At 66.1% G+C, this 55069-nt stretch carries 62 protein-coding genes, 1 tRNA gene and 1 pseudogene (1 of these 64 cut by a window edge); 21 read left to right on the forward strand and 43 right to left on the reverse strand.

Annotation, left to right across the window (positions count from 1 at the left end; translation table 11 throughout):
* Window positions 1–77 precede the first annotated feature (77 nt).
* The 24 genes and pseudogenes from E1832_RS03950 to E1832_RS04065 all read right to left on the reverse strand — a co-directional run bounded on the left by E1832_RS03950 (window position 78) and on the right by E1832_RS04065 (window position 20672).
* Window positions 78–407, reverse strand: a complete 330-nt coding sequence (locus tag E1832_RS03950) for a phage holin family protein (protein ID WP_133358436.1) — start codon at window positions 405–407, stop codon at window positions 78–80.
* 67 nt (window positions 408–474) lie between these two features.
* On the reverse strand, window positions 475–2568 hold the full coding sequence (locus tag E1832_RS22855; protein ID WP_245513808.1) for a peptidase G2 autoproteolytic cleavage domain-containing protein: 2094 nt from the start codon (window positions 2566–2568) through the stop codon (window positions 475–477).
* A 13-nt stretch (window positions 2569–2581) separates the two neighbouring features.
* Window positions 2582–3487, reverse strand: coding sequence for a hypothetical protein (locus E1832_RS03960; RefSeq protein WP_133358437.1), 906 nt, complete (start codon window positions 3485–3487; stop codon window positions 2582–2584).
* The gene (locus tag E1832_RS03965; protein ID WP_133358438.1) at window positions 3487–8484 is read right to left on the reverse strand and encodes a hypothetical protein; all 4998 of its coding nucleotides are present in this window, start codon (window positions 8482–8484) and stop codon (window positions 3487–3489) included. The genes E1832_RS03960 and E1832_RS03965 overlap by 1 nt, the downstream gene beginning before the upstream one ends.
* Window positions 8485–8688: a hypothetical protein gene (locus E1832_RS03970; protein WP_133358439.1), complete on the reverse strand. Its 204-nt coding sequence runs from the start codon at window positions 8686–8688 to the stop codon at window positions 8485–8487. It lies immediately after the preceding gene.
* A 137-nt stretch (window positions 8689–8825) separates the two neighbouring features.
* Window positions 8826–9194 carry a hypothetical protein gene (locus E1832_RS03975; RefSeq protein WP_133358440.1) on the reverse strand — a complete coding sequence of 123 codons (369 nt, stop codon included), beginning with the start codon at window positions 9192–9194 and terminating at the stop codon, window positions 8826–8828.
* Entirely contained in the window at window positions 9191–9637 is a 447-nt protein-coding gene (locus tag E1832_RS03980; protein ID WP_133358441.1) for a hypothetical protein, read from the reverse strand. Before E1832_RS03980 ends, E1832_RS03975 begins: the two co-directional genes overlap by 4 nt.
* A gap of 50 nt (window positions 9638–9687) precedes the next feature.
* Window positions 9688–10044 carry a gp17 family tail completion protein gene (locus tag E1832_RS03985; RefSeq protein WP_133358442.1) on the reverse strand — a complete coding sequence of 119 codons (357 nt, stop codon included), beginning with the start codon at window positions 10042–10044 and terminating at the stop codon, window positions 9688–9690.
* Window positions 10044–10526 (reverse strand): HK97-gp10 family putative phage morphogenesis protein, encoded by a 483-nt coding sequence (locus tag E1832_RS03990; protein WP_133358443.1) that lies wholly within the window; start codon window positions 10524–10526, stop codon window positions 10044–10046. The genes E1832_RS03985 and E1832_RS03990 overlap by 1 nt, the downstream gene beginning before the upstream one ends.
* Before the next feature lies 1 nt (window position 10527).
* Window positions 10528–10878, reverse strand: coding sequence for a head-tail adaptor protein (locus E1832_RS03995; protein ID WP_133358444.1), 351 nt, complete (start codon window positions 10876–10878; stop codon window positions 10528–10530).
* Window positions 10875–11480, reverse strand: a complete 606-nt coding sequence (locus tag E1832_RS04000; RefSeq protein ID WP_133358445.1) for a head-tail connector protein — start codon at window positions 11478–11480, stop codon at window positions 10875–10877. Before E1832_RS04000 ends, E1832_RS03995 begins: the two co-directional genes overlap by 4 nt.
* 7 nt (window positions 11481–11487) lie before the next feature.
* Window positions 11488–11727 carry a hypothetical protein gene (locus E1832_RS04005; RefSeq protein ID WP_133358446.1) on the reverse strand — a complete coding sequence of 80 codons (240 nt, stop codon included), beginning with the start codon at window positions 11725–11727 and terminating at the stop codon, window positions 11488–11490.
* An 89-nt stretch (window positions 11728–11816) separates the two neighbouring features.
* Window positions 11817–13022: a phage major capsid protein gene (locus E1832_RS04010; RefSeq protein WP_133358447.1), complete on the reverse strand. Its 1206-nt coding sequence runs from the start codon at window positions 13020–13022 to the stop codon at window positions 11817–11819.
* 229 nt (window positions 13023–13251) lie between these two features.
* Window positions 13252–13734, reverse strand: a pseudogene (locus E1832_RS04015) (HK97 family phage prohead protease); the annotation flags it as partial.
* On the reverse strand, window positions 13734–14945 hold the full coding sequence (locus E1832_RS04020; protein WP_133358449.1) for a phage portal protein: 1212 nt from the start codon (window positions 14943–14945) through the stop codon (window positions 13734–13736). The pseudogene E1832_RS04015 and the gene E1832_RS04020, both read right to left, overlap by 1 nt.
* 3 nt (window positions 14946–14948) lie before the next feature.
* A complete protein-coding gene (locus E1832_RS04025; protein WP_133358450.1) occupies window positions 14949–16721 on the reverse strand; it encodes a terminase large subunit in 1773 nt (590 codons plus the stop codon).
* Window positions 16722–16725: 4 nt separating this feature from the next.
* Window positions 16726–17175, reverse strand: a complete 450-nt coding sequence (locus E1832_RS04030) for a hypothetical protein (protein ID WP_133358451.1) — start codon at window positions 17173–17175, stop codon at window positions 16726–16728.
* 53 nt (window positions 17176–17228) lie between these two features.
* On the reverse strand, window positions 17229–17645 hold the full coding sequence (locus tag E1832_RS04035) for an HNH endonuclease (RefSeq protein ID WP_206020999.1): 417 nt from the start codon (window positions 17643–17645) through the stop codon (window positions 17229–17231).
* Between the two features lie 98 nt (window positions 17646–17743).
* Complete coding sequence (locus tag E1832_RS04040) at window positions 17744–18424, reverse strand: hypothetical protein (protein ID WP_133358452.1); 681 nt, start codon at window positions 18422–18424, stop codon at window positions 17744–17746.
* The gene (locus E1832_RS04045; RefSeq protein ID WP_133358453.1) at window positions 18421–19005 is read right to left on the reverse strand and encodes a hypothetical protein; all 585 of its coding nucleotides are present in this window, start codon (window positions 19003–19005) and stop codon (window positions 18421–18423) included. The genes E1832_RS04040 and E1832_RS04045 overlap by 4 nt, the downstream gene beginning before the upstream one ends.
* A gap of 230 nt (window positions 19006–19235) precedes the next feature.
* The gene (locus E1832_RS04050; RefSeq protein ID WP_245513809.1) at window positions 19236–19877 is read right to left on the reverse strand and encodes a hypothetical protein; all 642 of its coding nucleotides are present in this window, start codon (window positions 19875–19877) and stop codon (window positions 19236–19238) included.
* Window positions 19874–20122: a hypothetical protein gene (locus E1832_RS04055; protein WP_133358454.1), complete on the reverse strand. Its 249-nt coding sequence runs from the start codon at window positions 20120–20122 to the stop codon at window positions 19874–19876. The genes E1832_RS04050 and E1832_RS04055 overlap by 4 nt, the downstream gene beginning before the upstream one ends.
* Complete coding sequence (locus E1832_RS04060; protein ID WP_133358455.1) at window positions 20119–20448, reverse strand: hypothetical protein; 330 nt, start codon at window positions 20446–20448, stop codon at window positions 20119–20121. The genes E1832_RS04055 and E1832_RS04060 overlap by 4 nt, the downstream gene beginning before the upstream one ends.
* Window positions 20445–20672 carry a hypothetical protein gene (locus tag E1832_RS04065; RefSeq protein ID WP_133358456.1) on the reverse strand — a complete coding sequence of 76 codons (228 nt, stop codon included), beginning with the start codon at window positions 20670–20672 and terminating at the stop codon, window positions 20445–20447. Before E1832_RS04065 ends, E1832_RS04060 begins: the two co-directional genes overlap by 4 nt.
* A gap of 89 nt (window positions 20673–20761) precedes the next feature.
* Here E1832_RS04065 and E1832_RS04070 point away from each other — a divergent pair, with 89 nt between their 5' ends.
* From E1832_RS04070 to E1832_RS04100, 8 genes are all read left to right on the forward strand, one after another.
* Window positions 20762–21058, forward strand: a complete 297-nt coding sequence (locus E1832_RS04070) for a helix-turn-helix domain-containing protein (protein ID WP_133358457.1) — start codon at window positions 20762–20764, stop codon at window positions 21056–21058.
* A gap of 282 nt (window positions 21059–21340) precedes the next feature.
* A complete protein-coding gene (locus tag E1832_RS04075; protein WP_245513811.1) occupies window positions 21341–21571 on the forward strand; it encodes a hypothetical protein in 231 nt (76 codons plus the stop codon).
* Between the two features lie 237 nt (window positions 21572–21808).
* Window positions 21809–22192: a hypothetical protein gene (locus tag E1832_RS04080; protein ID WP_133358459.1), complete on the forward strand. Its 384-nt coding sequence runs from the start codon at window positions 21809–21811 to the stop codon at window positions 22190–22192.
* Window positions 22193–22307: 115 nt separating this feature from the next.
* Window positions 22308–22580, forward strand: a complete 273-nt coding sequence (locus E1832_RS04085; RefSeq protein WP_133358498.1) for a DUF2312 domain-containing protein — start codon at window positions 22308–22310, stop codon at window positions 22578–22580.
* 5 nt (window positions 22581–22585) lie between these two features.
* The gene (locus E1832_RS04090) at window positions 22586–23299 is read left to right on the forward strand and encodes a hypothetical protein (protein ID WP_133358460.1); all 714 of its coding nucleotides are present in this window, start codon (window positions 22586–22588) and stop codon (window positions 23297–23299) included.
* On the forward strand, window positions 23296–23418 hold the full coding sequence (locus E1832_RS23085; protein ID WP_280960200.1) for a hypothetical protein: 123 nt from the start codon (window positions 23296–23298) through the stop codon (window positions 23416–23418). The genes E1832_RS04090 and E1832_RS23085 overlap by 4 nt, the downstream gene beginning before the upstream one ends.
* A gap of 3 nt (window positions 23419–23421) precedes the next feature.
* Complete coding sequence (locus tag E1832_RS04095) at window positions 23422–23625, forward strand: hypothetical protein (protein WP_133358461.1); 204 nt, start codon at window positions 23422–23424, stop codon at window positions 23623–23625.
* A 38-nt stretch (window positions 23626–23663) separates the two neighbouring features.
* Window positions 23664–24683 carry a tyrosine-type recombinase/integrase gene (locus E1832_RS04100; protein WP_165978792.1) on the forward strand — a complete coding sequence of 340 codons (1020 nt, stop codon included), beginning with the start codon at window positions 23664–23666 and terminating at the stop codon, window positions 24681–24683.
* Between the two features lie 27 nt (window positions 24684–24710).
* On the opposite strand, the gene E1832_RS04105 is transcribed toward E1832_RS04100, so the two are convergent.
* The 12 genes from E1832_RS04105 to iscR all read right to left on the reverse strand — a co-directional run bounded on the left by E1832_RS04105 (window position 24711) and on the right by iscR (window position 35025).
* Window positions 24711–24787: transfer RNA gene (locus tag E1832_RS04105), tRNA-Arg, on the reverse strand.
* Window positions 24788–25143: 356 nt separating this feature from the next.
* Window positions 25144–26157, reverse strand: a complete 1014-nt coding sequence (locus tag E1832_RS04110; RefSeq protein WP_133358463.1) for a methyltransferase — start codon at window positions 26155–26157, stop codon at window positions 25144–25146.
* A gap of 109 nt (window positions 26158–26266) precedes the next feature.
* Window positions 26267–27487, reverse strand: coding sequence for a cysteine desulfurase (locus E1832_RS04115; protein ID WP_133358464.1), 1221 nt, complete (start codon window positions 27485–27487; stop codon window positions 26267–26269).
* Entirely contained in the window at window positions 27480–28070 is a 591-nt protein-coding gene (locus E1832_RS04120; RefSeq protein WP_133358465.1) for a YIP1 family protein, read from the reverse strand. Before E1832_RS04120 ends, E1832_RS04115 begins: the two co-directional genes overlap by 8 nt.
* Window positions 28067–28552, reverse strand: a complete 486-nt coding sequence (locus E1832_RS04125; protein WP_133358466.1) for a YIP1 family protein — start codon at window positions 28550–28552, stop codon at window positions 28067–28069. The genes E1832_RS04120 and E1832_RS04125 overlap by 4 nt, the downstream gene beginning before the upstream one ends.
* A gap of 1 nt (window position 28553) precedes the next feature.
* Window positions 28554–29834, reverse strand: coding sequence for a Fe-S cluster assembly protein SufD (gene sufD / locus E1832_RS04130; RefSeq protein ID WP_133358467.1), 1281 nt, complete (start codon window positions 29832–29834; stop codon window positions 28554–28556).
* Window positions 29834–30589, reverse strand: coding sequence for a Fe-S cluster assembly ATPase SufC (gene sufC / locus E1832_RS04135; protein WP_133358468.1), 756 nt, complete (start codon window positions 30587–30589; stop codon window positions 29834–29836). Before sufC ends, sufD begins: the two co-directional genes overlap by 1 nt.
* Before the next feature lie 113 nt (window positions 30590–30702).
* Window positions 30703–31014 carry a heavy metal-binding domain-containing protein gene (locus tag E1832_RS04140; protein WP_133358469.1) on the reverse strand — a complete coding sequence of 104 codons (312 nt, stop codon included), beginning with the start codon at window positions 31012–31014 and terminating at the stop codon, window positions 30703–30705.
* 36 nt (window positions 31015–31050) lie between these two features.
* On the reverse strand, window positions 31051–31968 hold the full coding sequence (locus E1832_RS04145; protein ID WP_133358470.1) for an FkbM family methyltransferase: 918 nt from the start codon (window positions 31966–31968) through the stop codon (window positions 31051–31053).
* Window positions 31965–33488, reverse strand: a complete 1524-nt coding sequence (gene sufB, locus E1832_RS04150) for a Fe-S cluster assembly protein SufB (protein ID WP_133358471.1) — start codon at window positions 33486–33488, stop codon at window positions 31965–31967. Before sufB ends, E1832_RS04145 begins: the two co-directional genes overlap by 4 nt.
* 17 nt (window positions 33489–33505) lie before the next feature.
* On the reverse strand, window positions 33506–34558 hold the full coding sequence (locus E1832_RS04155; protein WP_245513813.1) for a cysteine desulfurase family protein: 1053 nt from the start codon (window positions 34556–34558) through the stop codon (window positions 33506–33508).
* Between the two features lie 5 nt (window positions 34559–34563).
* Window positions 34564–35025 (reverse strand): Fe-S cluster assembly transcriptional regulator IscR, encoded by a 462-nt coding sequence (iscR, locus tag E1832_RS04160; RefSeq protein WP_133358472.1) that lies wholly within the window; start codon window positions 35023–35025, stop codon window positions 34564–34566.
* A gap of 182 nt (window positions 35026–35207) precedes the next feature.
* Between iscR and E1832_RS04165 the strand changes: the two genes are divergently transcribed.
* The 10 genes from E1832_RS04165 to E1832_RS04210 all read left to right on the forward strand — a co-directional run bounded on the left by E1832_RS04165 (window position 35208) and on the right by E1832_RS04210 (window position 42694).
* The gene (locus E1832_RS04165) at window positions 35208–35861 is read left to right on the forward strand and encodes an alpha/beta hydrolase (protein ID WP_133358473.1); all 654 of its coding nucleotides are present in this window, start codon (window positions 35208–35210) and stop codon (window positions 35859–35861) included.
* Entirely contained in the window at window positions 35861–36103 is a 243-nt protein-coding gene (locus tag E1832_RS04170) for a hypothetical protein (RefSeq protein WP_133358474.1), read from the forward strand. Before E1832_RS04165 ends, E1832_RS04170 begins: the two co-directional genes overlap by 1 nt.
* Before the next feature lie 8 nt (window positions 36104–36111).
* Window positions 36112–36702 carry an HD domain-containing protein gene (locus tag E1832_RS04175; RefSeq protein WP_133358475.1) on the forward strand — a complete coding sequence of 197 codons (591 nt, stop codon included), beginning with the start codon at window positions 36112–36114 and terminating at the stop codon, window positions 36700–36702.
* 118 nt (window positions 36703–36820) lie between these two features.
* Complete coding sequence (locus E1832_RS04180) at window positions 36821–38035, forward strand: NADP-dependent isocitrate dehydrogenase (RefSeq protein ID WP_133358476.1); 1215 nt, start codon at window positions 36821–36823, stop codon at window positions 38033–38035.
* A gap of 118 nt (window positions 38036–38153) precedes the next feature.
* Window positions 38154–38489 (forward strand): DMT family transporter, encoded by a 336-nt coding sequence (locus tag E1832_RS04185; RefSeq protein ID WP_133358477.1) that lies wholly within the window; start codon window positions 38154–38156, stop codon window positions 38487–38489.
* Between the two features lie 74 nt (window positions 38490–38563).
* Window positions 38564–40381, forward strand: coding sequence for a translational GTPase TypA (typA, locus tag E1832_RS04190; RefSeq protein ID WP_133358478.1), 1818 nt, complete (start codon window positions 38564–38566; stop codon window positions 40379–40381).
* Between the two features lie 140 nt (window positions 40382–40521).
* A complete protein-coding gene (locus tag E1832_RS04195; RefSeq protein ID WP_133358479.1) occupies window positions 40522–41103 on the forward strand; it encodes a VOC family protein in 582 nt (193 codons plus the stop codon).
* A 143-nt stretch (window positions 41104–41246) separates the two neighbouring features.
* Window positions 41247–41621, forward strand: a complete 375-nt coding sequence (locus tag E1832_RS04200) for a hypothetical protein (RefSeq protein WP_133358480.1) — start codon at window positions 41247–41249, stop codon at window positions 41619–41621.
* A gap of 128 nt (window positions 41622–41749) precedes the next feature.
* The gene (locus E1832_RS04205) at window positions 41750–42154 is read left to right on the forward strand and encodes a hypothetical protein (RefSeq protein ID WP_133358481.1); all 405 of its coding nucleotides are present in this window, start codon (window positions 41750–41752) and stop codon (window positions 42152–42154) included.
* A 60-nt stretch (window positions 42155–42214) separates the two neighbouring features.
* Window positions 42215–42694 (forward strand): helix-turn-helix transcriptional regulator, encoded by a 480-nt coding sequence (locus E1832_RS04210; RefSeq protein ID WP_133358482.1) that lies wholly within the window; start codon window positions 42215–42217, stop codon window positions 42692–42694.
* Between the two features lie 46 nt (window positions 42695–42740).
* Here E1832_RS04210 and E1832_RS04215 read toward each other — a convergent pair whose 3' ends face one another.
* The 3 genes from E1832_RS04215 to recA form a co-directional block, all read right to left on the reverse strand.
* The gene (locus E1832_RS04215) at window positions 42741–43028 is read right to left on the reverse strand and encodes a DUF1330 domain-containing protein (protein WP_133358483.1); all 288 of its coding nucleotides are present in this window, start codon (window positions 43026–43028) and stop codon (window positions 42741–42743) included.
* Window position 43029: 1 nt separating this feature from the next.
* Entirely contained in the window at window positions 43030–45687 is a 2658-nt protein-coding gene (gene alaS / locus E1832_RS04220) for an alanine--tRNA ligase (protein ID WP_133358484.1), read from the reverse strand.
* A 285-nt stretch (window positions 45688–45972) separates the two neighbouring features.
* Window positions 45973–47043, reverse strand: coding sequence for a recombinase RecA (gene recA / locus E1832_RS04225; protein ID WP_133358485.1), 1071 nt, complete (start codon window positions 47041–47043; stop codon window positions 45973–45975).
* Window positions 47044–47236: 193 nt separating this feature from the next.
* On the opposite strand from recA, the gene E1832_RS04230 reads away from it, so the two are divergent.
* Entirely contained in the window at window positions 47237–47830 is a 594-nt protein-coding gene (locus E1832_RS04230) for a gamma-glutamyl kinase (RefSeq protein ID WP_133358486.1), read from the forward strand.
* Between the two features lie 9 nt (window positions 47831–47839).
* Here the strand turns inward: E1832_RS04230 and E1832_RS04235 are convergent, their stop codons facing one another.
* The 4 genes from E1832_RS04235 to guaB all read right to left on the reverse strand — a co-directional run bounded on the left by E1832_RS04235 (window position 47840) and on the right by guaB (window position 53655).
* The gene (locus E1832_RS04235) at window positions 47840–50110 is read right to left on the reverse strand and encodes an ATP-binding protein (RefSeq protein ID WP_133358499.1); all 2271 of its coding nucleotides are present in this window, start codon (window positions 50108–50110) and stop codon (window positions 47840–47842) included.
* Window positions 50111–50237: 127 nt separating this feature from the next.
* A complete protein-coding gene (locus E1832_RS04240; RefSeq protein WP_133358487.1) occupies window positions 50238–51416 on the reverse strand; it encodes an RsmB/NOP family class I SAM-dependent RNA methyltransferase in 1179 nt (392 codons plus the stop codon).
* Window positions 51413–52210: an MBL fold metallo-hydrolase gene (locus E1832_RS04245; protein WP_133358488.1), complete on the reverse strand. Its 798-nt coding sequence runs from the start codon at window positions 52208–52210 to the stop codon at window positions 51413–51415. Before E1832_RS04245 ends, E1832_RS04240 begins: the two co-directional genes overlap by 4 nt.
* The gene (gene guaB / locus E1832_RS04250; protein ID WP_133358489.1) at window positions 52207–53655 is read right to left on the reverse strand and encodes an IMP dehydrogenase; all 1449 of its coding nucleotides are present in this window, start codon (window positions 53653–53655) and stop codon (window positions 52207–52209) included. The genes E1832_RS04245 and guaB overlap by 4 nt, the downstream gene beginning before the upstream one ends.
* Before the next feature lie 140 nt (window positions 53656–53795).
* Between guaB and speB the strand changes: the two genes are divergently transcribed.
* Together speB and E1832_RS04260 are read left to right on the forward strand one after the other, a co-directional pair.
* Window positions 53796–54770, forward strand: a complete 975-nt coding sequence (gene speB, locus E1832_RS04255; protein ID WP_133358490.1) for an agmatinase — start codon at window positions 53796–53798, stop codon at window positions 54768–54770.
* A 96-nt stretch (window positions 54771–54866) separates the two neighbouring features.
* A protein-coding gene (locus E1832_RS04260) for an ASKHA domain-containing protein (RefSeq protein WP_133358491.1) crosses the window boundary here: on the forward strand, window positions 54867–55069 show its start. The gene runs 1843 nt beyond the window's last position; 203 of the gene's 2046 nt are visible here — the first part of the coding sequence; it begins with the start codon at window positions 54867–54869; its stop codon lies beyond the right edge, outside the window.

Consider the following 55069-nt stretch of genomic DNA (forward strand, 5'->3'; position numbering starts at 1 on the left):
GTCAGGCATGGGATGTCTCCAAAGAAAAACCCCGCACAGGGCGGGGCGATTGCAGAAAAAACGGATCAGGGATCAGATCAGGGTTTGGACGCCGGGCCCCAGCGCCGCTCGATCAGCTCGAACAGCCCGCGCGGGCCGAGGTAGCTGACCACCGCGACCACGCCGGTCGTCACGGTCGGCGGCAGACCGCCCCAGGAGGCGCCGGCCTCGGCCACCACCGCCATGGCCACCGCCGTGGGCGCCTCCCAGGCCAGATGCCAGCCGATCCACGGGCGGCGCCCGGCCCGGGCCTCCTGCCCGTGCCAGATCAACCGGGCCAGACCGGCCACGATAAGGGTGGTCACGCCACCGCCGAAAATCGCCTGCATCCATCCGATCAGGCTGGTGGGTTGGGTGGGGTCGTGCATCCTGTTTCCTCCGGGCACAAAAAAACCCGCGCGCGGCGGGTGCCTTGATCTCAACTGTTCGGGGCGCTCAGCGCACCAACCATTCCTCGACGGTCTCGGAGACATCCCGCATCCGGATCCAGCGCGGCCCGACCGGCTGGCCCGCCAATACCCGGCAGATGCCGATGACACCAACCGCATCCCATTCCGGGCGCTCAAGGCGCGGCGTGTAGGGGATGCTCGGGTCATAGGCGGGGTTCAGCACCTTGCGCTGCTGCGTGGTGCGGGTGGCGTCCTCTGGCACGGTCACGCCCTCGGGCAGCGCGTCGACCGCATAACTGTGCTGGACCTCTTTCGTGGTCTCACGCTCGACCTCGACCATGCGCGGTTCGCGGTGAGTGCCAAGGTCGTTACCGGCCTCATCCACCATCGGGAACTCGTCAAAGATCGGCTCTTGAACCGTCTCAGTGATCGTGCGCTTGACGGCAACACCGTCCACGATCTCGATCACGTCGCGGGTGCGGGTCACATCCTCGGTCGCCTGCACGGTTTCTGCCGTGGTCTCGGTGACGGTTTCGACCCACTCGACAACCTCGTAATCTTCCATGAGGTAAGACCCAAGGTCGTCTTTCAGGTACTTCTGGTTCCATTTCAACGGCGCGGCGTTGCCGAGACTGTCATGGGTGCCCGAGATGACCCCGATCGGCTCCTCACCCGGATCAGCGGGCCGGATATAGCCGTCCTCCAGCACCACCGACACGCCGCGCATGTCACGGCCCATGATCTCGGCCAAGATGCGCGGGAGCCATTCCGCACACTCAGCCCGGTCAGCGCCCGCCGAAATCGTGCCGGGATCCGAAAATATCGCCCCATCGCCCCGGAGGCGAAATTCGACGTCGCCAGAAGGCCCGCCCGAAATGGCTTGCAGGAAGGAAAAGGAGGTCGCTCCCGCCGTGGTCGCAATCAAAGACTGCACCACACTATCGAATGTGGCCCCGGTAGACCAAAACCGGCTTAGCCACCCGGAGGTTTGAGCGGTTCGGAAATCAAACGGAGATGCGGGTGTGGTCGTTCCGATCCCAACGTTTCCAGACCCGTCAATCCGCATCCTCTCCAAGCTGTTCGTCTGAAACCGGATCGGGTTGTTGTCGGTATTCCCGAACGTTCCGATCCCGGCCAGAAGGCCGATGTAGGGGAAGGAGGTGCCGGTGCCGTCGAACCGCATGTAGGCGCTGGTATTGGCCGTGGACTTGAGCCGGGCCATAAGGGTTTGGGTGCTGGACTGAACATCCATCAGCATGACCGGGGATGCCGTGCCGAGCCCAAAGTTCCCAGATCCGTCAACACGCACACGCTCAGCGTTATTGGTGAAGAGCGCGACGGAACTGATCAAGCGGCTCAGTGCGGTCCGAGTGATCTTAACCGCCGGGCTGGCAAGGGTCCGCGCATCGTTCAGAGCTTCCAGGCTCAAAACACCCCCGTTCGCCAGTATGCGCCATATGCCCTCGTCGGCCCCGGCATTGGTGTCCTCCATCAGGATTGCGGGTGCCACAGAAGCCAGTGCAAAATCGGTTGCCGTTAGTGCGCCGAAGTCCATCGCGTCCCCGGTGGTGCCGATTTTCCTCCAGGCGCCCCAGCTGATCGTGCTGTTGGATTTTCGCACAAGGCTTACACCGTCATTCGGGACAAAGTAGATCTGCGTCGTTTGGTTTGGGGCCGGGCGAAGGACCAGCACCAGGTCACTGATAGTGGTAGTCACAGACGGCAACGTCCCGAGCGTGACGCTGTTGTCCACCTTATAGACCCCATTAACGAGGTCATGCCTGTCGATATTGTCGAGCGTGGCCGGGGTGCCGGTGCCCCACCCGAAAGCCCCCACCTTCAGTAGCCGCCCGGCGGTGGCGTCGGTGGGGGTGGACTGCACCGCCGCCCCGGTGATGCTTGCCGCCTCCAGCGCGGTGAACTTTGCCGCGGCCGGCACCGTCAGCCCGATGGTGGTGGCGTTGAGCGCGGCTCCGATCACCGTGCTGTTGCTCGCCAGCCAGTCCAGAAAGGCGAGCATTTCGGCGCGGTGCGTGGTCGCGAAATGCTGGAACAGCGCGTACATCTTGGCGTCGAAATCGGCCTCCGGCGCGCTGCGGTTGGGAATGGGCGGCCATTCGGAAAAGCCGGGCATGGTCATCGCTGGATCGCTCCTATTTCAGGGTTTTCATGACAAGGGTGAAGACGCTGTCGCCGGCGGCATCGAGCGGCTGGGTGTGGTCATCGACAAAGCCCAGCCCCTCGATCCCGTAGAGCCCGCCGTCGGGCGAGCCGTAGAAAGAGACCACCAGCCCATCGACCTCGGCGATCACATCCATGACGCGCGGGGCCTGGATCGTCGGCACCTGCAAAGGGATGGTGATCTTCCGGGTCGAGCCGCGTCTGACCAGCATCTCGTCGCCGAAGCTGTCATAGTCCTTGCGGCTGTGGCTGACGTGCTGAACCTCGGCGCCGTTCAGCACGGTCCCGATCAGATCGTTGCGGCCCAGGATGATATGGCCGACCTCGGCCACGGCGCCCGGCGCGGAAATCGTCAGGTCGATCCGGTGCCCGATATAGCCCGGGAACCCGTTCAGCACCTTGTGGCGGGCATAGGCGATGCCCCCCCAGAACCAGGTATAGGCGCTGACCACCCGGCCCTTGTCGACCATGACAAAGCTCTGATCGTAGATCCGCGAGGCGCCGTCCCAGACCTCGATCCGCACGGTCCCGGCGGTCAGGCCGAACAGGGAAATCGCATCGCAATCCATCGTCGGCACGATCGAATAGGTGATCTGATCGGTGCGGCTGGCCCGGTTGGCGCGGCGATTGTCAAAGGCGCTCCAGCGGTTGGTGGCGCGCAGATCGAGCCACCATGTGCCGTCATCGCCGATCGGGTCATGGGCGATATTGCCGTCCTGCATGCTCTCGTAGATCCGGTGCGACAGCGGCGAGATCACCTTCGCCCCTTTGGTAAAGGTAGTGCCCGCATCCCAGGCCGGATGGTCATCCTCGGGGATGTTCGAGGCCACCAGATGCGCCTCGCTCATCAGCATCGGGGCGATGATATTGAGCTCCATCAGATCCGCACCTCCGGCAGGCCGTCGTCATTCCAGCCCTCGACCAGCTGGGCGATCTTGCGCACGAAGAGCTCCAGCTTCTGGCCCTGCACCGCCGCCTGCCGCGCCAGCCCGTCCAGCCGCTCCACCACCTGGCGGTTGTCGAGCATCGCCATGGTGTCCGAATGGCTGACCACCCGGCTCGGGCCGGTGTTCTCCAGCTCCCAGCCGCGCTCGCCCACCACGCGCCAGCCGCCCATATGGGCGCCGCCGCCGGCAAACCCCGGGATCCCGCCCAGACCGATGACCTGCTGGCGCAACCCCTTCAGCGCGGCGCGATCCCCGGGGATGGCACGGATCGCCTTGTTGATCGCGAAGATCTGCTGCTCCAGCCCGCCCGGCCCGTGGAATGCCGCCCTGAAGGCCGTGACCGCCTCGGCGCTGCCGCTGATCCAGTCGGCCTGATAGGCGATCGTGCCGTCCTTGTTCTGCTTCAGGATCGCATCCTTGCCCCCTGCCCGCGCCAGCTGCGCCCCGGTCGAGGCCTCGAGCGCCCTGACCTGATCCACCAGCGAGGCTGCCGAGGATTTGCGCCCGTTGACGTCCACCTTCAGATCCGCGCCCTTGATGTTGAGCGCGGCGATCCGGCCTTGTGCCTTGCGATCGGCGATATCGTCGCGCACCGCCGCGCGCAGCTTGTCCAGCATGCCGGTCAGCCCCGACAGCGGCTTGCGCAGCCCGGCGACCTTGTCGGCCGAGTCCGCGAAGAGGGTTTCAAACGCCTCCGCCGGCGAGAACGAAATCCCCCCATCAAAGGTGATCTTGCCGTCGCCGGTGCCGCCGATCATGTCGCGCAGCCGGTTCAGCCTCCTGATGGCAGTGTCCCCCGCCTTGGTCAGCGTGATATTCACCCGTCGGGACAGCCGGCTATCCTCTGCCAGAGCGAGCCGCTTTGCCTCCTCCGGGATGTCTTTGACGACAACCATCCGGATGTCGCGCCGCAGCGCGTCGTCGGTTTTCAGGGCGATCTTTGCCTGCCGTTTGGTCAGGTCTTTGCGGACGACAAAATCGAGTGTCTGGACCTGATCCTTGAGCCCCTGGACCGCGATCCACCGCAAATCCGGCGTCAGGTCATCGCGCCGAATGATGAAATCCAGCGTGGTGCGGAGCCCGCCCTCCGCCGCGCCCACCAGCTTGCGCAGCCACGCCGGCGCGGTGCCCGACAGCGACACCGCCACATCCAGCTGCCCGACCAGATCGTCATAGCTGAAGGCCTCGGCCTCCGCGATCGCGGTCTCGAGCCCCTTGAGAGAGGTTTCAAAGGCGGCGACCGTGCCGTCCCAGTCGGCGGCCAGATCCTGCACCCCCTGGCTCAGCCTGGAGACCTCGGAATCGGTCATCCCCTCGAGCTGAAGGAAATTGCCAAGGCTGGTCAGAACCTCGATCTGGCGCTCATAGAGCCCCTGAAGAACGTCCTGGTTGGCGCCCTGCAGATCCGACAGACCGGCAATGAATTGCACCTGGCCCTGCACCTGCGCCGCGATCCGGCGGTACTCCAGCGAAGACGAGGCCCCGGCCTGCGCCGCCTGCAGATAGGAGCGTGCCAGCGCCGGGATATCCTGCGCCGCCTGCACATCGCCGCCGCGCGCCAGATCGAGCGCCGTCTCGAACCGGTTGCGCCGCAGCTCGCCCGCCTGGGCCTCGCTGGCCCCGGAGAGCCCCGCCTCTGGCAAGCCCTCCCTGAAATCCCGCAGCGATTGCGCCGTCTTGTACCAGAGCTCGGCCGCCGCCCTGGCATCCGCCGCCATGTCGCGGGCGGTCTCGATCCGGTCGGCCATCGCCCCGCCGATCCGCTCCACCAGCCCGGTGACGCCAAGCGACAGATTGGCAAGCTGCGGCAGCACCGCATCCATCGCCCCCGAGAGAGACAGCAGCCCCGCATAGAGCTTGCGCCCCGCCGCGCCGCCCAGATCGATCCCCTCGACCAGCGCACGGAACCCGGCGCGGCTTTGCGGCATGGCGACATTCAGCGCCGCGAACTGCGCCCGCAGCCGGCGCAGAGCGGTCTCGTTTTGCTCCGCATCGGAATGGAACGCCTCGAAATACCCGGCGGCCGCCGTCGCCATCGCCTCGGTGCCGCCGAAGAGATCAACCAGCATCGAGGCCGCATCGGCGCCGGCCAGCGAGACCGCCAGCGCCCGATGCCCCAGCAGATCCGCCACATCGTTCACCGCCCCCAGCCCGGTGCCGAGACGGTCCAGCGTCTCCAGCGCGCTCTCGCCAACCCGGGTGAACTTCTCCGTTCCCAGAACAAGCGCCGCCATCTCATTGGCAACGCTGGTGATTTCTGAATTCAGCGCCTGCTGGATTTCCGCCTCGGACTTGCCGTTGGTCCAGAGGGTGAACTCCGCCCCGGTGATCTTGCGGATCTTGCGTGCATTGAGATCCAGCACCCCGGCATAGCCTTCGATGCTGGCCACGACGCCCCGCATCGCGCCATCCATCATCGCTTCAAGGTTTTCGTCTACATCCTTGTAATCGGTACGGTTCTTGCGAAGAAACCCGCCCTTGTAGAAGTCGATCGAGGAGCCCTCGAAGCCCGAGGCGTCAAAGGCGCCGCGGATCCCGCTGCCGGCGTATTTCTGGCTGAGACCTTTGGCGAGAACGGCGCCAACGATTGCAAGCGGTGCCGCCATGCCCATCAGGCCACCGAGGGCGGATGCAGAGAACCCGTTGGCGAATACCATTCCGGCCTGCGCCCCGATGCCGCCGAAGTAGCTGCCGATGCCGCCGGTGAACAGGTTGCTGAGCCCGATCCCGACACCGCTGCTCAGCCCGCCGAGCAGCCCACCGCTCCCCAGCAGGCCGCCAAGGATGCCGGAGCCGCCAGATGCGCCGCCGGACCCACCGTTCGCCCCGGTCTGGAGCGACAGCCTGTCCAGCCCGAGAAAACCTGTGACCTCGGCAACGATGGGAAGAACGATTTTCGCATGGGCGAGCTGGAACGCGATGTCCTTCAGCATGCCCTTGATCGTATCGCCCAGATTGCCGCCCTCGAACGCGGTGCGGGTGATCTGTTCCGACCATTGCTTTTGCAGGTCTTCGACCCGCTGCAACGCGCCTTCAAGCTCCTCGATCCCGGCCAGCTGCCCCGACAGGCTGCGGATCTGCTCATCGCTGAGACCCGCCGCCTCCTTGCCAAGACGCTGCTGGACCTGCAAAAGCGCCTCGAATTCGCGCCGCTGCTGACCGGTCAGACCGACAAGCGTCTTGCGCTGGCGGATTTCCTGCAACAGCTGCGCGAGCGCGCCTTTGGCCGCAGCGCCGCCGGCAGACTTCAGCTTGTTGATCGCGCCAAGCTGCTTCTGATATTCTCCGCTCAGCTTCTGTTCTTCGGCGTAGAGCGCAACTTTCTGCTCGATTCCCTCCCGAACGAGGTCCCGCTGTTCCTCCTTGATGTCCTCCATCGGAGGAAGCGATGCCTCAAGCTCGGCGCGGTACTTTGCGATGTTCGCCGCCGCCTGATCTCCGCCGCCGGCCAGAACCGCGATCCCGGCCTTGAGCCCCGCGATATTGGCCTCGGCACCGGCCAGCGCCCCGGGCAGAGACGACACAAAGGAACTCAGCGTCGCGGCTTGTCCGGCTGCAACCGAGAGACCGCTGGCAAGGGAGCTGCTGGCCTGCGCCCCGGCATTCAGATTTCCGGCCGTGCGGTCAGCCGCAATACCGGCGGCATCAAGCTGCGCCTCGGCCGTGGCAAGCGCGGCCTCCAGTTCCTCGATCGCGGCCCGTGCTTCGGCCATACGGGGGGTTTCCCAAAGGCTGGCGCCGAAGAAATTCGTCGCGAAGGATGCCGCCTTCAGTTCAGCCTTCGCCGCCTCCAGCGCCTCGCGCGTTGCATCTCTCGCCGCCTCCGCCGCCCGCCGCATCGCCTCGGCATTCTTTGCAGACATGTTGCTGTAGAACGCATCCGTGGCAGCCAGCAGGGTGTCATGGGCGGACGCCAGCCCGCGCACCGCAACCGCGTAATTCTCAGCCGCCAGGAGCGAATTCGCCCAAGCGCCGCCGACCGCTGCGATCCCGCCGGCCAGCACGCCCCAGGGGCCCAGCGTCAGCAGCACCGCGCCGCGCAGCGCCACCACGCCCTTGATCAGCCCCCCGATGGCGATCGCTGCCGGGCCCGCCGCCGCAGTGATCGCCGTGCCCGTGGCGATGAACTGTTTGGTCTTGCCGCTCAGCCCCGCGAACCATTCGGCGGCATCGGCGGCCTTGTTCGCCAGGTTTTCCAGCGGCTGTGCCAGACCCACCGCCAGCTGATTGCCCACCCCGCGCCCGACCAGACCCAGCCGGGAAATCGCATCATTGGTCACCTCGATCTGTTCGGCGTCCACCTCGGAGACCGCCACCCCGAAACGCTCCACGTCCCGGCTCGCCGTGCGCAGGGCAGCGCTGTCGATCCGGGTAAAGGTGATCCCGGCGCGGGTTCCAAAGAGGGCCGTGGCCACCGCCGCGCGCTCCGCCTCGGGCACATATTGCGCCAGCGCGTCCTGAATCGTGACAAGGCGCTCGTCCAGCGGCAGCTTTTGCAGATCCTGCGCCCGCAGATGCAGGGTCCGCAGCGCCTCGGCCGCCGGCCCCTTGCCGGTCGCGGCCACATCCGACAGACGTTTTGTCAGCTGAATAGTGGCCTGGCTGACCTCGCCCATGGCCACGCCCGACAGATCCGCCGCCCGATCCAGCACCTGCATCGAGCGCACGCTCGTGCCCATGGACTGGGCCATTTTCGCCTGGGCATCGATCACCGTCAGGCTGGATTTCACGGCCACGGTCGCAGCGCCCAACAGCGGCAGGGTCAGGCCGAGCGCCGCCCGGCGCCCGGCCTGTTGCAACCGGTTGCCCATCCGAACCATGCGGCGCTCCATGTCGCCCATGGTCGCCATGGATCGTTTCGCGCCGGTCTCGAACGCAACCGAATCCAGAGAGAGAACGCCCCGAAGAGCGCCAATGATAGCAGCCACTTACCGCCCCTTCGTGTTGTGATAGTGCATCTGCACCAGATGCGCCCGAAACGCCTCGACCGCCTGCGCCCCGCTCAGCTTGCGGGGCCCACCGGACCCACCGCCAGACCCGTCCGCCTCGCGGCCCGCCCTGGTGAAATCCGGCATCTGTTTGGGATCGTGAAACGCGAACTGGATCAGGATGCCCAGTTCCTGGTGGAGCACCCGGCGCGCCTCCACATCGGCGTGTTTCGCCTTGATCCGCGCCCGGGTGATCAGATCGTATTCGCGCAGACTGCGCCGCCAGAAGTCGGGTGGATCAAGCCCCAGCTCGACCCACCCAGACCACAGGGTGGCCCAGTCTACGCCGCGACGTTTCCCGCCGTGTCGCCCCCTTCGCCCGCCTCATCCTCGCCCGCCTCGTCTTCGCCGGGCTGAAGAAACGGAAAGGCGCATTGCAGCGCCTCGGTCAGATAGGGCGAGCCGGCATTGGCCCCGCCCAGATCGGTCAGGATATCCATCGCCTCTTCCAGCGGAACGCCGGCGCCATCGGCCAGGCAGGCGGCCCAGACCGAGGCCACCAGCGTCACCCCGCCGGCGCCGCCAAAGAGATCCTGCAGGATATCGCCGATCTGCTTGCCGTGCTCCTTCTCCAGCCGCACCTGCGCCCGGATCGAGACCTTGAGCTTGTGGGTCTTCTTGCCCAGCTTCACCGCAACCGTGCTGATCATGCCAGCGCTCCTTTCACCCAGGCGATCGCGCCGGTCGGGCGCAGCTTCAGATCGGTCCGCATGTCGCCGTTCTTGTCGGTCGAGGGCAGCGACGGGATGATGTGGGTGGCGTATTTGAACACATCGCCGGCGGTCTGATCTGGATCGGGCGGAAACGTCACGCGGATGTAGATCGGGGTTTCCTGCGCCGACATCGCCGCGGCCTGTTCCCAGAGCTCCTTGGAATAGAAGCAGCCGATGGTGCCTTCCGAGGTATCCTTCAGCCCCTTTCCGTATTGCTTGAACCGGCCCGGCGTGTTCAGCGTGGTGCGGTCACGCCATTCCTGGGTGACCTCGGGGATGAACACCGTGTCAATGCCGGGGATCGGCGCAAAGTTCAGATCGACGTCATCCAGCGACCACTCAACGGTCACCAGGTCCGCCGGAATAGCGAAACCATCCATTCGGATTTCCTTTTCTGTCATTGAATGGGCCGCGCATGCGGCCCGGGGTTTCAGGCGCGATAGCGCACCAGAACATCCAGCATCTGCAGCCGGATCACATCGCCGCCGGTCTGCTCAAAGGAGTCCCGCCGCGATATCTCGTAGCAGCGGATCACCGATCCGCCGCGCAACTCTGTCAGGGTCTGCGAGACCCGCCGCGACAGCGCGGCGGTCCCGGCATAGCTCTGCGCCAGCACGTTGATCTGCACCCGCGCGGTCTCGTTGCCCATCCGCCGGTCCAGCGCATGCGCCGACCTTGTGCTGATCCGCTGCAGCGTGAGGCGCGGATAGCCCACATCCCGGCTGAACACGCCCCAGACCACCGGCGCCCCCAGCGGCCGCAGCGCGGCAATCAGCTCGCGTTCCATCAGGGCCCCGCCGCTTTTGCCGCCTTGCGCCGGGCCCGCTCGGTCGCCTTTTCGATTTCGGCCCAGACCTCGCGCTTGAGCACCTCCAGCATGCCGGCCGCATTGGCGTCCCAGGCCGGCCGCAGGAAGGGGCGCGCCGGCATCACGCCCACCGATTTGCCGGTCTTTGTCTGTATCCTCTCGACCGTCCCGAACTCATAAAGATGCGCATGCGGCGCATCGCTGCCATCGGGCTGCACCGGCCCGACATAGAGCGTCACCTTGCTGCGGCCCCGATCGCCACGTGCGCCGCGCGCCTGGCGCGCCGAAAGCTTGCTGGTCACCTTGACCGTGAAGGGCGAGGCCGCATCGGCCATCTCCGCCACCGGCTGCAGCGTCTTCTTCATCGCCCGGCGCATTGCCCCCTTGGAGGTGCCGCGCGCCAGCTCCGCCAGCGCCCGCTCGATATCGCCGGCCCCTTCGATCTTCATCCTGACCGCCATCTCACACCCCTTCGCTTGTCGTCAGCCGCCAGGCGGTCAGCTCGATCCAGCGCCGCCGGCCGATGGCCTTGACGCCGGTGATCTGCCAGTCCCGGCCCTCAAAGCGCAGCCGGAACGCCCCGGTGACCTGCGCCAGCCGCGGCGACCAGCGCAGAACAAACCGCGCATCGCTCTTTTGCTCCACCGCGGCCGCCCGCAGCCGCTCGCCATCGCTCACCGGCGCAAAGGAAGCACGCGCGCGGGCGTGCTCCACCCAGCCGCTCGGCAGCGCCTCGCCCAGCTCATTCTCCACAACGCTGGCCCGCAGCAGCACAACGAGCCGGTCCCGCCGCGGGATCCCGCCGGCGCTCATGCCGCGAACGCCCGGTAGCGGCGGGTCAGCCGGTCGATCCCCTCCTGCACCTGCCGCGGAATACCAAGCGCCGCGTCGGCCAGCGGGTGATCGTAATAGAGCACCACCAGCTCGCGCGCCGCCGCCTTGATATCCTCGGGCACCGCCGCCACCGTCTCGAACCCCGCCGTGAACGCCACCTCCACCGCGTCAGGGCGATCCGCCGGAACCGGCCAGGACCGCCCCGGCAGCAGTGCGATCCGGCGCAACCGGCCCTGCCCGGCCAGAACGTAATCCTGCGGCGGCACGACCGCGATGTTTCCGTCTTCCGCCCGGTAGCGCAGCGCCTCGACCGAAAGGATCCGCGCAAACGGCAGCCGCAGCAGATCCGCGCTGAACCCCTCCCCCCGGCGCAGCCACTGCTGCGCCACCAGCGGAAACCCCAGCCCGCCGAACCCGTCCGCATCCACGTCCAGATGCGCCGAGGCCGCCGCGATGGCCCGGGTGAGTTCAGCATCGAGCTCGGGATCCTCGCCCTCGGGCGCGATGATGCGCAGCTTGTCCTTGGCATCGGCCAGCGTGATCAGCGGCGCATTGCCCCCCGAGAGCCGTTCCAGCCACATCGCCGGGCTACTCCGCCGGCTCGGGGTCGGCAGGGACAGGCTGCCCGGTTTCCGGAATGCGCGCCGCCTTGTCCGCCGGCGCCCCGCCTTCGGCCGCCGCCACGTCCGGGCCCTCATCCGGGCCCCCATCCGGCATCAGCACGCCATTGGCCACCAGATGCGCCACCTCGCGCTCATCGGCCTCGCGCACGGCCCCTTCGGCATACCACCGGTCACCCTGATGCGGGCGTTTGACGATGTATCTCATCGCGCCTCTCCTGCTGTCTCACATGAAAAAGGGGGGCGCAGATCTCACGCCCCCCGGGGATCGGTTCAGATCAGACCGATCAGGCCGGATCAGACCACGTAGCCCAGATCGCCATAGATGAAGGCTTCGGGCCGGTAGATCGCCAGCGCCAGCCGCTCCTCGGCCAGGATGGTCACCATGTTGCGGGTGAAATCGTCATTCTCATAGCCGGTCTCGATCGAGGCATCCCAGCGATCGAAGATCTGCCCGCCCATGCGGAACGCCCCGGTCAGGAACTTGTCCATCGCGATCGCCTGGGTCTGAACCACCGGCAGGCGCCAGAGCATCGGCTGGGCGCTGCCCTGCGGATTGCCGATGATGTAATCTTCATTGGCGTTCTTGGTCAGCTCGATCCGCGCCCAGTCGATCGGGTTCAGCACATGCCCGGTCGCCGGATATTCCGCCAGCGCCGCCTGCAGCATCGCAAGGCGCAGCTTGTCGATCACGGTTTCCGCCGCCGGTGCGAACGCCGGCGCATAGGCGGTCGCATTGGGAATGATCCCGTGCAGGTTCTGCCCGGTGCCATCCCCGTTCAGGATCTGGAACTCTTCCTTGAAGTCGAGCCCATAGAGCAGGCGCTGATCGATCATCGAGCGCAGCTGCGAGACATCGCTCAGCGCCTGCCGCGACACCTTCATGTGGTGCGCGATGACCCGGGCCCCGGTCGATTTCTCCGCCAGCTTGATATCCGAGCCGGGCTTGGCCGCCCCCTCGGCCACTGGAGCCGCGTTGTTGTTGAACCCGGTCTCCTGCACATATTCCAGCGTATTGCCGTCCATCCGCCCCGGCGACAGCAGATCGCGCACCGTCATGCGCCGCTGCGGCAGTTCCTGCACCCCCGGCAGGCGGGTGACCGGCACGCCGGCCCCGACCGCGCCGTCGGTATCCGTGGTCGCCAGCGTCAGCGAGGCCTTCAGCTCCATCCGCGCCTTCGAATTGCGCCCGAACCCGTCAGTGCTGAAGGACTTGAACGCATCGCTCTCGATGAACTGCTGCCCGACGCTTTTGGCCGCCGGCGCCGCGCCGCCGCCCGAGCGGTCGAGCTTTTGCTCGAGTTCGTCCAGGCTGGATTTGAGCCCGTTCATTTCGACCAGCGCCTCATCGGCCTTTTGCTTGATCGCCTGGCCCAGTTCCTCGCCCGCCCGTGCCTTGCCGAGCGCCTCTTCGGCAATCCCTTTCACCGCCTCGACCTGACGATCGAACGCAGCTTTCGTTTCCGCTGCAAGCTCTGCAGCGGTTCTGGTTTCTCCCGACATCGGGAAACCTCCTTTGAATGTTAAGGTTTGGTCTGGCTCAGGCCCCCAGCAGCGCAGAATAGAACGCCACCGCCTCGGCCCCGGCCTCAGTCGCCGCTTTGGCAGGCTCCCCCTGCCCCTTCAGGTGGATGCGCGCGGCACGCTCCGCCTGTGCGTTCGAAAGGCCAAATCCCTTGGCCAGCTTTTCGAACTCGCGCTCCGTCAGCCGGTCCCCGGCCCGGAACTTTTCAATCACCGGCGCCGGCACATCGGATTTCGCCGCCACCCGCGCCTGCGGCAGCATCGGAAACGTCACCAGCGACACCTCCCAGAGCTCAACCTGCTCCAGCACCCGCAGGCCCGCCGCCGTCTTGCTCGAGGCCACCGTGCGATAGCCGATCGACAGCCCGTCGATCGATCCCGCCCGGATCAGCGCCAGCGCCTCGCGCCCCTTTGCCACCTCGCTCAGGATCCGCCCCTTCACCCAGAGCCCGCGCTCATCCTCGCGCGCCTCCTCCCAGACCCCGATCGGCTGGGCGGGATCATGCTGCCAGAGCATCTTCACCTTGCGCGCCTCCCCCGTCAGCCTGGCAAGGCTGGCCCCATAGGCCCCGGGCGCGACGATATCGCCGCCCTGATCCTCGATCCCGAAGAGGCTCGCATAGCCCTCGATGGCGCCGCTCTGCCCGGCCGCCGACAGATCGATGCCCATGTCCTTTGTCTCGATCGCCATCAGCTCTCTCCTGTCCCCGTGATCGGAATATTCTGCATCTGCATGCGCACCTCATCGCCGCCCGCCACCGGCTTGCGGCCCTCCAGCCGGCGCACCTCGTTGATGGTCATCGCGCCGATCTGAACCATGGTCTGATAAAATCCGGCCCGGCTGGCGCTGTCGCCGCGCAGCAGCCCCTCCATGTTGATCCGCACCGAGACCCCCGCCGCCCGGTCCGCCGGGCTCAGCAGCTGCTTGCGCACCGCCTGCTCGATCCGCTTCACCCGGCGCCGCAGATAGAACTTGGTGAACATCAGCACCTGCTGATCCACGCTGGTCGGCCAGGCGGTCGCATTGCCGGCATGGCCGATCAGCGCCGGCGGCACCTGGAAATAGCGGCAGATCTCCTCCACCGAGAACTGCCGGGTTTCCAGCATCTGCGCATCCTCGGGCGAGATGCTCAGATGGTCATATTCCATGCCCCCTTCCACCACGAAGGGTTTGCCCGAGTTCACCGCCCCGAGATACTTGCCGACGATCTGATCCGCCGCCTCGCGTTCGGTCGGGCTCAGCCATTCCTTGAACTTGATCACCCCCGAGGGGCGCAGCCCGTTGCGGAACATCCCCGCCGCCGCGCGATCGGCGGCCAGCGCCGAGGAAAACGCCTGTACCCCGAACCGCAGCGTCGACATGCCCCCCAGAGCATTGCCGCCCGGGCCGCGGATATGGAACACATCCCGGTCCAGCCGGACGAAGGATTTGCCCTCATCGCTCCAGCGGTATTCGATCCGCCCGCTTTCCAGCCGCCGCACGCGCATCGCCTCCGGCGCCACCGGATAGAGCGCCACGATCTTGCCCTCGCGCCGCTGCACCGAGGCATAGGCATTGCCCCAGAGCTCGATCGAGAGGTTCATGAAGTCCCAGAAATCCAGCGCCGTCTGATCGAAGTTCGGGCTCTCATGGATCACCGCATGCAGCGGGTGCCCGGCGTCCACCTCCTGAAACCCGGCCCCGTCCCGGCGCAGCACCTCGAACGGCAGCGAGGACAGCGTGCCGCTGATCAGGTTGGCGCAGCCCCAGACCGCCGAGAGGCCAAGCCCCGAGCGCGCGCTGACCACCTCGCCCGCATGGCCGCTGTGCCCGTCGCGGGCAGGCGCATCCGCCCAGCGAACCGCACCCGCGGATTTGCGCTGCACCCCGACCAGCGACAGCGCCTTGCCGATCAACCCCATGCTCTACGCTCCCAGCGACATGAAAAAACTGTTGCGGCGATCCTGCGCGCCGGTGTCCTCGGCCACCTGGATCAGCGGCCAGAGCGCATTGATCAGCGCCACGATCCCGTCGATCTTGTCCTCGGGCACCAGCTTGGCCGGATAGATGTAATCGCCGCCCTGCACCTGCTTCAGCAGCGTGTTGCCCGCCATCCAGGTCAGAACCGGATTGCCGTCATTGATCAGCCGGCGATCCTCCACCGCCGCGATCAGCTTGTTGAAGGGCTCGTTCAGGTTCGAGGCGCGCGAGCGCAGCTCCACCGCAGTCAGCCCCGCCGCCTCCCAGGCCGCCGCCATCTGCGAGGCAAAGAGCGCGTCATAGATCACCATTTCAATGTCCAGCGCCGGCAGATCGCCCCAGCCCCAGCTGCCATCCCCGAGCCCGGCCAGCTGCAGAACCAGCGCCTCGACAATGCGCAGATCCAGCTCCGCCCCCGGCGTGGTGTGGACAAATCCGTCCTTCTTCCAGCCCCAGAGATGCTCGTTGCCCGGCGCATCGACCACCTTCTCGGGCAGGAAATGCCAGCTGAACACCCGCAGCGGCCCCTTGCCCGGATCCCCCTCGTCCGGGATCACCAGCGTCACGCTGGCCGGGTCATGCCGGGTGGCCAGGTCGACCCCGAGATAGCCCTTGCGCCCGGCAAAATCCGACAGCCGCAGCGTGGCATCCTCGCTGGCCCGCCAGGCCTCCATGTCCAGCGCCGCCGCGCCGACACTGGTCCAGATGTCCAGATGCTTGCGCAGGAACTCCCCCATCGCCGCCGGGCTCGCCGTCGCCTTCTCCCATTCGTCCTGCATGTACTCGATCGACTTGGCCGCATTGAGGCTCGGGTTGGCCTTCTCCCAGGTGGCCGGATCGCCCGGCTCGTCCCCCTCGTCGGCCTCGAAGATCAGCCCCAGGTAGCGATCGTTCTCCCGTGTGCCCTCGAGCAGGCTTTGCACGTATTTGCGCTGCTCGAAGCAGATCCCGCCGGTGTTGTACCCCGCCGTGGTGATCGCGATCAGCAGCGGGTGTTCCCGCGCCCCCAGCGCCGAGGCCATCGAATCCCACACGTCCCGCTTGTCGTGCTCGTGCAGCTCATCGACGATCGCGCAATGCGGGTTCTTGCCGTCCTTCGATTTGGTCTGGCTCGCAATCGGCTGGAACACCGCCGCCGGATCCGGCGTCTTGATCTTGTGCTCCTCCACCGTCAGCCCCAGCAGCTCGTCCAGGCCGGTGCCGTCAAACTCCCCGGTGAGCGCCATCACCCGCGCCGCGTCAAACACGATCCGCGCCTGGTGCGTCGAGGCCGCCGCCGAATAGACCTTCGCCCCCGGCTCCCCGTCCGCCCCCAGGAAATACAGACCCACCCCGGCCAGCAGCGTGGATTTGCCGTTCTTGCGCGGCACCTCCACATAGGCGGTCCGAAACCGGCGCAGCCCGCTGAGCATATGCCGCCAGCCGCCGATTTGCCCGATCAGGAACGCCTGCCAGCCCAGCAGCTCCAGCGTGTCGCCGCGCGCCGCCCAGGCCCCCTCGATATGCGGCAGCGTCTCCATGAAGGCGCACATGTGCTCCGAGGCCTCGGCATCGAACACATAGGGAAACTGGTCCGTGCCGGCCCGCGTCAGATCCCGGCGAAACCGCTCGCAGGCCTGCCGGATCCGCTTGCAGGCCGGGATCCGCCCCGACAGGATTCCGTCCACCCAGTCAAACGCCCGTTGCGTGACCGGCGTTTCCACCAAGCTCTCCGCCATCGCGCTACCCGCGCCCCGCCCGGCGCGTCAGCGGTTTGAACGGCGTCACCTTGCCGCCCGCCTCCGCCCGCCCGGCATCGCCCAGCAGATCCATGAACGAGGTCTGCGCGCCCATCCCGGTCTTGGCCCGCACATAGGGCGTGCCCAGCAGCTCCTTTTCCAGCGCCGCCAGGCGGTTTTCGTGAAACGCCCGCTGCTGGCACAGCCCCGACAGGAAGTTCCCCTCGGTCGCCTCGAACCCCTCGTCCACGATCAGCACCGACAGCCGGTCAAACGCCGCCCGGTGCACCGCATAGCGCACCACCTGACCGAACACCGGCTCATCCACCAGCCCGTCGCGCCTCAGATACCGCAGCAGGCTTTCGCCATGCCCCCGCTCCACATCGTCAAAATGAGGAGGCCAGCCGCCCAGGCGATCGACCAGCTTCTGCATCTCGGTTCCACTGTTCTGCATCCCCCCCCCCTCCTAAATTTCTGCGCGGAAAAATCCGCTTATCCCCGCCGGTTTCACGCCCGGAGCCCGGGAAGGTTCAACGCCCCCCCGGCCCGGCCTGCGCGCTTCTCAGCCCGCTGTTTCTTGCTGTCATGGCAGGACTTGCAGAGCGACTGCAGCGCCCCGAACCAGAACAGCCCATAATCCTCCCGGTGCGGCACCACATGGTCCGCAACCGTGGCCAGCTGCTTTGAGTGATCCGGGCACAGCCGGCACAGCGGCTCGGCCTCCAGCTGCCGCAGCCGCCGCCCGCCCTTGCCCCGCCAGCCCTTGCTCGCATACCACGTCCGGCTTGGCCGGCCCTCCCGGCGTTGCGCCTCCGAGGGCCGGTCCCGGTCCTGCTTTTCCGATCGGGCATGCGCCGCGCAATACCCGGTCGCAACCTCGACCAGCCGCGAACACCCGGGCTGCGCACAGGGCTTTCTGGGCATGGCGCCCCTTTCGATACTGTCTGAGGGTCAAACGAAAGCGCCCGGCGGGATTTCTCCTGCCGGGCGCAATTCGGTTCGCTGGTATTATGTCAATCGGGCTAGGATTTCGTCAACCCCTTTTTCCACGGTTGCCTCGGCGGCATCACCTCGGTGACCTCGAAAGCCGTCAACCCGCCGTAGATCCGAAAGGTCTCGCGCAGATCCCGCAGCGCGCCCCACCAGCCCAGCCAGCGCCGCCGCGCCGCCGCGATCTCCTGCGCCGAGTTGCGATAGCGCACCGGGCACAGCCGCACGTCGCACTGCACCATCCGTCCGCCCCGTCCGGGCGTCTCGATCCGATCGACCACCACAGATTTCGCCGACCACCCATGCCGGTTGCACTGCCAGTCCACCGGCTCGCAGATCGGTCGCGCATCGGCCATGCAATCCGGCACCTGCCCCGCCCGCGCCAGCTCGGCGATCCAGATGGCCATGCGCCGGCCGCCGCAGCCCTCGGGCAGCGCCGCCACCGCCGCCGCCACCGTATCGGCATCCGGGTGACAGGGCGATGAGCCGCCGCCATCGACCCGGCATCCAAGCTGTTCATGCCGGATGATCGCCGCCGTCGACGAGACATAGCCATAGCCCCAGGCCTGCATGCCATCCTCGCCCGCATCGAAGTCCAGCCGCACCTTTTCCCGGGCAAACGCCCAGTCCAACAGATCGACGATCGCGACCGGCCGCTTCGCCGCCCCGCGCGTCACCGCGATGCCCGCCATCCTGCGCTCCATTCTGCTCATGCCGCCCCCTTCGCGCGGGCCTGATCCGCGATGGCCTGGCATTTGCCCAAGGCCGCCCGGCGCCGGGCGCGAAACGCCTCCTCCACCGCGCTGATCCGATCGCCCCGGGCCAGCCGCATCTCGATATCGGCCAGCCGGCGCACCGGGGTGTCCGCGCGTTCCCGAAGCTTGGTCTGGCTCCATCGCCCCGGCCATTCCCGCCCCGCCGTGATGAACTCCAGCAGCTCAGGCGCCCAGCCCTCGCGGATCGCGGTCAGCCCCAGAACGTCCCGGAACACGTTCAGCATCAGCGGCGACGGGCCGGTCTCCGGCACCTCGATGTCCCGCGCCCGGGCGAGGATCTTGAGCGGGATCGGGAACCGGTCCCCGTTCCTGCCCTCGGGATGCGCCTCGACCCATTGCCGCAAGGTGACCAGCCCGTCCTCGCTCATATAGGCCAGCTTCTGGCGCAGCTCCTTCTTCATGACCTCGAACTTCGCCAGGGTCGCCGTCGACGGCCTGGCCAGCCCCAGCGCCTCCAGCGGTGCGATCAGGGTTTCCTGCACCCGCCTCTCGCCCGCCGCCTGCTCTTTTGCATCCATCGCCCTCTGTCTCCTTTCTCAGCAAATCCGACTTATCCACAGGCGGGGCGCCGCAGGTCTGGCGCGACCGGCCTGTTGTCCTGTTTTGTCTCTGTCTTTGTCTCTGTCGTGCAGGACACTTCAGGACAGTTTCCGTAAGCCTCTGTTTTAAAGCCAACTTTCCGACACTCTGTCCTGACACTGTCCTCAAGTGTCCGCGAACTGTCCTGCGGACAGTCTGCGCGCCGGCTTTACTGGCCCCTCTGCAGGCGGCGTCCGGTCAGATCCATCATGTGGGCCGACCAGGCCGCCATCGCCTTTTCGACCCAGGACGTGCTGCGATAGGCGCACCCCTTGTCGAGCAGCCATTCGTCGATCCAGCGGATCGCCGCATCGTTCTTGCTCATCTCGATATGCAGGCCCGCGACGGTCGAGCGCAGGCGCTGCAGCCGTTTCGAGATATTGGCGGCATCCATCTTCGCCCGGTTGTCTTCGCGCCGCGAGATCGCCTCGACCAGAGACCGAAGAACCGTCGCATGCATCAGGCGGATCTCACCGCCGTCACACAGGCACGGTTCCCATTTGTGCAGCGGCCCGTATTCCAGCGCGCAGAGCGCCCGGAAATGGCTCGGCTCGACAAAGACCAGCTTTGCCAGCACATCGAGGTCCGTGGGCAGCGTCCCGATCGGCGAGTTGTCATAGGCGATGTTGATCAGGTCGAAATACAGCCCCCGGCACTCCGGCGTGGCCTTCAGGCGCATGTCCGAGTTCAGCCATCGGCGCCGTTCCCAGACCATGAAATAGTGGCTGTTGAGCCGGTCATCCGAGGTCAGCGGGTACTCCGGCAGATCCTCGGTCGGGACCGGGTGGAAAAGGGCGGATCGGACTGTCATGCGAACACCTCGGTCAGGTCGCGCACCCTGCCCGACTGGCAAGGGGTGGCGTTCGACGCGCGCCACCGGCCCGCCAACGCCTGGCGGCGATAGCGGTGCCCCCAGCCGCGGGTCATGCAAATGTTGCGGCAGGTTGCCGGGCTGGCGCCGGTGAACGCGGCCAGATCGACAAGGGTGCAATCCCCTGCCGTCTCCCGCGTCAGCCACCAGATCTGATAGGCAATCCGTTCAATCCGCGCAGTCATGCGGCGGCCCTCCTCAGTTCGTCATGAAAGAACCCCGGCGCGCCCGGGTCGGTCAGCAGCACCAGAAGTGCGATATGGCTGGCCGGCGCCGTCACCGCCCCCCACCAGTTCAGCGCGGTCTGGAAGCTGACATCGAAAAACAGCGCCACCTCGCGCGGGCTGTTGAACCGGGCGTGGAAATAGGCCGACCAGAGGTCAGCGGCCCCCGCCCTCAGCGCATAGGGTTCAAACCGATTGGACCAAGAGCTTTGCCCGGACCCCGGGTTATCCCCGGGACATGGCGCATCATTGTTCACTATCAGGGTCAGACGCGGCGGGCGGCTCATGCGGCGGCCTCGGCCGGCGGGGGTGGCACCTTGAGGAAGGAAAACAGCGCACGCGGCGGCTCGGCCACCTGCTGCTCCCGCGCCATCTGGCAAATGGCATCATACCACGCAGCGGGCATCACCCCGTCCTGCATATGCGTATGCACCGTTGTCGGCTTCTTGTTCAGGCGCAGCGCAACAGCGCGGTAGCCGCCCAGGGCTTGGATCAGGTCACGAGTGCTCATGACCACAGGCGTAGTGCGATAATTTCGTATTTACAAGTGTGCGAAACTAACTTGATGCGATTTTATCGTATCTCCGCGATAGCTGTACCATGGACTATCTAGAGATCGAACGCATATGTCGCCGCGGTGACACCTCCCCGGAAGCAATCCACAAACGCCTTGTGGCAGCTCGCCTTATGACGGGAATGTCACAGAAAGAACTCGCCGAAAACGCTGGCATCAAATACACAACCTTTCGCTCTCAAGAGCAGTCCGGTGCGCCTTCCGTCAGGCTAATGTCCTATTTTCTCTCGGCCTTTCAGGTTGATTTCAACTTCATCCTGGGCGGTGACCCCGCAAGGCTGCCCGCCGACGTTCTTCGAGAGATAGCGAAGCACCTCGACTAACTCGCCACCAGAGAACAGGTGCGAATACCCAGTTCAAATTCACGCCCAACGGAACAAGGACGGCAGCAATAGCCCTCGGCAACATACGATTCCCCCACCATGTTCACGTTTTATTCTCATTAACAAAGCGTTTGCAACCCGAAGTAGTCCTTCCAAATTACGGTTATTTCGTATTTCTATGTTGACTGATGCGATTTTTTCGTATCTCTCTACCCCCATCAACCGATGGAGGATTGAATGCGAGACTTTAAGACAACCGTGTTGCGGGATGCCCGCCGGATCGTGGGATCGCCCGAGGATTTTGTGGATGATCCGGCCCAGTTCGCCGCTGCCTGGGCGGCCATGAAGGCCGGGCGCGGTCAGGGGTTCAACCCGGCCCGCCTCTCCCCCCAGCATCTCGTCGACCGGCCAGAGCCTGAACCGATCGAGCAGACCCTGCTCCGCACAGGGCAGAAGATCCGCGACGTCATCCAGGAAAAGAACATCCCCGTCCGCCGTCGCCATGTGGCTTGACCCGGTCCCGGCTCTCGCGATCCCGACCGACAGGCAACGTAGTCCCCGAACCAGAGCGGCAAACCCGCGCGGCCCGCCTGCGCGCCTCACATGACGACGACAGCAAGGCGGCGCGGGCTGGAGGATTGCCCGCGCCGCTGACCATCTGAGTTTCCGTCCCCGTTTGCGGTGCGGATCGCGCGGGCGGTGCAATCCTCCAAATCAAGCCGCCCGCGCACCAGACACAGAGGATTGCACATGTACCCCAGCACCGCCGCCGCGCGCCTTGCCCGGCCCCCGATCAAGGCTGACCCCGGGAATGGCAGCATCACGGCCCGTCCCAACCCGCAACAGCTCTACGTCACATCCCAGCGGATCGCCCACGCCCCGTTGCAGGGCCGCGCAGAGGCGTTCCGCAGCGCTGGCGGGCTGATGACGCCTCCGGGTGACGATCAATGGGATAACCAGCAGTCCCAATGGCGGGTCGAGCTGATGGAGATCCACGCCCAGGGCGACAGCCGGACCCACGCCATCTCCGCATGGCTGTACGAGGCCGGAAGGCGCCTCAACGCCCCGGCAGGCACTCGCGCCACCGATGGGCGCCCTGATTGCCCCTACAACGGTCAGGGCCTCGCCCCCTGATCCCGGCCGCGCCCCACAAGATCGAGACACAGCAATGACAGACACAAACTCCCCCGAGGTCGCGGGCCTGCGGCAGGCGCATGAAACCCAACGCCAGAAACAGGGAAAGCCCCCGATGAAGCCCGACCCGACCTTCGATCAGGCCGCCGACAACACCTATCGCGTGACCGCCGCCGAGCTGCGCCAGTTCATCGAACGGTTCGAGCGGCTGGATCAGGAGAAAAAGGACATCGCGGACCAGCAGAAAGAGGTCATGGCCGAGGCCAAGGCGCGCGGCTACGACACCAAGGTCATGCGCAAGGTGATCGCCCTGCGCAAGCGCGACAAGGACGACATCGCCGAGGAAGAGGCGGTGCTGGAGATGTATAAAGAAGCGCTGGGGATGTGATCAGCATGTCACCCACCAAACCGCAAGGAACGGACCCGCTCCGCGTCCTGATCGCATGCGAGACCAGCGGCATCGCCCGCCGCGCCTTTGCCGCGCGCGGGCACGACACCTGGTCCTGCGATCTGGACGCGGCCGAGGATGGATCGAACCGCCACATCATTTGTGACGTGCGCGACGGCATCCTGCGAGAGGGCTGGGATCTGCTGGCGGTGATGCACCCGCCCTGCACCCGGCTCTGCCGATCCGGCCGGCGCTGGATGTCCGGCCCCGGCAAGTGGACGCCACCCAAGGCGCTGCCGAAGGGGCGGACGTGGAACGACCTGCGCGCCGAGTTCGAACTTGGCGTTGACGTCTTCACCGCCTGCTGGGACGCGCCGATCGCGCGCGTGGCCGTCGAGAACCCGGAAATGAACGATCTCGCCCGCGAGCGCATGCCGACCGATCTGCCCGCGCCGCAGATGGTCCAGCCGTTTTGGTTCGGCGAACCGGCCTACAAAAACACCGGCTGGTATCTGCGCGGCCTGCCCGAGCTGATCGAAACCGACCGCCTGCCAGAGCCCGCGCGCGGCAGCGACGAATGGAAACGCTGGAACCGGGTTCACCGGATGCCACCCGGTCCGGACCGTGCCCGCCTGCGCAGCCGGAGCTTTGCCGGAATGATGAACGCCGCCGCCGACCAGTGGGGCGGCCACGCGATGCGAGAGGAGCAAGCGGCATGAAACTTATCACCCACGACACCATCAGTTTCCGCGCCCAGGTCACCGAGGAGGAGCTGCGCGCGCGCATGGCTGCCGAGGTGCTGGAGCAGATCGGCGGGTTTGACACGGAGGAGACCTGACCCATGGCCGCCGCTCGCACCCGCACCACATGCGCCTTGATCCGCAACGCCATCGCCGCTTGCCGCGATGCCGGGATTGAGGTCGGCGCGATCGAGGTGATGCCTGGCGGCGGCGTCCGGATCTTGCCCCCAGGCGCAATTCCGGCGCATCGTGGGGCCGGAGGGGGCAATTCATGCGACGAACTGTTCGGGGATCTGTCAGATTGAAGGGCCTGAAACCATCCGGGAAATGGCCGAGCGGGAACGTGCGCTACTACTACCGGCACACCACGCCTGCCACGCCAATGCCTGACGCGCGGAAAGACAGCCCTGAGTTCCTGAAAGCATATGCCGAGGCCGCCGCCGGCAAGCCCGCCAAGGTGCGCGGCCGCATCCAGCACAGAACCGGAACCATCGGCGCCGGCATCCGCGCCTTCATCGCGTCCGATTCCTACCTCTCGCGCGCCGCAAGCACCCGCGCCAGGTGGCGCAGTTTCGCCGAGGAGTTCGAGGCGTTCTTCGCGACCGCGATGCTGTCAGACCTGCGCCCGAAGCACATCAGAATGTATCTTTCCAAGTTCGATCCGCACCCGGCGAACAACCGGCTGAAGCTCTGGCGGGCCATGGGCCGATGGTGGGTCGATTCCGGCCTTCTGGATGTTGACCCGGCGCGCGACGTGCGGCCCCGCGCCGCCCCCAAGAGTGACGGGTTCACGCCATGGACGCAGGCAGATGTCGACGCATTCCGCGCCCATTGGCCGATCGGCACGATGCAGCGCCTCGCCCTCGAGATCATCGCCCTGACCGGCGCCGCGATCGGCGATGCCGTAATTCTTGGCCCCGGCAACCTCCGCGACGGTTGGTTGACATATCGCAGAGCGAAATCAGGCACGATCTGCACCGTGCCGCTGTTCGTGAAGCCGGCACCGACATATTACCCGGATGCCGACCACCTTCGGGCCTGCATCGAGGCGGCGCCAAAACACATGACATGGCTCAGCACGGCGCGCGGCGCAGCACGATCAGGCAAGGCGGCAGGCCAGTGGTTCGCCACTGGCGCGAAGGCGGCCGGCATCGAGGGCAAGAGCGCGCACGGTGTTCGCAAGTACCTTGCCGCCTACATGGCCGAGCGCGGCGCCTCCGAGGACCAGCGCATGGCGATTCTGGGTCACGATACCACCGCCCAGACCCGCGCCTACAGCAAGACGGCAGACGCCATGCGGATCATTACAGGAACGAAAGTTGACAACTCGGCGGAACAAGTTGTCAAAACGTCATGTAAGTAACTGATTTTACTTCTGATTTTTTTAAGGTGGTGCACCCAGTAGGATTCGAACCTACGACCTTCGCCTTCGGAGGGCGACACTCTATCCAGCTGAGCTATGGGTGCACAGTGGGATTCGAAAACCCCAACTGCTTACGCAGTGCTTACGCGATTTCTCCTGCGTTTAAACCCAAAAACAGGGTCGTCGGCAAGAGTTTGTCATCACGTATGTTTTTCAGTCCTCTTCGTCTTGCAGCTCCCCCGGTATCCGCCCTTTGAGGGCAGCGCCCTCTCCAGCCGGGCCAAAGGTGCCCGTGCGAGGGCGTATAGGACAAAGGCGGCGGCTTCGCAATCTCAAAAACGGGCCATTGCGGCCCGTCCGGCGTGGCGGTGTCTGTCGGGGCGATCGTCCCCGCGGCACCGGTTCCGCAGGCCCGGGCCGGGGCATTGCCGTGTCGGACAACGCCCGCCGGCCCGGCCGTTCAGGCCGGGTTCACCGCGGTGGCCAGCATGGTCATCTCGGGGATCATCACCTCGACCTCGATCCCCTCAAAACCGGCGTTCTCCAGCGCGGACCGCAGCCAGCCTTCGTCCAGCGAGCGGGCGCGCGGGGTAAAGGCAGTGTGCTGCAACTGCCACAGCGCCGCCAGTTTCGGCCCGCTGCGATCCTCGCGCACCACGAAATCATGCAGCAGGAACCGCCCGCCGGGATTCAGGCGCTCGCGCGCGCGGGCGAGCAGCCCATCATGGGCCTCGCCCGGCACACCGGAGAACAGATAGGACATCAGGATCACATCCTGCCCGCCGGGCCAGTCGGTTTCCAGCGCGTTGCCCTCGACAAAGGAGATGCGATCCGACAGCCCCGCCTTTTGCACATACTCCCGCCCCAGATCGGCGACATTCGGGAAATCGACGATGGTGGCGGTCAGGTCCGGAAACGCCTCGCACAGGGAGATGGCAAAGGCGCCGGTGCCGCCGCCCACATCCAGCAGATGGCGCACGCCGGACAGGTCGATCTTGCGCGCAAGCTGCCGTGCCGGCCCGAGCGAGCCGGAATGCTGGCTGGCAGAATAGAGCCTGGCCTCTTCGGGGTCCGCGAACCATTCGGCGTAGGATGCAGTCGCCTCCTCTGGCAGCTTGTCGCGCAGGGCGTCATCGATCTGATCGAGCAGCCCGTACATCTGCTGACCAACCTGAAGCCGCAGGTAATCGCCGAAATCGTATTTGGCCCCCTTCACCAGAAAGGACTCGGCCGCCGGAGAGTTCCTGAACGCGCCGTTCTCCCCCTCGACCAGGCCCAGCCCGGCCAGCGCCGTCATCAGCGTTTCGGTCCGATTCTCGTCGAGCGGGCAATGCCTGGCCAGTTCGGCGCAGCTCATCGGGCCGTCGGCCAGATGGGTGAACACCCCTGCCCCCAGCGCGGCGAACAGCGCCTTTGAGCCCATGAACCCGAATGCAATCTCGGAAATCTGATCGGCGTCGGTGAGTACGGTCATGCGGTAATCCCCAGTTGTTGCGTCAGGGCGACCCTAGACGCAAAAACAGGAAATGACCATTAGCGACACCGCATGTCGCAATTGGAATGTGCAGGTGCCCAAGGATTGATCAGGCGAACAGCTCATGCGCCAGTTCAAGCGCCTCGACCAGAACATCCACTTCGGCCCTGGTATTGTACAAACCGAACGACGCCCGGCAGGTCGCCGTCACCCCGAGGTGATCCATCAGCGGCCCGGCGCAGTGATGACCGGCACGCACAGCGACGCCCTTCTTGTCGAGGATGGTCGAGATGTCATGGGCATGGGCCGCCCCCTCCAGCGTGAAGCTGAAGATCGCCGCCTTGCCCGGCGCGTGGCCCTGCACCTGCAGCCAGTTGAGCCCTGCGAAGCGGTCCTGCGCATAGTCGCGCAGCCCGGCCTCATGGGCGGCGATGTTCTCCATGCCGAGATCCATCATATAGTCGAGCGCCACGCCCATCCCGATGATCTGCACAATGCCCGGTGTGCCGGCCTCGAACTTCATCGGCGGATCGTTATAGATCACGGCGTCCTTGGACACCTCCTTGATCATGTCGCCGCCGCCGAGGAAGGGACGCATTTCGGCCATCCGTGCGGATTTGATATAGATCGCGCCGGAACCGGAGGGACCATAAAGCTTGTGTCCGGTGATGGCGTAGAAATCGCAGCCGATGTCGCTGACGTCCACCGGCAGGTGCACCGCGCTCTGGCTGCCGTCGACCAGCACCGGAACCCCTTTGGCGTGGGCGCCTTGCGTGATCGCCTTCACATCGACAACGGTGCCCAGCACGTTCGACACATGGGTGACGGCCACCAGTTTCGTCTTCGGCCCGATGGCGTCGATCACCGCCTGCGGGTCGAGCGACCCGTCGGGCCCGGTATCGACCCATTTCAGCACCACCCCCTGCCTCTCGCGCAGGAAATGCCAGGGCACGATATTGGCATGATGTTCCATCACGCTCAGCACGATCTCGTCGCCCGGCTCCATCCGCGGCATCGCCCAGCCATAGGCGACCAGGTTGATCCCCTCGGTGGTGCCGGAATTGAAGACGATCTCATCCTCGCTGGGTGCCCCAAGGAACCGTGCGACGGTGCCGCGCACCGCCTCGTATTTGTCGGTGGCCAGATTCGACAGATAGTGCAGCCCGCGATGAACATTGGCATATTCGTGGCTGTAGGCCCGGCTCACCGCGTCGATCACCACCTGCGGCTTTTGCGCCGAGGCGCCGTTGTCGAGATAGGTCAGCGGCCGCCCGTTCACCTCGCGCGCGAGAATGGGAAAATCGGCCCGGATCTTGTCCACGTCATACATTGGCAACGCCCCCGAAAAATACGCCGCCGAACAGCGCGAGCAGAACAGACAGCGCCACCGCCATCATCAGAATCGACAGGATCAGCGCCCCGCCCGCCCTTGGCAGCGAGTTCAGGCGATGGGCCTGGTCGATGAAGTGCAGCGTGATAAAGAGCCCCAGAACGGTGGCCACCAGAACCAGAAGCATCGCCAGCAGCGGAATGGTCAGCGACAGCAGCAGCGCGGCGGCCTGCACCAGAACGCGCAGGAGCTGCATCCACAAAACGGTGACCAGAACATCCTCCAGCCGGCCGGTGCCGCCCAGAATGCGACCGGCCCAATGGATCATCAGCACGGTCAGCACCAGCCCGCCGCTCACCATCCCCAGATAGACAAAGGGCGTCTGGAACATCGGCGGAAAGCCCGCCGGGCCGGGCATCAGCATCCCCGACAGGCTGAACAGCAGCGTATTGGCCACTGCCGCCAGCGCCAGCCCGGTCCACAACACCTCACGCGGGAGGTGCAGCGCGATCAGGCGCCGCGCCACTTCCGCCGGATCCCTGACCGACATCACGATCATCTCGGCCCAGAGCGACCTGTTCATACCGGTGTCCTTTCCGCCTGCCGCAGCCCTGCACCCCAGAACCACAAAAACACCACCAGCCACAAGAGCCCGACACCGTCCTGCGCCGGGCCGGGGCCGACCAGACCGGACACCAGCCCGTGCAGCAACAGCAGCGGCGTCGAGGCCAGCAGCGCCCAGAACAGCGCCAGCCGCGCCCCGTACCAGCCGCCCTGCCCGCCCAGCAGCCGCGCCGCCAGATGCGACAGCGCAGCGATGCAATACAGCAGCAGCGGCGCGATGATCACCCAGGCCAGCAGGCTGGCGCCCAGAAGCATGTTCAGCTCCTGCCCGGTCAGATGCGCCTCACGCGAAATCCGCGGCAATTGGCCGATAAAGACCAGCACGCAGCCGGCCATCAGCAGCGCCAGCGCGCGATCCTCGCGCTGGCCCATGCCCAGCAGCCGCCGCAGCACCCGGCCCGGCCCGCGATAGGTGGCCGCGATGTCGCTGGTGACCGCCATGTCAGCGCCGCCGCGACAGCCAGCCGGTCAGCCGCGCCAGCAGATCCTCAGAAAGCGTCTTGTCCTCGATCTCGTCCAGCGCCTCGGCCAGGAAGGCCAGCGTCAGCAGATCGGTCGCCTCCTGCTCGGGCACCCCGCGCGAGCGCAGGTAAAACAGCCCATCCTCGTCGATCGCGCCGCTGGTCGAGCCGTGCGAACAGGCCACGTCATCGGCATAGATCTCCAGCTCGGGCTTGGCGAGGAACTGACTGTCCCCGTCCAGCAAGAGCGCCTGGCTGATCTGATAGCCGTCGGTTTTCTGTGCGCCGGGCTTGACCAGAATCTTGCCCTGAAAAACGCCGACGGCGCCGTTGCGCAACACCTTCTTGAACACCTGACGGCTTTCGCAATTCAGCGCGCCATGGGTGATGAAGACGGTATCGTCATGGTGGAAATCGCCATCGCCGACGCAGGCGCCGGCCACATGGGCCACCGCATCGTCGCCGGTCAGTTCCACCACCTGCTCGTTGCGGGTCATTACCCCGTTCACGGTGAGGGTGAAGGATTTATAGACCGACTCGGTCCCCAGACGGGTGAACATATGGGTGGCGGCGCGGCGCTGATGATCGCGTCCCTGGGCGCGCACATGGTGCAGCGTGCCGCCGTCGGCGATGTCGATCTCGGTCACCTTGTTGAACCGTGCCGCCGCCGGGCCGTTCTCGAGGATCGTCGCCTCGGCGCCCGGCTCGACCCGGATCACGTGATGCAGCAGCGCGTCGGAGGTTTCCGATTTATGGATATAGATCAGGCTGATCGGTCGGGCGGGCTTGCCGGTGACACGAATCGCAAGCCCGTCGCCGGCATAGGCGGTATTCAGCGCCGCCAGCGGGCGCGGCACCGGGGTTTGCCCCCGCGCCTCGAGCACGCCATAGATGTCGCGGGCCCAATGGATGTCCCGGCCGCAGATGTCGGCGATGCGATCGATTTCAACCCCCTCGAGGCGCAGGTCGTCCGAGGCCGCCGGGTCGAAAACGCCATCGACGAAGACGATCCTGAGACGGTCGATCGCGTCAAAGACCGGCCCCTCGTCATTGGCAAAGACCGGGGCCGGGATCGCCCCGGGCTGGATCAGCGTGTCGGGACGGGTGAATTTCCAGTACTCGTCACGCCGCTGCGGCAGGCCCATGGCGCGCAGCCGCGCCAGCGCCTCGGTCCGCGCCGGGGCCAGGCAACCGCCCTCGGGCAGGGTCAGCCCGGCCAACCGCGCCTCGGTCGCGTCCAGTTTCGGTTCCGCCAGTGCCATCACGCCACCTCGTTCAGGATGTCTGCGTAACCGTTGGTTTCGACCTCCAGCGCCAGCTCGGGTCCGCCGGTCTTGATGATGCGGCCGGCGGCCATGATGTGGACCACGTCCGGTTTGATATGGTCGAGCAGCCGCTGATAGTGGGTGATCACCAGAAAGCCGCGCCCCTCGCTGCGCAGCGCGTTGACGCCATCGGCCACCAGTTTCATCGCGTCCACGTCGAGGCCGCTGTCGGTCTCGTCCAGGATGCACATCTTGGGTTCCAGCATGGCCATCTGCAGGATCTCGTTGCGCTTCTTCTCGCCCCCGGAAAAGCCCACGTTGACCGGCCGCTTGAGCATGTCGGCGTCGATCTTGAGCGCCTTGGCCCGTTCGCGCACCAGCTTGAGGAAATCGGCGGCGCTGATCTCTTCCTCGCCGCGCGCCTTGCGCTGCGCGTTCACCGCTGTGCGCAGAAAGGTCATGTTGCCCACGCCGGGGATCTCGACCGGGTATTGAAAGGCCAGGAACAGGCCGGCGGCGGCGCGCGCCTCGGGCTCCATGTCCAGCAGGTCGACGCCGTCCAGCGTGACGCTGCCCTCGGTCACCTCATAGCCGCCGCGTCCGGCCAGAACATAGGACAGCGTGGATTTGCCCGACCCGTTGGGCCCCATGATCGCATGTACCTTGCCCGGCTCCACGGTCAGGTCGACACCCTTGAGGATCTGCTTATTCTCTTCCTCAAGTTTCACGTGCAGGTTCTTGATTTCCAACATCTCTTACCTCTTTCTCGTCTCTGTCTCCGGGCCCCTGGCCGCGGGAAATTTCATCTGTTTCGCCCATCCGGCGCAGGGGTCCGCCCCGACCGCCGGAGGGCCGTGTCCTTGTCTCACTCCAACCGCACGGCGGTGCCCGAGGCGCTGACCATCAGCATGTTATTGATCACCTCGTAATCCAGATCGACGCCGACCACCGCGTTGCCGCCAAGCGCCACGGCGTTCTCTTCCATCTCGGCCAGAGCGGTGGCGCGGGCGCGGCCCAGCTCCTGCTCATAGGCGCCGGAGCGGCCGCCGAGGATGTCGGTGATGCCGGCAAAGAGATCACGGATCACGTTCGCCCCCAGAATGGCCTCACCGACGACGATGCCCTTGTAGTCCGAAATGCTGCGGCCCTCGACCGAGGGGGTGGTGGTGACGATCATGACGGATCACTCCCGATTACAAACGAAAACAAATCCTTACCCCGGATTTCTCATCCATCCCGGCAGGGTATCGATAAACCCTTCGGCCACATCCGGGCCGATCGCGCCCCGATCCGACAACCGGTCAAGGCAATGCACCGTCAGATCGAAACTGGAAAACACCCCGGCCGCGGCGATGGCCATTTGCTTGAGCTGCGCGTCGCTCCAGTCCTGCGGCACCTCGAGGTTGCGGATATAGACCGCATCGCCGTCGATGAGCTGGCCGCGCACCGCCTTGCCCTTGAGCCGCGCGGCCTGCGAATTGGCGATCATCGTCGGCTTGGTGAACAGCATCTTGTGCAGAACAAAGCCCTGATCGTGCAGTTCGACGTCGAGCTTGCCCCAGAGCGGTTCGCCCTCGTACATCCGGTAGAAGCGGACCTCGGGGATCACGCAGACCGCCTGGGACAGTTTTTCCCGCGCGGTGCGGATCACGTCCAGCTCGCCGCCCTGGATGTCGATCTTCAGCAGGTCGGGCGGCGGCAGATCGTCCAGATCGTCAAGCGACACGAGATCGATCTCGGCGGTGGCGACCTCCTCCCGGTGCCAGCCGGGATGGCCGAGAAAGGCCACCGATTCCTTGCGCACCGGATAGAGCGAGCCGAGCCCGTTCTGCGGGTGGTTGTAGAAGGTGCCCTTGCCCGGCGCGCCCACCGCCTTGTTGATGTAATGGGCGCCCGGACGCGGATTGGCCTGCAGCTCGGCAAAGGCGTTTTCCTCGGGCTCGAACCCCCAGACCTCGCAGCCGCCCATCTCGAGCAGCGTGTCGTAATCGGGCGTATTGATCGGGTTGGCGCCCACATCGACGATCCGCAAGGGGCGCTCGGGCGCAAGGGCCGCGCGCAAATAGTCGACCCGCTGGCGCAGCAGGCGCCGCGCCCGTGGGGCGGACTCGGGCGCGCCGTCGGCAGTCATCCCACCGACCCTTCGAGCGAGATCGCCACCAGTTGCTGGGCCTCCATGGCGAACTCCATCGGCAGCGCCTGCAGCACCTCCTTGCAGAACCCGTTGACGACAAGGGCCACCGATTCCTCTTCGTCCATCCCGCGCGAGCGGCAGTAGAACAGCTGGTCGTCGTCCACCTTGGAGGTGGTCGCCTCATGCTCCACGCGGGAGGAGTTGTTCTTGACCTCGATATAGGGAACCGTATGCGCCCCGCATTTGCCGCCGATGAGCAGGCTGTCGCACTGGGTGTAGTTGCGGCTGTTCTTCGCCTTCGGGTGCATCGAGACCAGCCCGCGATAGGTGTTCTGCGCATGGCCGGCGCTGATCCCCTTGGACACGATGCGCGAGCGGGTATTCTTGCCCAGGTGCACCATCTTGGTGCCGGTATCGGCCTGCTGGTAATTGTTGGCGATGGCGATCGAATAGAACTCGCCCTGGCTGTCGTCGCCGCGCAGGATGCAGGAGGGATACTTCCAGGTGACCGCCGAGCCGGTCTCGACCTGGGTCCACATAACCTTGGCGCGGTCGCCGCGGCAATCGGCCCGCTTGGTGACGAAATTGTAGATGCCGCCCTTGCCGTTCTCGTCGCCGGGATACCAGTTCTGGACGGTGGAATATTTCACCTCGGCGTCTTCCTCGATGATGATCTCGACCACCGCGGCGTGCAGCTGCGACTTGTCGCGCTGCGGCGCGGTGCAGCCTTCGAGGTAGGAGACGTAAGAGCCCTTGTCGGCGATGATCAGCGTGCGCTCGAACTGGCCGGTGTTCTCGGCGTTGATGCGGAAATAGGTCGACAGCTCCATCGGGCAGCGCACGCCCGGCGGCACATAGACGAAGGAGCCGTCGGAAAAGACCGCCGAATTCAGCGTCGCATAGAAATTGTCGCTGACCGGCACCACGGAGCCGAGATATTTCCGCACCAGTTCCGGATGCTCGCGGATCGCCTCGGAGATCGAGCAGAAGATGACGCCGGCCTTTCTCAGCTCGGCCTGAAAGGTGGTGCCGACCGAGACGGAATCGAACACCGCATCGACGGCCACCTTGCGGCCCTCGGCCGGCATGTTCTCGGCACCCTCGACGCCGGCGAGGATCATCTGCTCCTTCAGCGGGATGCCCAGTTTCTCATAGGTCGCCAGCAGCTTGGGATCGACATCCTCCAGCGACTTGGGCTTTTCTTCCATGCTTTTCGGGCGGGCATAGTAATACTGATCCTGAAAGTCGATCTCGGGATAGTCGACCATCGCCCAGTCGGGCTCTTTCATCTGCAGCCAGCGGGCATAGGCCTGCAGACGCCAGTCGGTCATCCATTCAGGTTCGTCGTTCTTGGACGAAATCAGGCGCACGATGTCCTCGGTCAGCCCCTTGGGGGCATAGTCCATCTCGATATCGGTTTCCCAGCCGTATTTGTAGGCGCCGCCGACCTCGCGCACCGCATCGACGGTGTCCTGGTCGACACCTTCCTTTACCTGGGTCTGGTCCATCGCGGCCATCTGCATCACTCCTGAACTCACGCCGCGCGGGCGCGATGTTTCTTTTCCTTCGCACACCACGCTTCGGCAAAGCGCAGCACATTCTCTTCGGTCACGTTCGGTCCCAGCGACACGCGGATCGCGCTGGCGGCCGTGACCTCGTCATATCCCATCGCCGTCAGCACTCGGCTGGCGCGAACCTTGCCGCTGGAGCAGGCGCTGCCCGCGCTGATCGCAAAGCCGGCAAGATCCATCTGCATCACCTGGGTTTCGCCCTTCCAGCCCGGAGTCACCAGGCAAGAGGTATTGGGCAGACGCGGCGCATCATTTCCGACAAAAATAGTCTGTTTGACGGCAGCCGCAATAGATGTTTCTAGAATATTTCTAACCTCTTCGACACGCGCCCACACCCCGTCCGCAAGGTCGCGCGCGGCGGCCTCCGCGGCGGCGCCAAAGCCGGCGATGCCGATCACGTTCTCGGTGCCCGCGCGGCGCCCCATTTCCTGTCCGCCGCCGCGAATCCGGGCCGCGATGTCGGTGCCGCGCCGGACCACCAGCGCGCCGACCCCCTTGGGTCCGCCCAGTTTATGCGCCGAGATCAGAGCCATCTGCGCGCCGCACCAGTTGAAGGCGACCGGCAGCTTGCCAAAGGCCTGGGTGGCGTCGGTCACCGCCAGCCCCTCGGGCAACGCCTGCAGCACGCCGGTCTCGGAATTGGCCATCTGCAGCACGCTGCGGGCGGGATCGGTCACCGCCACCCTGCCCTGCGCATCCACGGCCAGATCCTCTTCGACCCAGGCGCGCACGGCGTCATGCTCCACCCCGGCGCCATGCAGGCCCCGACCGGCGCAGGCCAGCGCCGCCGCCTCGGTCGCGCTGGAGGTAAAGATCACATCCGCCCCCTCGGCGCCAAAGGTCGCCGCCACCTGCGCTCGCGCCTTTTCCACCAGCGCCTTGGCCGCCCGCCCCTCCGCGTGGACGCTGGAGGGGTTGCCGACAACATCCATCGCCGCGATCATCGCCGCGCGCGCCTCGGGGCGCAGCGGGGCGGTGGCGTTATGGTCGAGATAGAGGCGCGGTCCTGCGGGCACCGGGATCACTCCGCGTCGACGACGGAAAACAGCGAGGGCACCGCCGGGCACGGCGCCAGCTCGTTCTGGACCACATCCGACAGCCGGGTCTGGTGCAGGAACACATAGACATGCGCGCTCAGCCCCTCCCACAGGCGGTTGGTCAGCGATTGCGCCCTGCTGCCCGACGATCCGCCCGAGGCGCCGGCGCCCTTGTGCATGGCGTCCACCGTCTCGTCCACCGCGGCGAGGATGTCGGAGACGCGGATCTCCGAGGCCGGACGTGCCAGCCGGTAGCCGCCGCCGGGCCCGCGCACCGAGGTCACCAGTTCGGCGCGGCGCAGCTTGACAAAGAGCTGCTCCAGATAGGGCAGCGAAATCTTCTGCCGCTGGGAAATCTCGCCCAACGTCACCAGCATCCCCTCGGACTGGAGCGCGATGTCGGTCAGTGCGACCATCGCGTATCGTCCCTTTGTCGACAGCTTCATTTTTCAGCTCTCCCGGCAGGCTTTTGAGCGAGATTCTTGACGTAGCGCCCATCAATGCGTATCTCCGCTTGACACCGGACGTGCCAAGCCAGGCGCTCAATTAGAAACGTTCTAAGGTGCCTTAGTGATTTCGTCAAGAATATCCACGGCACCCTCCGACCAATAATAGGACCCGCACCCATATGCCCGAGGTGATTTTCGCCGGACCAGAAGGCCGTCTTGAAGGCCGTTATCACCCGCAAAAGGAAAAAGACGCGCCAATTGCCATCGTTCTTCATCCGCACCCGCAATTCGGCGGCACGATGAACAACAAGGTGGTCTATAACCTGCACTATGCGTTCTACAACATGGGTTTCACCGTGCTGCGGTTCAATTTCCGTGGGGTCGGGCGCAGTCAGGGCGAGTACGACCAGGGCGTGGGCGAACTGTCCGACGCGGCCTCGGCGCTCGATTACCTTCAGTCGATGAACAACAATTCCAAGCATTGCTGGGTCGCCGGCTTTTCCTTTGGCGCCTGGATCGGCATGCAACTGCTGATGCGGCGGCCCGAGATCACCGGCTTCATCAGCGTGTCGCCGCCCGCGAACATGTACGATTTCTCGTTCCTGGCGCCCTGCCCCTCGTCGGGGCTGATCATCAACGGCACCTCCGACCGGGTCGCGCCGCCGGCCGATACCTCGGCGCTGGTGAACAAGCTGCATGAGCAGAAGGGGATCACGATCACCCACGAAGAGGTCGAGGGCGCCGATCACTTCTTCCAGGGGCCGCATATGGACACGCTGATCGACACCACGACCGATTACGTGAAGCGGCGGCTGACGGAAAGCACCCGCTGATGTCCGCGGAGACGCGGGACACGCTGGCCGACGAGCTGGCCCGGGATACGCTGGCGGCGATGGAGGAGATCGGCGACGACCGGCTCTATACCGAAGTGGCCAAGGCCCTGGGCGCCTCGTCGCAATCGCTTGAAGAGGCGTTCCTGACCTCCGTCCGGGTGCGCCTGGCCGAGCGCAACGGGCGGCGGTTTCTGGAATCCCACCTCGCCGCGGCGCGTGCCGGCAAAAAGCCGACCGTATGAGCGGCCACATGACCGACAGGCTCGATGCGCAGATCGCCTTTCTGAAGGAGGCGGACAAACTCAAGTCCGTGTTGCGCGCCTCGCGGCTGATTTCCGCCGATCGGCATGAAAACTCGGCCGAGCACAGCTGGCACATCATGCTGCACGCGCTGGTTCTGGCCGATCAGGCGGGGCCGCAGGTGCGCATCGACCGGGTGCTGCGGATGCTGTTGCTGCATGACATCGTCGAGATCGACGCCGGCGACGCGCCGATTCACGGCGATGTCGATCATGTCGCCATGGCCCGCGCCGAGGCCGAGGCCGCCCGCCGCCTGTTTGGCCTGCTGCCCGCCGATCAGGCCGACGATTTCCGCACCCTCTGGGAGGAGTTCGAGGCCGCCGAAACCCCCGATGCCCTGTTTGCCAAGGCGATCGACCGGTTCCAGACCCCGGTGATCAACCTGGAAAACGGCGGCGGCACCTGGACGGAATACCGGGTGACGCTGGAACAACTCGACACCCGCGTCGGGGTTCCGATCCGGCGCGGCGCGCCGGGGCTGTGGGACTGGCTCCAACCCAGACTTGCCGCCTTTTTCAGCGCGGGCGCCCGCAGCGACTGAAACCCCGGGCGCCGGGCTGCGACATTTCGGTATACGTCGGTATACAACCTTTCGTTCCGCCGGCCTTTGCGCTAGGCCGCGCAACAGCAGCCACGGCGGAACAAAAGGACCGGGACCGATGACCAAGATCAAGGTTGAGAACCCCGTCGTCGATATCGACGGCGATGAAATGACCCGCATCATCTGGGATTTCATAAAGCAAAAGCTGATCCTGCCCTATCTGGACATCGATCTGCTGTACTATGATTTGAGCATTCAGGAACGCGACCGCACCGACGACCGGATCACCGTGGACGCGGCAATGAAGATCAAGGAGGTCGGCGTCGGCGTCAAATGCGCCACCATCACCCCGGACGAGGCCCGGGTCGAGGAATTCGGCCTCAAGCGGATGTACCCCAGCCCCAACGGCACCATCCGCAACATCCTTGGCGGCGTGGTGTTCCGCGCGCCGATCATCTGCCAGAACGTGCCGCGCCTGGTGCCGGGCTGGACCAAGCCCATCGTGGTGGGCCGCCATGCCTTTGGCGATCAGTACAAGGCCACCGATTTCCGTTTTCCCGGGGCCGGCAAGATCACCCTGAAGTTCGAGGGCGAGGACGGCACCGTGATCGAGAAAGAGGTCTATGACGCCCCCTCCGCCGGCGTGACCATGGCGATGTACAACCTCGACGCCTCGATCATCGACTTTGCCCGCGCCTCGCTGACCTACGGGCTCAACCTGGGCTGGCCGGTCTATCTGTCGACCAAGAACACCATCATGAAGGCCTATGACGGCCGCTTCAAGGATCTGTTCCAGCAGGTGTTCGAGGAGGAATTCGCCGAGGCCTTCAAGGACAAGGGCATCTGGTACGAACACCGTCTGATCGACGATATGGTCGCCAGCTCGCTGAAGTGGTCGGGCGGTTATGTCTGGGCCTGCAAGAACTACGACGGCGACGTGCAGTCCGACACCGTGGCGCAGGGCTTCGGCTCGCTTGGCATGATGACCTCGCAGTTGATGACGCCGGACGGACAGATCGTCGAGGCCGAGGCGGCGCATGGCACCGTCACCCGCCACTATCGCCAGCACCAGCAGGGCAAGGCGACCTCGACCAATTCGATCGCCTCGATCTACGCCTGGACCGGCGGGCTGAAACACCGCGCCAAGCTCGACGGCAATGGGGCGCTGCAGAGCTTTGCCGAAACGCTGGAGCGGGTGGTGGTCGACACCGTCGAGGCCGGTTTCATGACCAAGGATCTGGCGCTGCTGGTGGGGCCCGACCAGAAATGGCTGACCACGATCGGCTTTCTCGAAAAGGTGGACGAAAACCTGAACGCGGCGCTGGCCGGCTGACCCCGGCGGCGGCCGGCGACGGTGATCGGTGCCGCCCCTTGCCGGGGGCGGCGCTTTTTCGTTGCCCCGGCGCCCGGATCTCGGGCAGAGGGGAGCGGAGCAACCGACGGAGGCCGCGATGCCCGCGCATTACATTTACCTGATCCTCGCCGTGGCGGCGGAAACCATCGGCACCTCGGCCCTGCAGGCCAGCCAGCAGTTCACCCGGTTGCTGCCCTCGGTTCTGGTGGTGGCGGGCTATGCGATCAGCTTCTATCTGATGGCGCTGGTGCTGCGGGAGATGCCGGTGGGCATCGTCTATGCGATCTGGTCGGGGCTGGGCATCGTATTCATCGCGCTGATCGGATTCGTCGTCTTCGGCCAGCGGCTGGATCTGCCCGCGGTGCTCGGGCTGGGGATGATCATCGGCGGGATCCTGGTCATCAACCTGTTCTCCGGCAGCACCACCCACTGAGCCGCGCTTTTACGCTGGCCTTCTGCGGTGCAGCAGGCTATGCGGCCCACAATCCCCGATTTGAGGCTGACTTTATGGACCTTCGCAATATCGCGATCATCGCACACGTTGACCACGGCAAAACCACGCTGGTTGACGAGCTGCTGAAACAATCCGGCGCTTTCCGTGAAAACCAGGCCGTGGCCGAACGCGCCATGGACAGCAACGACCTGGAACGCGAACGCGGCATCACCATCCTGGCCAAGGCGACCTCGGTCGAATGGAAAGGCACGCGGATCAACATCGTCGACACCCCCGGCCACGCCGATTTCGGCGGCGAGGTCGAGCGCATCCTGTCGATGGTGGACGGCGTCGTCCTGCTGGTGGATGCCGCCGAGGGGCCGATGCCGCAGACCAAGTTCGTGACCTCCAAGGCGCTGGCGCTGGGTCTGCGTCCGATCGTGGTGCTGAACAAGGTCGACAAGCCCGACGCCGAGCCCGACCGCGCGCTCAACGAGGTGTTCGACCTGTTCGCCTCGCTCGACGCCGATGACGATCAGCTGGATTTCCCGCATCTCTACGCCTCCGGCCGCTCCGGCTGGTGCGACGCCGAGCTGGACGGGCCGCGCAAGGATCTGCACGCGCTGTTCAACCTGGTCGTCAACCACGTGCCGGCGCCGAAACAGATCAAGCATCAGGACGAGGATTTCCGGATGCTGGCGACCACCCTGGGCGCCGATCCCTTTGTCGGCCGCATCCTGACCGGCCGGATCGAGACCGGCCGCGTCAAGGTCGGCCAGACGGTGCAGGCGCTGTCGCGGATCGGCCAGAAGATCGAACAGTTCCGGGTGACCCGGGTGCAGGCCTTTCGCGGCCTTGGCCAGAGCGACATCGACGAAGGCGAGGCCGGCGATATCGTCAGCATCGCCGGCATGCAGAAGGCCACCGTGGCCGACACCATCTGCGCCCTGGCGGTGAGTGAACCGCTCGACGCCCAGCCGATCGACCCGCCGACCATTACCGTCACCTTCGGCATCAACGACAGCCCGCTGGCCGGCCGCGACGGCAAGAAGGTGCAGTCCCGCGTGATCCGCGACCGGCTGATGAAAGAGGCCGAAAGCAACGTCGCGATCAAGATCGCCGACACCCCCGGCGGCGAGGCCTTCGAGGTCTCCGGCCGCGGCGAATTGCAGATGGGCGTTCTGATCGAGAACATGCGCCGCGAAGGCTTTGAGTTGTCGATCTCGCGCCCGCAGGTGATCATGCGCGAAGGCGAGAACGGCCAGAAGCTGGAGCCGATCGAAGAGGTCATTGTCGACGTCGACGACGAGTATTCCGGCGCGGTGATCGAAAAACTCACCGGCACGCGCAAGGGCGATCTGGTCGAGATGCGCCAGAACGCCGGCAAGACCCGGCTTGTCGCCCATGTCCCCTCGCGCGGGCTGATCGGCTATCATGGCGAGTTTCTGACCGACACCCGCGGCACCGGCGTTCTGAACCGGGTGTTCCATGCCTGGGCGCCCTACAAGGGGCCGATCCCGGGACGGCGTCAGGGCGTGCTGATCTCGATGGAGGACGGCGAGGCAGTGGCCTATGCGCTGTGGAACCTGGAAGAGCGCGGCAAGCTGTTCATCGGGGCGCAGGCCAAGGTCTATCAGGGCATGATCATCGGCGAGCACAGCCGCGACAACGACCTCGAGGTCAACCCGCTCAAGGGCAAGAAACTGACCAACGTGCGGGCCTCGGGCACCGACGAGGCGGTAAAGCTGACGACGCCGGTGACGCTGTCGCTGGAAGAGGCCATCGCCTATATCAACGATGACGAGTTGGTGGAGGTGACGCCGAACGCGATCCGGTTGCGCAAACGCCATCTCGACCCGCATGAGCGGAAGCGGGCGGCAAGGTCCAACTGATCCGTAAAGGCCGCCCTTTGGGCGGCCTTTGCTTATGCGCTGCCGCCGCCCCTTCGCCTCCCGGCGGGCGCGACGGCTGAGCGCCGGGGCGCTTTGATTTTCCCCAACTTGCGCTACTCTCTCTCCAAAGGGAGGAGCATATGCGCAAATTGCAAACCCAGGGCGTGCATCACATCACGCTGACCGGCGCCGACCGGCAGACCAGCATAGATTTCTGGGAGGGGGCGCTGGCCATGCCCTTTGTCTTCGACCAGCCGAATCTCGACAACCCGGACGAGGGCCACCTCTATTTCGATCCGGGCGACGGGCGGCTTATCACCGTCTTCACCGACGAGACCCGCAGGCCCGATCCGCGCCGCACCCCGACCGAGCCGGGCTGCGTGCATCATCTGGCCTTCAACGTCTCCCGGGCGACCTTTTCCCAAGCGGTGACCCGGCTCGATGAACGCGGCATCCGCCATTCCGGGCCTAAGGATCGCGGGTTCATGGATTCGATCTATTTCACCGATCCGATGGGCCTTTTGATCGAACTGGCCTGTTACCGGTTCGAGCCGCCGGCGGGCTGTACCCATGCCGACGTGATGATCGAGGCGCATCGCCTCCGCGTCGCGCGCGGCGATTACAACATCGCCGAAGAGCATCTGGCCGACGCCATCGAACTGCTGGTCACCCGCCGCCAGCAATCGCTGTCGCAGCATCGCGGGCCGGCCGACCCCTACTGAGCCGCGCGGCGCATAAACCAAGGTCCTATACGGGGCAAAACCCACCCTTCGTGCAATGGCTGACGGCGCGAAGGGGGGATTAGCTGACGGTCATGGCGGCACACTGCGCCGCTCCGACCACTCAGGCAGACAAAGGATCAGCCATGACATTTTTCACAGCTCGCCGCATCGCCCCCCTGCTCGGCGCGACCTTCATCGCCGTCGCCACAGTCGGCTCGGCCCAGGCCGATGGCCTGTTTCAGACCCAGACCCGGGCCATGTTCCAGAGCCGGACGATGACCATGGCGCAGGCGCGCCTTGCCGACGCCGTCGAGGTTCTGGACCGCAAGCAAATCCGGGACCGCACACGGACGCAAACGCGGGACCGCATCATGACCCAGGATCGCCTGCGCAGCGATGACGCCACGGCCACGCGGACGCGCAGCCGCGCCGAATTCGGCGGTGCCGCCAGCAGCGGCGGCCGCGCAAGCGGCGGTGTCGCGGCCGGCGCCGGAAACGGGTCCCCGGGGCGCAACTGAGCAATCTGCGCCCTGTCCCCCGCCAGGGCCGCCGCATGGGAATGCCCGTTCCCCAGGCGGCCCTGGCACCCTGCATTTCTCTCCGCGCATTGACACCCGGTGCCGCCGTTCCCAGTTTGGATCGCAAGATGTTCGCGTTTCGTCATAACAGCCGGTTGATCGCCCCAGTTCTGCTGGGCGCGGCGCTGGCCCTGGCCGCCGCCCCTGCCGCCACCGCCGGCGAGGGCGTGGCCGAGCCCGTGGTCCGCTCGCTCACCGAAGAGGGGTATACCGTCACCGATGTCAGCCGCACCTGGCTTGGCCGCATCCTGATCACCGCGCAAAACCGCCGGTTTCTGCGCGAGGTCGCGCTCGACCGCCGAACCGGCGCCATTCTGGGCGATCAGCGGTTCAGGCGGTCCGAAGCCGCTGATGCGCCCGCCGACGGCGCCCCGGCCGGAAACGGCGGGACGGGCGGCGGCGGCGGTACGGGTCCAGGCGGCGCCGGCGGCAGCGGCGGCGGGTCCGGTGGAGGCGCAGGCAACGGTGGCTGACCTGATCCCCCCAGGTTCGGCCGGGCGCCCTCGGAACGCCTCCCCGAACGACCACCCCCGATGCTGAACCGTCCCTTTATCGTCTGGCTTCTGGTGGCGATCCAGGCGCTGTGCGGCGCCTATTTCCTGTGGGAAATCGCCGCCTCCATCCTCGGCCTGCCCACCCTGCCGCTGCGCTGGCAGACCAGAGAGCTGGTGCAGATCGGCGCCAGCCTCGGGCTGATCCTGGGGGCATTTCTGGGCGTGGTCCTTGCGCGCGAGGCGACCCGCGCCGGAACCCGGGCCGAGACGGCGCGCCGCCTGACCTCGGGGCGGTTCACCGAGGTGGTGGCCGAGTATTTCCGGCGGTTCGACCTTACCCCGGCCGAGACCGATGTCGCCTGGCTTCTGCTCAAGGGCATGGCGATAGGGGAAATCGCCGATCTGCGCGCGACCAGGCTTGGTACGGTCAAGGCGCAATGTTCGTCGATCTACCGAAAATCCGGGGTCAGCGGGAAATCGCAATTCATTTCCCAGATCGTCGAAGACCTGCTGCTCTGACCGAAAGAGCGGCCCGCAATGGGCCGCCCCGACGCTTTGCTTGAGCCTACTCGCTGGTCTCGACGACCATCAACTCGCGCTCGGACGCGCCGCGCGCATGGCTCAGCGCCTCCTGGTATTCGGGCGAGTGATAGCAATCCACCGCCGCCTCGACGGTCGGGAATTTGGCGACCACGTTGCGCGGCCGTTCCTTGCCCTCAAGCTGAACGAACTTGCCGCCACGGGCGATGAACTCGCCGCCGTGCTTGGCGATCGCGGGGCCCGCCAGCTTGGCATATTTGCCATAGGCCTCTTCGTCGGTCACCGTCACATGCGCAATCCAGAGTGCACCCATCTTATCCCTCCAAAACCTGTTCCGCCGCGCGGATCGCCGCGTCGGCCTTGCTGATATCACTGCCGCCGCCCTGCGCCATGTCGGGACGGCCGCCGCCGCCCTTGCCGCCAAGCGCCTCGACCGCCGGGCGCAACAGGTCCGGCGCCTTGACCCGGCCGGTCAGATCGCCGGTCACGCCCGCGGCCACCGCGACCTTGCCGCCGGTATCGGCGATCAGCAGCACCGCGCCGCTGCCCAGCCGCGCCTTGTGCTCGTCGATCAGCGGCGGCAGATCCTTGCCGGTCACCCCGGTCAGCACCTGGGCGAGGAATTTCACGCCGCCGATCTCTTTCGCCTCGGGCGCCACCTGACCGCCGCCCGCCATCGCCAGATCGCGGCGCAGCTGCGCCAGCTCGTTGCCCAGCTCCTTGATCTTGGCCTGATCGGCGCGCACCCGCTCGACCAGATGATCCGGCGTCGTCTTCAACTCGCCCTGCAGTTCGGACATGATCTGACGCAGCCGCGCGGTATAGGCCAGCGCGCCCTGCCCGGTCAGCGCCTCGATCCGGCGCACACCGGCGCTGCTGGCACTGTCCGACAACAGGACGAACTCGCCGATGTCGCCGGTCCGGGTCACATGGGTGCCGCCGCAGAGCTCCAGCGAATAGGTCTGCCGGTCCGCGCCCTTGCCCGAGCCGGGCTGAACCCCCATCGAGACCACGCGCACCTCGTCGCCGTATTTCTCGCCGAACAGCGCCTGCGCGCCCAGGCCCCGGGCATCGTCCGGGGTCATGATCCGGGTCACCACCGGGGCGTTCTGACGGATATACTCGTTGACCTCGGCCTCGACCCGCTCCAGCTCCTGCGCGCTCAGCGCCTTGGCATGGCTGAAGTCGAAGCGCAGCCGGTCCGCGGCGTTGAGCGATCCGCGCTGCGCCACGTGATCGCCGAGCGCCTGACGCAGCGCCTCGTGCAGCAGGTGGGTGGCCGAATGGTTGGCCCGGATCGCGGTGCGGCGGCCGTGATCGACCTCCAGAACCGCCGCCGCGCCGCTGGCGATCTCGCCCTCGGTCACCTCGGCAAAATGGATGAACACGCCGGCGCTTTTGCGGGTGTCGGTCACCCGTGCCAGGCCGCCCTCGGTGCGGATCGTGCCGCAATCGCCGATCTGGCCGCCGGACTCGGCATAGAATGGGGTCTGGTTCAGCGCGACCTGCACGGTGTCGCCGGCCCTGGCGGTCTCGACGCTGTCGCCGCCGCGCACCAGCGCCACGATCTGGCCCTCGGCGGTCTCGGTGTCGTAGCCGAGGAAATCGGTCACGCCGTGTTGCTCCGCGATGTCGTACCAGATCGTCGCGTCGGCCGCTTCGCCCGAGCCGGCCCAGGCGGCACGGGCCTTGGCCTTTTGCTCGGCCATTGCCGCATCAAAACCGTCGGTATCCACCAGGCGGCCCTTTTCGCGCAGCGCATCCTGCGTCAGGTCCAGCGGGAATCCATAGGTATCATAAAGCTTGAACGCCGCCCCGCCGGGCAGCGCCGCGTCCTCGGGCAGACCCTCCAGTTCCTCGTCGAGCAGCTTCAGCCCCCGGTCGAGCGTCTGCTTGAAGCGGGTTTCCTCCAGCTGCAGCGTTTCCTGGATCAGCGCCTGCGCGCGCCCCAGTTCCGGATAGGCCGCCCCCATCTGACGCACCAGCGCCGGCACCAGCTGGTGCATCAGCGGATCCCGCGCGCCCAGCAGATGCGCGTGCCGCATCGCCCGGCGCATGATCCGGCGCAGAACATAGCCACGGCCGTCGTTGGCCGGCATCACCCCGTCCGCGATCAGGAAGGAGGTCGAACGCAGATGGTCCGCGATCACCCGGTGATGCACCCGGCCGTCGCCGTCCGGGTCCGTGCCGGTGGCCTCGGCGCTGGCCATGATCAGGCTGCGCATCAGGTCGGTTGCATAGTTATCGTTGGTCCCCTGCAGCAGCGCCGCCACCCGCTCGATCCCCATGCCGGTGTCGATCGACTGCGCCGCCAGTTCGCGCCGGGAGCCGTCCTCGAACTGCTCATACTGCATGAAGACGAGGTTCCAGATCTCCACGAAGCGGTCGCCATCCTCGTCCGGGCCGCCCGGAGGGCCGCCCCAATGCTGCTCGCCGTGGTCGTAGAAGATTTCGGTGCACGGGCCACAGGGGCCGGTCGCGCCCATCATCCAGAAATTGTCGTTGGTGGGGATACGGATGATCCGGTCGTCGGAGAAACCGGCCACCTTTTTCCAGATCTCGGCCGCCTCGTCATCGGTGTGATAGACCGTCACCAGAAGCTTGTCGCGGTTGATGCCGTATTCCTTGGTGATCAGCTCCCAGGCAAATCGGATCGCGTCGTCCTTGAAGTAGTCGCCGAAGGAGAAATTTCCCAGCATCTCGAAAAACGTGTGGTGGCGGGCGGTATAGCCCACGTTGTCGAGGTCGTTGTGCTTGCCGCCGGCGCGCACGCATTTCTGCGCCGTGGCGGCGCGTTTGTAATCGCGGTGCTCGACGCCGGTGAACAGGTTCTTGAACTGCACCATGCCGGCATTGGTGAACATCAGCGTCGGGTCGTTGCGCGGCACCAGCGGGCTGCTGTCCACGACCTCGTGCCCCTGCTTGGCGAAATAGGTCAGAAAGGTCGATCGGATGTCGTTCAACGTGGGCATTGCATGTCTCTTGACGGGCTGAGTGGGTGACCGGGAAATCCCGTTTGCGCTGGTTTATCGCCCCGCCCCTGCACTGTCCACCGCCCGCGCACAGGCACCGGCATTCGGGATCCCGCAATCGGGGTCCGGCAATCGGGGCCGCGCGGACCGAGGCATGAAAAAACGGGGCGCTCCGTACCGGCGCGCCCCGCTGTCATTTCGTCCATGCCCGGCGGCGCCGGGAACCGTTTCCCCGGGCGCGGGCCTTCTGCATCTCAAGACTCTCGGACCTCAAACCTCAGAAAATCAGGCCTCGAGAATATCGTCGCCCTCTTCGTCCGGTGCGCCGCCATCGAATTCCAGCCCGTGCGCGGCGCGGATCTTGTCCTCGATCTCCAGCGCGATGGCACTGTGTTCGCGCAGGAACTGCTTGGCATTCTCGCGGCCCTGGCCGATGCGCTCGTCGCCATAGCTGAACCAGGACCCGGATTTGTTGACCACCCCGGCCTTGATGCCGAGATCCAGCAGCTCGCCCATCTTGGAGATGCCCTCGCCATACATGATGTCGAATTCCACCTGCTTGAACGGCGGCGCCACCTTGTTCTTGACGATCTTGACCCGGGTCGCGTTGCCGACCACCTCGTCGCGGTCCTTGACCGCCCCGATGCGGCGGATGTCGAGCCGGACCGAGGAATAGAATTTCAGGGCGTTGCCCCCGGAGGTGGTCTCCGGGCTGCCGAACATCACGCCGATCTTCATCCGGATCTGGTTGATGAAGATCACCATGCAGTTGGACCGGCTGATCGAGCCGGTCAGCTTGCGCATCGCCTGACTCATCAACCGGGCCTGCACGCCGACGCTGGAATCGCCCATTTCGCCCTCGAGCTCGGATTTCGGCGTCAGCGCGGCGACCGAATCGACCACCACCATGTTCACCGCACCGGAGCGCACCAGCGTGTCGGTGATTTCCAGCGCCTGCTCGCCGGTGTCGGGCTGCGAGATCAGCAGCTCGTCCAGATCCACCCCCAGTTTGCGGGCATATAGCGGATCCAGCGCGTGTTCGGCGTCGACAAAGGCGCAGACGCCGCCCCGTTTCTGCTGCTCGGCGATGCAATGCAGCGTCAAGGTGGTCTTGCCCGAGCTTTCCGGCCCGTAGATCTCGACGATCCGCCCCATCGGCAGCCCGCCGATGCCAAGCGCGATGTCCAGCCCCAGAGAGCCGGTGGAACTTGCCTCGATCTCCGGCAACGGGTTGTCGCCGCCCAGCTTCATGATCGACCCCTTGCCGAACTGCCGTTCGATCTGGGCCAGCGCGCTGTCGAGCGCCTTTTGCTTGTCCGCGTTCTGCTTGCTGCTCATTGTCAGAAGATCCGCCATAATCCCGTTCACCTTCCTTATTGTCACACCCGGTCCCGGGCGGCAATCGCCGGTTTGTTCGCCTCTTGTTCCTTATGAGGGCAAAAGGGGAACATTTCAATGGAAAACTTGCGCCCCCAACCGTTTCGTATTTGAGTTAAATTAGCGTTTACGGCAGTCTTGGCCGGATCCGATCAAAAGGGTAAAAGGCTAAATGCTTGTTTTCTATAAGGAACGACTTGTCTTCCTGTCGGTGCCCAAAACCGGCACCACCGCCTATGAGACCGCTCTGCGGGATCGCGCCGACATCGTCATTTCCGATCCGCCTGAGCTGAAGCACGCGCCGGTCTATCGCTATAACCGGTTTTTCCGCCCGATGTTCGACAAGGTCTGTCATGCCGAGATGGAGACGCTGGCGGTGATGCGCGAGCCGGTCAGCTGGCTGGGGAGCTGGTATCGCTACCGCCGCCGGCCCTTCATGCTGGGAAAGCCCAATGCAACCCATGAGGTCAGTTTCGACGATTTCGTCGCCGCCTATCTCAAGGGCGACAGACCGGGGTTCGCCAATGTGGGCAGCCAGGCCAAATTTCTGGAGCCGCGCCCCAACGGGCTCCGCGTCACCCACCTGTTCCGCTACGAGGATCCCGGCCGGCTGACCCACTTTCTCGAACAGCGTCTCGGCACCGGGATCGAGACCGCGCGCGAGAACGTCTCGCCCGAAATGGAGCTGGAGCTCTCGGCCGGGACAGAGGCCCGTTATCGCCGCAAATGCGCCGAGGAATTCGCCCTCTACGACAGTATCGGCTGATCCCCGGCGTCAGTGAATCTGCTGATAGACGGTTTCGGCCAGTTGGGTGAGCGAGAAGGGTTTCGGCAGAAAGACCGAGTTCGGAATGTCAGGTTGCGCCTCGTCAAAGGCCCCTTCGGCATAGCCGGAGACAAAGACCACGCAGACCTCGGGCCGGTTCTGCCGCGCCTGACGCACCCAGCTTGGCCCGTCCATCCCCGGCATCACCACATCGGTGACGAAAACATCGACCCGCAGGTCGGGATCCTCGAGCATCTTCAGCGCGTCCTCGGCCGATTCGGCCTCGAGCACGGTATAGCCGCGCAGGCGCAGCGCGCGCGCGGCAAAGGCCCGCACCGGCGCTTCGTCCTCGACCAGAAGAACGACGCCTTCGCCCTGGTGCGGCGCCTCCCTGACCGGCGCGGCGGCGGCCGGAGCCTCGCTCCGGGTCGGCTGATAGGCCGGAAAGTACAGCGTGAACTCGGTGCCGCTGCCCTCGACGCTGTCGACAAAGATGAAACCGCCGGTCTGCTTGACGATGCCATAGGCGGTCGAAAGGCCCAGGCCGGTGCCCTCGCCGGTCCGCTTGGTGGTAAAGAACGGCTCGAACACCTTTGGCAGATCGTCCTGCGGGATGCCGGTGCCCTCGTCGCGCACCTTGACGGTGACGTATTCGCCCGGCGGCACCGTGGCCCGGTCGCGCTGCAGCGCCGCGTCCAGCGTGACCACCTCGGTCTCGATGCGGATCCCGCCGCCCTGGGGCATCGCGTCACGGGCATTGACCACCAGGTTCATCAGCACCTGCTCCAGCTGCCGCTTGTCGGCCCGGATCGGCCGGAGGACCGGATCGTGGCTCAGCGTCAGGGTCACCTTCTCGCCCACCAGCCGGTTCAGCAGATGGGTCAGATCCGACAGGGTGTCGCGCAGGTCCAGCACCTCGGGCCGCAGCGTCTGCTTGCGCGAAAACGCCAGCAACTGGCCCACCAGCGAGGCCGCCCGGTTGGCGTTTTGGCGGATCTGTTCCAGATCGGCGAAATCCTGGTCGCCGCGGTCGTGGCGCAGCAGCAGCAGATCGCAATGGCCCGAGATCGCGGTCAGCAGGTTGTTGAAATCATGCGCGATGCCCCCGGCGAGCTGGCCGATCGCCTGCATCTTCTGGCTCTGAACGAACTGCGCCTCCAGCGTCTTCAGTTCGGTGGCGTCGTTCAGCACCGCGATCAGGATCGGCGCGCCGTCCTCGACCACGCGGCTCAGGCTGACCTGGACAAAGATTTCCTTGTCCTTGCGGGTCAGCCGCAGGAATTCCGATTTCTGCGCGGTCTTGCCCTGCGCGGTTTCGCGCAGCCAGTCCACGATCGACCGGCCCAGCCCCTGCATCAGGGTTTCAAGCGTGGCCTCCGGTTCCGGCGCGCCGCCCAGCAGTTCCGCCGCCTGCTGGTTGGCCGCCAGAACCCGGCCATCCGCCGCCACCTTGAGCATCGCCACCGGCAGGGTATCAAAGCCCGAGGCGCGCCCCCCCGCCTCCTGCCCGTCTGCCGGCAGAAAGAACAGCTCGCGCCGCCCCGCGGCACCGTGAAACTCGGCCACCAGAACATCGCGCAGCCCCTCGGCGGTCGAGATCACGTTGACCTGGCCCGGCCGCAGCGGCAGCGCCGGGAACAGCCGGTCGAGCGATTTCACCCGCTGACCGACCAGGGCGCGGGCGGCCTCGTTCATGAACAGCACCGTTCCCGACCGCCCCAGAGAGATCAGCGGCAGCGGCAGCGCCGCCGCCCCCACGGCCGCATGCGGGCGTTCCGACATGTCCTCGATCCGCCACAGAAAGCCAAGCTCGCCCATCTGGTGCACGGCCAGGCGCACATGGCCGCGGCGGGTCACCTCGTCGGCGCGCGCCGCCCCGTCCTGGGCCGCGCGCGTCTGAAGCCGGTACAGCACCGCCGTCGGGTTGGCAAAGACCGCGCGCAGCGTGCCCGCCAGCGTCTCGGACGCGGTTTCGGGAAACAGCGCCTCTGCCGCCGCGTTGCGCGCCAGGATCAGCCCGTCGGCATCGGCCACGAAACTCGCCGCGGCGTCCTGTTCGATGAACCCCTCCAGCAGCCGGTCGGCCAGATCCAGACCGCGACGGGCCACCAGCCGGCGCAGCCCCATCCCGGCGCTGGTCAGGCACAGTACCGCCCCCGCCGCCATCAGCCCCAGCGACGGCAGGCCCGGCGGCGCCAGCCAGACGCCCCCGGCGATCAGACAGACCGCCAGGACGAGCACGGCCACAACCCGTGTGCGGGCCGGCACGGTATGCGGCATCAGGGTACTGACGGTAATCGGGCGGCTGGTCACATTCGGGCTCCGTCCGTGGGGGGATTCGCTGCCGCCATTTCGCGGCATAGCGGTTAAACCCGCCTTAACGCTCTGATTTTCCACCCAAAGGCGATTATGACGCCTTCGCATCCCGGGTCAAGTGCGCCGAAAAGAACCCGTCGGTGCCCGCCGCGACCGACCAGGACCGCCGCCAGACGCAGCGCCAGCCGGGATGCCGCGCCAGAAACCCGGAGATCTGATCGCCGTTTTCCCGCGTCAGCAGCGAACAGGTGGCATAGGCCAGAACGCCGCCCGGCGCCAACAGACCGGCGGCGAGGTCGAGGATGTCGGCCTGCGTCGCGGCCAGATCGTCCAGCATCTCCGGCGTCAGCCGCCACTTGCCCTCCGGCGCGCGGCGCCAGGCGCCGCTGCCGGAACAGGGAACGTCGCACAGCACCAGGTCGAAGGGCGCCCGCCGCGCCACCCCGTCGCCGTCCAGTATCTCCACCGCCAGCCCGGCCCGCGCGGCGCGCTCAGGCAGATCGCGCATCCGGTTCGGCGCGGCGTCATAGGCGAAAAGCTCCAGCTTCCCCCGCGCCCCCATCGCCAGCGTCTTGCCGCCCCCGCCGGCGCAATAATCCAGCACACGCATCCCGTCCGTCAGCGGCAGCGCCTCGACCAGCGCCTGGCTGGCCGCGTCCTGTAATTCGACCCGCCCTTCGAGATAGGCGGCGGAATTGCGGATGCGGCGGGCGCCTTCGGTAACGTCGAGCGCGGTCTCGGAACCGGGATGCGGCTCACAGACCACACCGTCCGCCGCCAGCGCCTCGATCGCCGCCGCCCGGTCCGTCTTGGCCAGATTGACCCGCAGATGCACCGGCGCACGGCCTTGCAGGGTGCGGGCCGCCGCGTCGGCCTCCTCGCCAAGGCTGGCGCTGAAATCCGGCCAGAGCCAGTCGGGGATGTCCAGCGCCTCGGCGCCCTCGGCCGGGAGGTGCCCCGCCGCGAGCTCTTCCGCCGCCAGCGGCACCGGGGCGTGGCCCTCGCCGGTGAAGATCGTCGCCGGATCGACCCCGTCGCGCCGACAGGCCCCCAGCATCAGCCCGCGACCGGTCGCCGCCCCGCCGAGCGCGGCGAGCGAGCGCTGCGCGCGCAGCGCGTCGAACACATGATCGCGCACCGCCGCGCGGTCCTTGGACCCGGCAAAGCGGCTGAGCCGCGCCCAGCCGGTCAGCGCCTGTTCGGCGGGCTTGCCGGCGAGATACACGTCGAGAATCTCGATCGCGGCCTGAACCCGCGCCGCCGGGGTCATGGGGCAACGCTCCGGAAGCCGGCGCCGTCGCGCTCCAGCCGCAGGAATTTCTCCGCCCACATCAGATGGCCGCCGCTGATCACCAGACCCTCCTCGGCGATGGTCTCGAAGGCCGCTTGCCGGGTCGCATCGCCCTGCGCGCTGTCGGTGTCATAGCGGGTGTGCACGGTGGGATCGCCGATCTGCAACTGCACCGAATGCACCAGATCGCCGATCAGCGCAAAACCCGCGCCCAGCCGCAACCCGATATGCCCGGGCGTATGCCCCGGCAGGAACCAGACCCGTAGCCCATGACCCAGATCGTCGCCGTCCCGCACCGTCTCGATCCGGTCGCCGCAGGCCGCGATCAACCGCCCGCCGGCGGTGTCTTCGCGCCCCTGCCAGAAGGCAAGTTCCTTCTCATGCATGAGGATCTTTGCCGCCGGAAACACCGGCCTGCCCCCGGCATCCAGCGCGCCTGCGGCATGATCGCCGTGCAGATGGGTGAAGATGATCCGGCCGATCCGATCCGGCGCGATGCCGAGGCTCGCCAGCAGCGCGGGCAGCCGCCCGCCCGCACCGCCGTAGATCAGCGGCCCGCAGCCGGTATCGACCAGGTCGAGCGCGCCGTCGCCATGGCGCAGCAGATGGACATTGGCCTCGATCCGGACGCCGCCGGGATGGGCGGCCTCGCGCCGCGCCGGCGCGACCTCGGGGAACACATCCGGCCCGAGATCGAGCAGACCGTCGGTCAGACAGAACACCTCTGTCTCACCGACCTGATGCCGCGCGATGCCCTCCATGGTCCGGCTCACCCGATCCGGTAGTTCGGGCTTTCGCGGGTGATCTGCACGTCGTGGACATGACTTTCGTTCAGTCCAGCGCCGGTGATCTTCACGAAATTGCAGTTCCGGCGCATCTCTTCGATGGTGCCGTTGCCGGTATACCCCATCGCCGCGCGCAGTCCGCCCACCAGCTGGTGGATCACCGTGCCCGCCGTTCCCTTGTAGGGCACCTGCCCCTCGATCCCCTCGGGCACCAGCTTGTCCGAGGCGGCGTCCTTCTGGAAATAGCGGTCGGCCGAGCCGCGCGCCATCGCCCCAAGGCTGCCCATCCCGCGATAGGATTTGTAGCTGCGGCCCTGATAGAGGATCACTTCGCCAGGGGATTCGTCGGTGCCTGCGATCATGCTGCCGACCATGGCACAGGAGGCGCCGGCCGCGATCGCCTTGGCGAAATCGCCCGAAAACTTGATGCCGCCATCGGCGATCACCGGCACGTCACCGGCCGCGCCGGCGCAATCCATGATCGCGGTCAGCTGCGGCACGCCGACGCCGGCGACCATCCGCGTGGTGCAGATGCTGCCCGGCCCGATGCCGACCTTGATCGCATCCGCGCCGGCGTCGATCAGCGCGCGGGTCGCTGCCGCCGTGGCGACATTGCCCGCGATCACCTGAACCTCGTTCGACAGCGTCTTGGCCCGCTTCACCGCCTCGAGCACCCCGGCGGAATGCCCATGCGCGGTATCGACCACGATGATGTCGACCCCGGCATCGACCAGCGCGCCCGAGCGTTCATAGCCCGCGTCCCCGACCGAGGTCGCAGCCGCCACCCGCAACCGGCCCAGGTTATCCTTGCAGGCGGTGGGGTTCAGCACCGCCTTTTCGGTATCCTTCAGCGTCAGCAGTCCGGTCAGCTTGCCGTTTCCATCGGTGACCAGAAGTTTTTCGATCCGCCGCGCCTTCATCAGGCTGATCGCCTCTTCGCGGTCGGCCGGCTCGCGCAGGATGGCCAGGTTTTCGGTGGTCATCATCACATGCACCGGCGTCGCGTCGTTGGTGGCAAAGCGCATGTCGCGGTTGGTGACGATACCGACCACGCGGCCCCGCTCGTCGACCACCGGAAACCCGGTGAAGCCATACCGGTCGCACAGCGCCTTGGCATCGGCCAGCGTCTGGTTCGGCGTCAGGGTGATCGGATTGTAGACAATGCCGCTCTCGAACCGTTTGACGCGCCGCACCTCCTGCGCCTGCGCCTGCACATCCAGGTTCTTGTGGATGACGCCGATACCGCCGGCCTGGGCCATGGCGATCGCCATGCGGGCCTCGGTCACCGTGTCCATCGCACTGGACAAAAGCGGTATATTCATGCGGATCGTCCGCGTCACCTGCGTCGAGGTATCCGCCGCGGACGGCAATACCGACGAGGCCGCCGGAACAAGCAAAACATCATCGAAGGTCAGCGCCTCACGAATCTCCATCGGATATCTCCTGGGGTGGCATCGTTTGGCGCTTCCCTATTGCATGGATGATGGACAGAGGAAAGGCCAATTCGCCCCTTGCCGCCGCGGCGCATTGGCCGCAGCCTGAGTGGGCGAAATCAACCGGGGAGCCCGCCGCCATGACCACCCACGACTACGACAAAGGCCGTCTCAACCTGCCGTTTGTCGGCATCGCCACCTTTGGCAAACGGCCCTATGTGCAGGACTGGACCGCGATCGACGCCGACGTGGCGATTCTGGGCGCGCCGTTCGATTTCGGCACCCAGTGGCGCGCCGGGGCGCGGTTCGGGCCGCGCGGCGTACGCGAGGCGAGCACGCTGTTTTCCTTCGGTCACGCCGGCGCCTATGACCACGAGGACGACCGGACCTACCTCGGCCCCGGGATCCGCATCGTCGATATCGGCGATGCCGACATCGTCCATACCGACACCGAAAAGAGCCACGCCAATATCGAGGCAGGCGTCCGCGCCATCCTGGATGCGGGCGCGCTGCCGGTGACCATCGGCGGCGATCATTCGGTCACCATCCCCTGCATCAACGCCTTTGAGGGTCGCGGGCCGATCCATGTGCTGCAAATCGACGCCCATCTGGATTTCGTCGACGAACGCCACGGCGTCCGCTGCGGCCACGGCAGTCCGATGCGCCGCGCCGCCGATCATGATTACATCACCGGCCTCACCCAGCTCGGCATCCGCAACGTCTCCTCCACCACCAGGGAGGGCTATGACGACGCCCGCGCCATGGGCTCCGACATCCTCTCGGTGCGCCAGGTCCGCGCACTCGGACCGCAGGCCACCGCCGAGCGCATCCCCGCAGGCGCCCGGGTCTATATCACCATCGACATCGACGGCTTCTGCCCCTCCATCGCGCCGGGCACCGGCACGCCCAGCCATGGCGGCTTTCTCTATTACGAGGTGATGGAGATCCTGCAGCAGGTTGCCCGCGACCACGAGATCGTCGGCATCGACCTGGTCGAGGTCGCCCCGCCCTACGACCCGGCCGAGGTCACCGCCGTGCTCGCCGCCCAAGTGCTGCTGAACCTTCTTGGATACGTCTTTGACGGCGCCAACGGGGGAGGCAACGGCCCCGCGTGACGCGAGCGGGCCGGATTATGCCGCATCCGCCCTTTCCCCTGCGGCGCAAACCTCTAAGTTGCCCGGCACGAATACCAAATACCCCAAAGGCAGGTCATGAGCACCGATCCCCTCGTCGTCTTCACCCCCTCCGGCAAGCGTGGCCGCTTTCCGAAGGGCACCCCGGTCCTGACCGCCGCGCGCCAGCTCGGGGTCGATCTCGACTCGGTCTGCGGCGGGCGCGGCATCTGCTCGAAGTGCCAGATCACGCCGTCCTACGGCGAATTCCCCAAACACGGCGTCACCGTGCGCGAGGGCGC

Origin of the sequence: Antarcticimicrobium luteum, assembly GCF_004358185.1 — a bacterium.
Lineage (GTDB): Bacteria > Pseudomonadota > Alphaproteobacteria > Rhodobacterales > Rhodobacteraceae > Antarcticimicrobium > Antarcticimicrobium luteum.

Excerpts from the sequence above, each read along its gene's own strand:
- E1832_RS03950 (WP_133358436.1), bottom strand. The coding sequence starts at position 407 with ATGCACGACCCCACCCAACCCACCAGCCTGATCGGATGGATGCAGGCG.
- E1832_RS22855 (WP_245513808.1), bottom strand. The coding sequence starts at position 2,568 with ATGACCATGCCCGGCTTTTCCGAATGGCCGCCCATTCCCAACCGCAGC.
- E1832_RS03960 (WP_133358437.1), bottom strand. The coding sequence starts at position 3,487 with ATGGAGCTCAATATCATCGCCCCGATGCTGATGAGCGAGGCGCATCTG.
- E1832_RS03975 (WP_133358440.1), bottom strand. The coding sequence starts at position 9,194 with ATGATCAGCACGGTTGCGGTGAAGCTGGGCAAGAAGACCCACAAGCTC.
- E1832_RS03980 (WP_133358441.1), bottom strand. The coding sequence starts at position 9,637 with ATGGATGGTTTCGCTATTCCGGCGGACCTGGTGACCGTTGAGTGGTCG.
- E1832_RS03985 (WP_133358442.1), bottom strand. The coding sequence starts at position 10,044 with ATGGAACGCGAGCTGATTGCCGCGCTGCGGCCGCTGGGGGCGCCGGTG.
- E1832_RS03990 (WP_133358443.1), bottom strand. The coding sequence starts at position 10,526 with ATGGCGGTCAGGATGAAGATCGAAGGGGCCGGCGATATCGAGCGGGCG.
- E1832_RS03995 (WP_133358444.1), bottom strand. The coding sequence starts at position 10,878 with ATGAGCGCCGGCGGGATCCCGCGGCGGGACCGGCTCGTTGTGCTGCTG.
- E1832_RS04000 (WP_133358445.1), bottom strand. The coding sequence starts at position 11,480 with ATGTGGCTGGAACGGCTCTCGGGGGGCAATGCGCCGCTGATCACGCTG.
- E1832_RS04005 (WP_133358446.1), bottom strand. The coding sequence starts at position 11,727 with ATGAGATACATCGTCAAACGCCCGCATCAGGGTGACCGGTGGTATGCC.
- E1832_RS04010 (WP_133358447.1), bottom strand. The coding sequence starts at position 13,022 with ATGTCGGGAGAAACCAGAACCGCTGCAGAGCTTGCAGCGGAAACGAAA.
- E1832_RS04020 (WP_133358449.1), bottom strand. The coding sequence starts at position 14,945 with ATGGGGTTGATCGGCAAGGCGCTGTCGCTGGTCGGGGTGCAGCGCAAA.
- E1832_RS04025 (WP_133358450.1), bottom strand. The coding sequence starts at position 16,721 with ATGGCGGAGAGCTTGGTGGAAACGCCGGTCACGCAACGGGCGTTTGAC.
- E1832_RS04030 (WP_133358451.1), bottom strand. The coding sequence starts at position 17,175 with ATGCAGAACAGTGGAACCGAGATGCAGAAGCTGGTCGATCGCCTGGGC.
- E1832_RS04035 (WP_206020999.1), bottom strand. The coding sequence starts at position 17,645 with ATGCCCAGAAAGCCCTGTGCGCAGCCCGGGTGTTCGCGGCTGGTCGAG.
- E1832_RS04040 (WP_133358452.1), bottom strand. The coding sequence starts at position 18,424 with ATGAGCAGAATGGAGCGCAGGATGGCGGGCATCGCGGTGACGCGCGGG.
- E1832_RS04045 (WP_133358453.1), bottom strand. The coding sequence starts at position 19,005 with ATGGATGCAAAAGAGCAGGCGGCGGGCGAGAGGCGGGTGCAGGAAACC.
- E1832_RS04050 (WP_245513809.1), bottom strand. The coding sequence starts at position 19,877 with ATGACAGTCCGATCCGCCCTTTTCCACCCGGTCCCGACCGAGGATCTG.
- E1832_RS04055 (WP_133358454.1), bottom strand. The coding sequence starts at position 20,122 with ATGACTGCGCGGATTGAACGGATTGCCTATCAGATCTGGTGGCTGACG.
- E1832_RS04060 (WP_133358455.1), bottom strand. The coding sequence starts at position 20,448 with ATGAGCCGCCCGCCGCGTCTGACCCTGATAGTGAACAATGATGCGCCA.
- E1832_RS04065 (WP_133358456.1), bottom strand. The coding sequence starts at position 20,672 with ATGAGCACTCGTGACCTGATCCAAGCCCTGGGCGGCTACCGCGCTGTT.
- E1832_RS04070 (WP_133358457.1), top strand. The coding sequence starts at position 20,762 with ATGGACTATCTAGAGATCGAACGCATATGTCGCCGCGGTGACACCTCC.
- E1832_RS04080 (WP_133358459.1), top strand. The coding sequence starts at position 21,809 with ATGTACCCCAGCACCGCCGCCGCGCGCCTTGCCCGGCCCCCGATCAAG.
- E1832_RS04085 (WP_133358498.1), top strand. The coding sequence starts at position 22,308 with ATGAAGCCCGACCCGACCTTCGATCAGGCCGCCGACAACACCTATCGC.
- E1832_RS04090 (WP_133358460.1), top strand. The coding sequence starts at position 22,586 with ATGTCACCCACCAAACCGCAAGGAACGGACCCGCTCCGCGTCCTGATC.
- E1832_RS23085 (WP_280960200.1), top strand. The coding sequence starts at position 23,296 with ATGAAACTTATCACCCACGACACCATCAGTTTCCGCGCCCAGGTCACC.
- E1832_RS04095 (WP_133358461.1), top strand. The coding sequence starts at position 23,422 with ATGGCCGCCGCTCGCACCCGCACCACATGCGCCTTGATCCGCAACGCC.
- E1832_RS04110 (WP_133358463.1), bottom strand. The coding sequence starts at position 26,157 with ATGACCGTACTCACCGACGCCGATCAGATTTCCGAGATTGCATTCGGG.
- E1832_RS04115 (WP_133358464.1), bottom strand. The coding sequence starts at position 27,487 with ATGTATGACGTGGACAAGATCCGGGCCGATTTTCCCATTCTCGCGCGC.
- E1832_RS04120 (WP_133358465.1), bottom strand. The coding sequence starts at position 28,070 with ATGAACAGGTCGCTCTGGGCCGAGATGATCGTGATGTCGGTCAGGGAT.
- E1832_RS04125 (WP_133358466.1), bottom strand. The coding sequence starts at position 28,552 with ATGGCGGTCACCAGCGACATCGCGGCCACCTATCGCGGGCCGGGCCGG.
- sufD (WP_133358467.1), bottom strand. The coding sequence starts at position 29,834 with ATGGCACTGGCGGAACCGAAACTGGACGCGACCGAGGCGCGGTTGGCC.
- sufC (WP_133358468.1), bottom strand. The coding sequence starts at position 30,589 with ATGTTGGAAATCAAGAACCTGCACGTGAAACTTGAGGAAGAGAATAAG.
- E1832_RS04140 (WP_133358469.1), bottom strand. The coding sequence starts at position 31,014 with ATGATCGTCACCACCACCCCCTCGGTCGAGGGCCGCAGCATTTCGGAC.
- E1832_RS04145 (WP_133358470.1), bottom strand. The coding sequence starts at position 31,968 with ATGACTGCCGACGGCGCGCCCGAGTCCGCCCCACGGGCGCGGCGCCTG.
- sufB (WP_133358471.1), bottom strand. The coding sequence starts at position 33,488 with ATGGCCGCGATGGACCAGACCCAGGTAAAGGAAGGTGTCGACCAGGAC.
- iscR (WP_133358472.1), bottom strand. The coding sequence starts at position 35,025 with ATGAAGCTGTCGACAAAGGGACGATACGCGATGGTCGCACTGACCGAC.
- E1832_RS04165 (WP_133358473.1), top strand. The coding sequence starts at position 35,208 with ATGCCCGAGGTGATTTTCGCCGGACCAGAAGGCCGTCTTGAAGGCCGT.
- E1832_RS04170 (WP_133358474.1), top strand. The coding sequence starts at position 35,861 with ATGTCCGCGGAGACGCGGGACACGCTGGCCGACGAGCTGGCCCGGGAT.
- E1832_RS04175 (WP_133358475.1), top strand. The coding sequence starts at position 36,112 with ATGACCGACAGGCTCGATGCGCAGATCGCCTTTCTGAAGGAGGCGGAC.
- E1832_RS04180 (WP_133358476.1), top strand. The coding sequence starts at position 36,821 with ATGACCAAGATCAAGGTTGAGAACCCCGTCGTCGATATCGACGGCGAT.
- E1832_RS04185 (WP_133358477.1), top strand. The coding sequence starts at position 38,154 with ATGCCCGCGCATTACATTTACCTGATCCTCGCCGTGGCGGCGGAAACC.
- typA (WP_133358478.1), top strand. The coding sequence starts at position 38,564 with ATGGACCTTCGCAATATCGCGATCATCGCACACGTTGACCACGGCAAA.
- E1832_RS04195 (WP_133358479.1), top strand. The coding sequence starts at position 40,522 with ATGCGCAAATTGCAAACCCAGGGCGTGCATCACATCACGCTGACCGGC.
- E1832_RS04200 (WP_133358480.1), top strand. The coding sequence starts at position 41,247 with ATGACATTTTTCACAGCTCGCCGCATCGCCCCCCTGCTCGGCGCGACC.
- E1832_RS04205 (WP_133358481.1), top strand. The coding sequence starts at position 41,750 with ATGTTCGCGTTTCGTCATAACAGCCGGTTGATCGCCCCAGTTCTGCTG.
- E1832_RS04210 (WP_133358482.1), top strand. The coding sequence starts at position 42,215 with ATGCTGAACCGTCCCTTTATCGTCTGGCTTCTGGTGGCGATCCAGGCG.
- E1832_RS04215 (WP_133358483.1), bottom strand. The coding sequence starts at position 43,028 with ATGGGTGCACTCTGGATTGCGCATGTGACGGTGACCGACGAAGAGGCC.
- alaS (WP_133358484.1), bottom strand. The coding sequence starts at position 45,687 with ATGCCCACGTTGAACGACATCCGATCGACCTTTCTGACCTATTTCGCC.
- recA (WP_133358485.1), bottom strand. The coding sequence starts at position 47,043 with ATGGCGGATCTTCTGACAATGAGCAGCAAGCAGAACGCGGACAAGCAA.
- E1832_RS04230 (WP_133358486.1), top strand. The coding sequence starts at position 47,237 with ATGCTTGTTTTCTATAAGGAACGACTTGTCTTCCTGTCGGTGCCCAAA.
- E1832_RS04235 (WP_133358499.1), bottom strand. The coding sequence starts at position 50,110 with ATGCCGCATACCGTGCCGGCCCGCACACGGGTTGTGGCCGTGCTCGTC.
- E1832_RS04240 (WP_133358487.1), bottom strand. The coding sequence starts at position 51,416 with ATGACCCCGGCGGCGCGGGTTCAGGCCGCGATCGAGATTCTCGACGTG.
- guaB (WP_133358489.1), bottom strand. The coding sequence starts at position 53,655 with ATGGAGATTCGTGAGGCGCTGACCTTCGATGATGTTTTGCTTGTTCCG.
- speB (WP_133358490.1), top strand. The coding sequence starts at position 53,796 with ATGACCACCCACGACTACGACAAAGGCCGTCTCAACCTGCCGTTTGTC.